Raw genomic sequence first — 57,671 nt, forward strand, 5'->3', positions numbered from 1 at the left:
TTGCTCATGTTCCTCAATCAGGGCTTGCAAAACGGCACGAGCCATGAACAGGGGGTAGCGGCGGGAGTCTATATAATCGTCAGGGATGCGACACCTAAGCAGCAACGCTTGGAAATCGGAAATCAGACGGCGGCGGCGCGCCGAAGGAGCCGGTCCTGCACCGACCCCGCCGGGACGTCAGCCAACTTGTCGAATGTTTTTCAGCTGGAGACCAAGTAAATGAAAAAAACCCTACTCGCGACCGCCCTGCTGGCAGGCTTTGCCGGCGCCGCTCATGCACAGAGCTCCGTTACGCTGTACGGCCTGGTCGATGCGGGCTTCAACTACGCCAAACGCGACGGTCAGTCCGTCAAGGGCATCGATAGTGGTCTGATGAGCCAATCCCGTTTCGGCATGCGCGGTTCGGAAGACTTGGGCAACGGCCTGAAGGCCATCTTCACCCTGGAAAACGGTTTCACGGTAGATGACGGTCAAGCCACTCACCAAAAGCGTCTATTCGGCCGCTATGCTTACGTCGGTCTCGAAAGCGCCCAAGCCGGCCGCCTGACCCTGGGCCGCACCACCAACCTGGCCTTCATGTGGGCCGCCGGCGTTGCCAACCCCTTCGGCTTGAGCTTCAGCACCGCAAGTATCGGCACCACTTTCGCCTACAACGACGCCGTCATGGGCGGCGGCCGGGTCAACAACTCGGTCTACTACTACAGTCCGTCGTTCTACGGCGTCCAAGCCGCGGTTGGTTATAGTTTCAACGCCTTCCAGTCTGGCCTTCCCGGTGGCTCGGAAAGCGAAGCGCCGGGAAGCGGCAAGAACAACCGCATGATCGACGCCGGCCTGAAGTACGACAACGGCCCCATCAAGGGTGTGTTGACCTACCAGCAAGTGGAATCGCCCTTGCCCGGCACCAAGACCTTCCGCAACCTGACCATTGGTGCATCGTATGACTTCGGTGTGGCGGCCATCCATGCCGGTTACGCCAAGGCTAACAACATCACAGCGGCTTATGTCGGCAACGGTCCCACGTCCCCAGGCTATAACGGTGTCATAGCCAATCCTGGTCAGTTCAGCAGCGACAGCGCCTACACCATCGGTGCCAGCGCCCCGATCGGCCCCGGCAAGCTGTACGCCGCCTGGCAAAAAGCCACCAAATCCAAGGTCGACGGCTGGGCGATCGGCTATACCTACGACCTGTCCAAGCGCACCAACCTGTACGCGTTCTTCGCCGACAACAACGTGCGCAATTTCATAGAAAGCCGCGACATGACCTACCGTCAATTCGCCCTGGGCCTGCAGCACCGCTTCTAAGAAAAAGGGCCGCTAGGCGGCCCCCATGCCGGCAGCCCAGGCTGCCAGCCCTCGCGCCCCGGGCCCTGCCCGGGGTTTTTATTTGCCGCTCATGTCGTCCAGCGGCGCGCGTTGCGGAACATGCGCATCCACGGCGAGAACTCGCCGCCGCTGTCGCGCTCGCCCCACGAGGCCGGGCTCCACGACATCTGCACGTTGCGGAATACCCGCTCGGGGTGGGGCATCAGGGCGGTGAATCGGCCGTCCGCCGTGGTGACGCCGGCCAGCCCGCCGGCGCTGCCGTTGGGATTGTAGGGATAAGCCTCGGTCGGCTTGCCGGCATGGTCGACGAAGCGCATGGCAGCCAGCGCCGCGTCGGCCTTGCCCTGCTGCGAGAAGTCGGCATAGCCTTCGCCATGGGAAACGGCGATGGGCATGCGCGAACCGGCCATGCCGTCGAAGAAGATGGACGGCGACTCGGGAATCTCGACCAGCGAAAAGCGGGCTTCGAATTTTTCGGAGCGGTTGCGCGTGAAGCGCGGCCAGTCCTGGGCACCCGGGATCATGGGGGCCAGCGCGGCCAGCATCTGGCAGCCGTTGCAGACGCCCAGCGCGAAGGTGTCGCTGCGGCCGAAGTAGGCGGCGAACATGTCGGCCAGCACCGCGTTGTACTGGATGGTCTTGGCCCAGCCCTCGCCTGCGCCCAGCACGTCGCCGTAGCTGAAGCCGCCCACGGCGACCAGCCCCTTGAAGCTGGACAGGTCGATGCGTCCGCTGAGCAGGTCGGTCATGTGCACGTCCCAGGACTCGAAGCCGGCACGGTCGAAGGCATAGGCCATCTCCACCTGGCTGTTGCAGCCCTGCTCGCGCAGGATGGCCATGCGCGGACGCACGCCGGTGGCGATCATGGGAGCGGCGATATCTTCCTGCGGATCGAAATCGACCTTGGGCGACAGGCCGGAATCGGCCACGTCGTCCCACAGGTCGAATTCGGCCTGTGCGCAATCCGGGTTGTCGCGCAGCGCCATGATGCGGCGGCTGACCTCGCTCCAGGCCTTGCCCAGTTCGGCGCGCGGCTTGCCCCAGATCTTGCGGGCGTCGCGGTAGAACTCGATCTCGTCGCGGGCGTTGGGCTCGCCGATCACGTGCGAGTGGGCCGACAGGCCGGCGCCTCGCAGCACTTCCATCACGGCGTCGCGGCTGGCGGCGGGCACCTGGATGACGGCGCCGGCCTCTTCCGAGAACAGCGCCTTGATCGTCAGTTCGTCGCGCTGCACCGCGACCTGTTCCGGCCGGATCTTGAAATCGCCCCAGTCCGATGCATACGGATCCAGGGTCAGCATGTCGAGGTTGATCGACAGTCCGGTGTGGCCGGCGAAGGCCATCTCGCACAGCGTGGCGAACAGGCCGCCGTCGGAGCGGTCGTGGTAGGCCAGGATCACGCCACTGTCGGCCAGGGTGCGGATCGCGGCGAAGAAGGCACGCAGGTCGTCGGGGGCGTCGATGTCGGGGGCCTGCTGGCCGACCTGGCCGATGACCTGGGCCAGCACGGAACCGCCCAGGCGGTGCTTGCCGCGTCCCAGGTCGACCAGGATCAAGGTCGTGTCACCCTGGTCGGTGCGCAGTTGCGGGGTCAGCGTCTTGCGCACGTCGTCCACCGGCGCGAAGGCCGTGACGATGAGAGAGACCGGCGCCACCACGCGGCGCTGTTCGCCGTTTTCGTCCCACGCCGTGCGCATGGACAGCGAATCCTTGCCCACGGGGATGGACAGGCCGACACGCTGGCACAGTTCGCTGACCGCGCTGACGGTGTCGTACAGCGCCGCGTCCTGGCCGGGCTCGCCGCAGGCGGCCATCCAGTTGGCGGACATCTTGACGTCTTCGATGCGGACCACGGGCGCCGCCACCAGGTTGGTGATGGCTTCGGCCACGGCCATGCGGCCCGAGGCCGGGGCGTCGATCACGGCCAGCGGCGTGCGTTCGCCCATGGCCATGGCCTCGCCGCGCGTGCCGCTGTAGTCGGCCAGCGTGACCGCGCAGTCGGCCACCGGGACCTGCCACGGCCCCACCATCTGGTCGCGCGACGACAGCCCTCCCACCGTGCGGTCGCCGATGGTGATCAGGAAGGTCTTGTTGGCGACCGTGGGATGGCGCAGCACGCGCAGGGCCACGTCGTCCAGGTCCAGGCCGACCACGTCCATCGGCTCGCCCGCGCCCGGCAGGCGCGCGACGTCGCGCTCCATGCGGGGCGGCTTGCCCAGGATGACGTCGACCGGCACGTCCACCGGGCGCGAAGTCCGGGCCCAGTCGGCCGCGGCCACGTCGCCCGCCGAGAAACCCTCGCCGTCGACCACGCGCAACTGGCGCTGCTCGGTGGCCACGCCCACGACGGCGTAGGGGCAGCGCTCGCGGCGCGCCAGCGCATCGAAGCGCTCGAGGTCCTGCGGCAGGATGGCCAGCACATAGCGCTCCTGCGATTCGTTGCACCAGATCTCGGCCGGCGACAGGCCCGATTCCTCGAGCTGGACGTTGCGCAGGTCGAATATGGCGCCGCGCCCGGCGCCGTCAACCAGTTCGGGGAAGGCATTCGAGAGGCCGCCCGCGCCCACGTCGTGGATGGACTGGATGGGGTTGTCGGCCCCGAGCTGCCAGCAGCGGTCGATGACTTCCTGCGCGCGGCGCTCGATCTCGGGATTGCCGCGCTGGACGGAGTCGAAATCGAGGTCGGCGGTGTTGCTGCCCACGCCCATGCTGGAGGCGGCGCCGCCGCCCATGCCTATGCGCATGCCGGGTCCGCCCAGCTGGATCAGCAGCGAGCCGGGCGGCAGATCGTTCTTGTGTGTCAGGCCGTCGTCGATGCTGCCCAGGCCGCCGGCGATCATGATGGGCTTGTGGTAGCCCCAGCGCACGCCGCCCGCGGTCTGCTCGAAGGTCCGGAAATAGCCCAGCAGGTTGGGCCGGCCGAATTCGTTGTTGAACGCAGCCCCGCCCAGGGGGCCTTCGATCATGATGGACAGGGGCGAGGCGATGCGGTCGGGCGCGCCGTGGCCATCGTGTTCCCAGGGCTCGATGGCATCGTCGAAACGCAGGTGCGATACCGTGAAACCGGTCAGGCCCGCCTTGGGCTTGGAGCCGCGGCCGGTCGCGCCTTCGTCGCGGATCTCGCCGCCCGCGCCGGTCGAGGCGCCGGGGAAAGGCGAGATGGCCGTGGGATGGTTGTGCGTCTCGACCTTCATCAGGGTGTGCACGATCGCGTCGCGGCGTCCGTACACCTGGCCTTCGGTGCCAGGCTGCACATGAAAGCGCTCCGCCCGGCCCCCGGCCATGACGGCGGCGTTGTCGGAATACGCCACCACGGTGCCTTCCGGCTGCGCCTTGTGCGTGGCGCGGATCATGCCGAACAGCGTCTCGGACTGCGGCTGGCCGTCGATGACCCATTGGGCATTGAAGATCTTGTGGCGGCAATGCTCGCTGTTGGCCTGGGCGAACATCATCAGTTCCACGTCGGTCGGATTCCGTCCCAGGCCGTTGAAGGCCTCGACCAGGTAATCGATCTCGTCGTCGGACAGCGCCAGCCCCATGCTGCGGTTGGCCGCCACCAGGGCGGGAGCGCCTTCTGCCAGCAGGGGCACGGTCTGCATGGGCTTGCCGGCCAGGGTAGCGAACAGCGGCGCGCCGTCGAAGGCGCCGTCGACCACCGTCTCGGTCATGCGGTCGTGCAAGGCGCCGGCCAGCGCGGCCAGGTCGTCCGCCGAGAACGATTTGGCGCCCCCCAGCAGGCCCCGTTTAGGGACCACCGTGTAGGCGACTGCGCGCTCTATCCTGCGGACCTGCGCCAGCCCGCAATTGTGCGCGATGTCGGTGGCCTTGCTGGCCCAGGGCGAGACAGTGCCCAGGCGCGGCACGACCAGCAGTTCCAGCCCCTGCTGGGGCTCGGGGGCCGGATCGCCGTAGCGCAGCAGGCCCTCCAGGCGCTGGCGGTCGTCCGCGGCCAGGTCGCCCTCCACGGCGACGAAATGCACGAACCGGGCCGAGACATCGGCCACCGAGGCATTCAGGGCCTGGAGTCGGCGCAACAGCCGGTCGCGGCGGAACGAGGAAAGGGCAAGGGGGCCGGAGAGGCGCAGGATGGAGGCCACGATAAGCGAGCTGGAAGCGGAGGAAATGAGGGGGAAAACGCGAGGGAAGCGCGTGACTAGCCGTGATTTTACTTCGTACCGGGGGATCGGGAAAAACCACGAGCGAATACCCGCCCTCCCCGCTTAAAATCCGGTGCCCGTTCCCCGGAATGCCCTCGCGCTCCGGCGGGAAAACGGGCTCGACCAGAAGAAGCGACCAGACCCCATGCGTGTGATTGTGATCGGTGCCGGCATCATCGGTGTGTGCACCGCCTATTGGCTCAACCGGCACGGCATGCAGGTAACCGTGGTGGACCGCCGCAGCGGCGTCGCCCAGGAATCGAGCTTCGGCAACGCGGGCATCCTGGCCGCCGACTACGCGGCCCCATGGGCCGCCCCGGGCATGCCCGGCCGCGTGCTGGCCCATCTGTTCAAGAGCGAGGCGCCGGTGGCGCTGCGCGCCTCGCTGGACCCCGCCCTGTGGAAGTGGCTGGTGAAGTGGCTGGGCCAGTGCCGGGCGGAGCGCTATGCCGCCAACAAGCGCGTCATGCAGCGCGTGGCCCGCTACAGCCGCGTCCAGCTGGCCGCGCTGCGCGAGGAATACGGCTTCGAATACGAGCGCCGGATCGGCTACCTGCAACTGCTGCGCACGCCGCGCGACGTGGAAGCGGCGCAGGCCACCCTCCAGGTCCTCCGGGAAAGCGGCATCGCCCACCAGTTGCTGGGCGCCGAAGAAGCCGTCGCGATGGACGTCCACCTGCAGGACGCGGTCCACGTCGGCACGCCGCTGGCGGGCGCCATCCACTATCCCGACGACGAATCGGGCAACTGCCCGCTGTTCGCCCGCCTGCTGGCGGCCGAATGCGAACGGGGCGGCGTCGAGTTCCTGTTCAACACCGTCGCCCAGCCCGTGCAGGACGCCGGCGGCATCGTCGCCGGCGTGCGCCTGCAGGACGGCCGCACGCTGCCCGCGCAGGCGGTCGTCGTGGCCTCGGGCAGCGACGCCGGGGATTGGCTGGCCCGGCTGGGCGTGCGCGTGCCGATCTATCCGGTGCGAGGCTATGCCGCCAACCTTCCCCTGCGCAACGACGTCATCGGCCCGCGGCGCGCCTTCGTGGACGAGACCTATCGCGTGACGGTGACGCCGCTCGGCCAGCGCCTGCGCATCGCCGGCACGGCCGAGCTGGGCGCGCGCGGTCCGGCCCTGCGCGACAAGGCCTTGCGCACCCTGGTCAGGACGGCCCAGGACTGGATGCCCGGCATGCTGGATTTCTCGCGCGCGACCTGGTGGGCCGGCACCCGGCCGATGACGCCGGACGGCCCGCCCATACTCGGCCCGACCCGGCTGCCCGGCCTGTACCTGAACGTCGGCCACGGCTCGCAGGGATGGAGCATGGCGGCGGGCACGGGGCGCATCGTCGCCGACCTGGTCGCCGGCCGGACGCCGGAGATAGACCTGGACGGGTTGGACATCGGCCGCTACGCGCGCAAGAATTAGCGCATGGACCCACACCCGCACCGGCTGCTGCGCACCCCCGCCATCAGGCTGATCGAACGCGAGGCGCAGGCCGCGCTGCCGCCCCACACCCTGATGCGGCGGGCCGCCGGCGCGGCTGCCGCGCTCATCGCCGAGCGCTGGCCCGGCCATTCGGTCGACCTGCTGTGCGGTCCCGGCAACAACGGCGGCGACGGCCTCATGCTGGCCGCGCTGCTGCACCAGGCCGGCCGCCGGGTCCGCGTTTGGGCGCTGCCGGCCGGCAGGCGGCCGGCCGATGCCGAACAAGCCTGGCAGGAATTGCCCGCCGGCCTGTTGCAGGCCGGCGAACCCGATGCCCGCGATCTGCCCGATCCATCGCGCACGCTGATCGTCGACGCCCTGTTCGGCATCGGCCTCTCACGCCCCCTGCCCGAATCCGCGCAGCGGTGGACGGCCTGGGCGGCGCGGCAGGGATCGCCGATCCTGGCGCTGGATGCGCCCAGCGGGCTCGATACCGACACCGGGGACGCGCAGCCGGGTGCCATCGTCGCCCACCATACCCTGACCTTCATCGCCGACAAGCCCGGACTCCACACGCGTGCCGGCCGCGACCATGCCGGCACGGTCAGCGTCGCCGACCTGGAACTGGAAAGCGGCATCGGCCGCCATGCCGGGCTGCCCCATGGCGGCCTGCTCGTGCGGCAAGCCGACTGCCCGGCGCTGTTCCGCCCCCGGCCGCAGGACAGCCACAAAGGCAGCTTCGGCACGCTGGCCATCCTGGCCGGCGCGCCCGGCATGACCGGGGCGGCCTTGCTGGCAGCCCGCGCGGCCTTGTACGGCGGGGCCGGCAAGATCCTGGTCGGGCTGGCCGAGGCGGCACCGCCCGCGCTGCCCTGCGACCCATGGCATCCCGAGCTCATGCTGCGCGACGCCGACGGGCTGCTGGATCATGCGGCGCGACTGGGCGTCGGCGGCTGGGTCGCGGGCTGCGGCCTGGGCACCGATGCCGGCGCCGAGCGCTGGCTTGGCCGCCTGCTGGCCGAGGCGCCCGCCTCGGCCCCCCTGGTGCTGGACGCCGACGCGCTGGTCCTGCTGGGCACGCTGCCCGACCTGGCGCGCGGCCTGGCGGCCCGGGGCGGCCCCGCGATCCTGACCCCGCATCCGCGCGAAGCGGCGCGCATGCTGGGCATCTCGACCGACGACGTGCAGGCGGACCGCATCGAGGCCGCCCGCGAGCTGGCCGCGCGCTACCGCGCCTGGGTGGTCCTGAAGGGGGCCGGCAGCATCGTGTGCGGGCCGCATGGCGCCTGGAGCGTCAATGCCAGCGGCAATGCCGGGCTGGCCACCGCCGGTACCGGCGACGTGCTGGCCGGCATGCTGGGCGCGCTGCTGGCGCAGGGGCTGGAAGCCGGCGAGGCGGCACGGGCCGGCGTGTGGCTGCACGGCGCCGCCGCCGACAGCCTCGTGGCCCGCGGCATCGGCCCTATCGGCCTGACGGCCAGCGAGATCGCGCCGGCCGCGCGCGACCTGCGCAATCGCGGCGGCCACTGATCCCTCGCCGCGGGCGCCCGGTTCAGGAAACGTCGCCGGCCGAATCGTGCACCAGGCGCCCGCCCGCCACCACCAGCTGGCGCGCGCAGCGCTGCGCCAGCTTGGCATCGTGCGTCACCAGCAGCAGGGTCGTGCCCCGCTCGCGGTGCAGTTCGAACATCAGGTCGATGACGGCCTCGCCGGTGGCCGAATCCAGGCTGCCCGTGGGTTCGTCGGCGAACAGCAGCTCCGGCTCCACCACGAAGGCACGCGCCAGGGACACCCGCTGCTGCTCTCCTCCCGACAAGGTGCGCGGATAGTGGCGCAGGCGCGCGCCCAGCCCCACGCGTTCCAGCATGGCCGTGGCGGCGGCGCGCGCATCGCGGCCCGCCAACTCCAGCGGCAGCATGACGTTCTCCAAGGCGGTCAGGTGGGGCAGCAGCTGGAACGACTGGAACACGAAGCCCACGTGGCGCGCCCGCAGGCTGGCGCGCTGGTCCTCGTCCAGCGCGAACAGGTCGCGGCCGGCCAGGTGCACCGATCCGGAGGTCGGCACGTCCAGCCCGGCCAGCAGGCCGAGCAGCGTGGACTTGCCCGATCCCGAACTCCCCGTGATGGCCACGGTCTCTCCGAAGGCCACCGTAAAATCGACCGCATCGAGAATGGCGAGCTCGCCGCTCGAATCGGCCACCCGCCTGGTCAACGATCGTACGGCGATGGCGGGCTGCGCGGCAGGCGTGGCCGCGGACTGGCTCGCGGCGGATCGGGTCGGTCCCGTCATGATTGGATCGCTGAAAGAAAGGAAAGACATGATAAAGCCTCGCTCGTCGCAGCCGCTCCGGGACATCGCCCGTACTGCGCACGGCGCCGCCCGGCGCCTGTTCGCGGGCACGCTGTGCGCGGCCGCGCTATGCGGCCTGGCGCCAGCCGCCCTGGCACAGACCGCCGCCCCCGCCGCGAGTTCCTCGCCCGCCCTGCTGGTGCTGGGCGACAGTCTGTCGGCGGAGTACGGCCTGCCGCGCGGATCGGGATGGGTGGCGCTGCTCGAGGCCCGCCTGCGCGAGCGCAAGCTCGACTATCGCGTGGTCAACGCCAGCATCAGCGGCGACACCACCAGCGGCGGCGTCAGCAGGCTGCCGGCGCTGCTCGCGCGCCATCGGCCGAGCGTGGTCGTGATCGAGCTGGGCTCGAACGACGCGCTGCGCGGGCTGTCCCTGCAGATGACCGAGCAGAACCTGAACAAGATGGTGCAGGCGTCGCGCCAGGCTGGCGCGCGCGTATTGCTGGTGGGCATGCAGATCCCGCCCAACTATGGCCGCGACTACACGCAGCGCTTCCAGCAATTGTTCGCCAAGGTCGCCAAGGAGCAGCAGGCGGCGCTGCTGCCCTTCCTGCTGGACGGCGTCGCCCAGCACATCGAACTGTTCCAGCCCGATCGCCTGCACCCCACGGCACAGGCGCAGCCGCGCCTGCTGGACAATGTCTGGTCGCGCCTGGAACCGCTGCTGGGCACCGGCAAGTCCTGACACGGCCGGCCCGCGGGCCGGCCGGGGCGATCAGCGCTCGGCGGCCGGCGCGGCGGTGGTCAGGGCCGTGCCTTCGGGCGAGATCGTGACCTTGTACTTCTCGCGCAGCGTCTGCAGCACGGCCAACTGCTCGGCCTGGGCCCAGCGGCGTTCCATCATCGACTTCTCACCGGCGATCGCGGCGGCGTCGGGCTTGGGCGCGGCCTCGACCTTGGAGATCCGGGCAATGACATAGTCGTCGCCGGCGATCGTGCCCACGAACGCCGGCAGCTTGCCGGCCGGCGCCTTCATGACCGCGTTCAGCAGCGCGGGGGCGACGCCCTGGGGCGCATTGCGCGCCACCGTGACGACGGCGCCGAAGCCCTGGCTGGAATCCTTGGCCTGCAGGGCCTTCAGGCGTTCCTCGCCCGCCGCGCGGGCCAGATCGAGCGCCTTGTCCTGGGTCAGCTGGGCGCGGATGCCGCTGGACACGTCGGCCAGGGGCTGCACCGAAGCCGGCACGTGCTTGACCACGCGCACCGCGGCCAGGCGATTCGGGCCAAGCTCGATCACCCCCGAGTTGCGCTTCTCGCGCAGCACCTCGTCCGAGAACAGGGCCTGCGCCACCTTGGGATTGCCCAGGACGTCGTTGCCCTGCAGACCGCTGCGCGTGACGCCCTGGGCCTCCTGGATCTTCAGGCCGAATTTCTGCGCCGCGGGTTCGAGCGTATCGCTCTGCTCGTACACCAGGTTCGTGAACTGCTCGGCGGCCTCGGCGAAACGGCGGGCAGCCTGCTGCTGCTTGATTTCCTCGACGATCTGGGCACGGACCTCGGCCAACGGCTTGACCACGGCCGGACGGATGCCGGTGAGCTTGATGACATGGAAGCCGTAGTCGGTCGCCACGACGCCCGACACTTCGCCGTCCTTCAGCGCGAAGGCGGCATCCTCGAAAGGCTTGACCATCATGCCGCGGCCGAACCAGTCCAGGTCCCCGCCCTTGGCCGCGGAACCGGGATCCTGCGAGTTCTCGCGCGCCAGCCTGGCGAAATCGGCCTTGGGCGCCTTGGCCTGGTCGGCCAGGGACTGCGCCTTCTTGCGCGCTTCCTCGCGCGCGGACTCGCTGGCGCCGCTGTCGACCGTGATCAGGATGTGGCTGGCCCGGCGCTGTTCTTCCTGGCCATAGCGGCCCTTGTTCTGCTCGTAGTAGCTCTTGATGTCGTCCTCGGATACCGCGATCCCGGACGTCGACGCCCCCTGGTCCAGCACCACGTACTGCGCGTCGACCCGTTCCGGGACCTCGAAGCGGGCGCGGTTGGCCTCGTAGTAGGCCTTGACCTCGTCGTCGCTGACGCTGACCTTGGCGCGGTAGTCGGCGGCGGCCACGCGCAGGGTCTGGATGCTGCGACGCTCGGTGGCGGCGGCCACCAGGCGGTCCATGACCGCGTCCGGCATCATGGTCGACTGCGCCACCGGCCCCAGCACCTGCTGCAAGGCCAGGTCGCGCCGCAACTGGGCCTCGAACATGACCGGGGTCATGCCTTGCGCGGCCAGTGCGTCGCGGTAGCGGGCGTTGCTGAACTTGCCGTCTTCCTGCACGGCCGGAATCGCCTGGATGGTGGCGCGGAGCTGGTCGTCGGACGCCGAGAAATGGTTCTTGGTGGCTTCGGCCGAGATCAGGCGGGTGTTGATGATCTCGTCCAGCACCGCCTGGCGCATGGCCGGCGTATCGAAGGCCTGCGAATCGAACTGCGCGCCCATCATGCCGCGCAGCTGGTCGAGCCGGTTGCGCGACGCCGCGTCGAACTCCTGCTGCGTAACGGCTTCGCCCGCCACCTTGGCCAGCGACTTGTCGCCTTCCATGAAGCTGGAGTAGCCCTGTATGCCGACGAAGACGAACGACGGCAGGATCAGCAGCAGCAGGACGAACTGCATCCAGCGGCGGTGGTTACGGATGAGGTCAAACATGCGCGAATACTCCGGTCGGATGCCAGCGGCACGACGGCCATACAAGCAAAATGCCCACGGGCTCAAGGCCAATGGGCACCCATTAGTGTCGAGCCGATTCTAGCATGGCGCCTGGGGCTGGACGCCTTGCGCGACCGGCGCGGACTACGCCGGGCCGACCGCGGAAAACAGTGCTGCGTCGCGCGCCAGGTCGCCGCTGGCCTGAACCCGGCGGTCGCGGCGGGCGGCGAAGTCCAGCATGCGGTCGATCGGCCGGCGCGCCTGCCGCCCCAGCGCCGGATCCAGCAGGATTTCGCCCGTGCCCCGCTCCAGGCATCCGGCCAGGTTCTCCAGTCCGTTCATGGCCATCCACGGACAATGCGCGCAGCTCTTGCAGGTCGCGCTTCCCCCCGCCGTCGGCGCCGCGATGAAAATCTTGCCGGGAGCGGCAAGCCGCATCTTGTGCAGCAGGCCCTGGTCGGTGGCCACGATGAAATGCGTGGCGTCGAGTTCGCGCGCGGCCTTGATCATCTGCGCGGTCGAGCCCACCACGTCGGCCTGGTCCACGACGGCGGGCGGCGATTCCGGATGCACCAGCACCTTGGCCTGCGGATGTTCCGCCCGCAGCAGTTCGAGCTCGATGCCCTTGAACTCGTCGTGCACCAGGCACGAGCCCTGCCACATCAGCATATCGGCGCCGGTCTGCGACTGGACGTAGGCGCCCAGGTGGCGGTCGGGCGCCCACAGGATCTTTTCCCCGCGGGCGTGCAGGTCCGCGACGATGTCCAGCGCGATGGCCGAGGTCACGGCCCAGTCCGCCCGGGCCTTCACGGCCGCGCTGGTATTGGCGTAGACCACCACGGTGCGGTCGGGATGGGCATCGCAGAAGGCCGAGAACTCGTCCAGGGGACAGCCCAGGTCCAACGAGCAGGTGGCGTCCAGGTCCGGCATCAGCACGCGCTTCTCGGGGCTGAGGATCTTGGCCGTTTCCCCCATGAACCGCACCCCCGCCACCACCAGCGTGCTGGCCGCGTGGTCGCGGCCGAAGCGCGCCATCTCCAGGGAATCCGCGACGCAGCCGCCCGTCTCGTCGGCCAGTTCCTGCAATTCGGCATCCACGTAGTAATGCGCGACCAGCACCGCGTTCTCGCGCTGGAGCAGTGCCCGGATGCGCGCCTTCAGTTCGTCCCGCCGCTGCCCCGGCAAGTCCTCGGGCACCTTGGCCCAGGCCTGCCCTACCGAGCACGAGCCGCCGGCGGCCGTGGGCGAATCGAAATCGAAAGTGCGAAGCAGCGTCTGGCTCATCCTGTCATCCGTCCATTTATGCTCATACTGAGCATTTTTTGGGCAAAAAAATATCGACCGGACTTATGCTAAATATGAGCATAACGAATGTCAATAGCGAAAACCCGAAAACGCATGGCGACATGCCGTAAAGCAAGCACCAAAAGAAAAAGGGCCTGGATGACTCCAAGCCCTTGATCCCGACACGTATGCGCTTCGACAGAGTGGTGGGTGCTACAGGGGTCGAACCTGTGACCTACGCCTTGTAAGGGCGCCGCTCTACCAACTGAGCTAAGCACCCTCTGCGATACGACTCGTGACTCGGCGCGTATTGTAGCGGATTGCCCGGGCACCTGCATCAGCCGCCCCGCGGCAGCCGGCTGGGCGGATAACCGTAGAACTTTTTGAATGCCTGCGCATACGCGCCCTCGGTGGCATAGCCCACCGCCAGCGCGATATCCAGTTGCCGCCAACCCTGCGCATGCAGTTCGGCCGCCCGGGTCATCCGTGCATAGTTGCGCCATTGCTGGAAGGACATGCCGGTATGGGCCACGAACGCGCGCTGGATGGTCTTCTCGCTGGCTCCCGCCACGCGCGCCCACGCCCCCAGCGAACGATTGTCGGCCGGATCCTGTTCCAGCGCGCGGCAGATGGGCGCGATGCGCGCATCGCCCGGGATCTGTATGCCCGGCTCGGTCCAGGGCGCCGACGCCAGTTCGTCGGCCAGCACGCGCGCCTTGCGCAGGCGCTGTTCGCCCCCGCCGCCATCCGGACTCCAGCTTGCCGCGTCCAGGATCAGTTCCCGCAGCAGCGGCCGCACGCAGACGACCACGCAGCGTCCCGCGTCGTAGAAATCCTGCTCGACGTAGACACTGTGATATCGAAAACTGCGGTCCATCAGCACGGCGTGCGGCACGCCGCGCGGTATCCACGCCGCCCTGTCGGGCGCGAGCCGTATCACCCGCTGCCGGGTCTCCAGCAGCGTCGAGCCCTGCTCGGGATAAAGCAGTTGCCCCACTTCATGGCTGTGCATGGCGGCGTGCGCCGCGCGCCCTTCCCTGACCACGATGCGCAACGGAAACCGTTGCGGGGCGACGATGCCGGACATGTCCGATCCTCAATGAAATCTGGCCGAGATGCGACGGCGCGAGAAACAGCGCCGGTCGATGATGCAGGCGTCGTCAACCGGAGCCCCTCATGTACATCGACCTCACGCTTTCCATCGACATCCAGGACCCCATTATCGCCAAAGCCAGCACCGATCCCGACAGCTACATGTCGCGCGGCCACATCGGCACCCATCTCGACGTCTACGGCGGCCAGGCCTTCCCGCCCGCCCACTACTGCATGCGGCGAGGCCTCTTGATCGACGCGCGGGACGCCGGCGACGAAATCGGCCTCACGGTCCTGGCCGGCCGCGAGTTCCAGGCCGGCGACTTCCTCATCTTCCATACCGGTCATCTCGCCCGCCACGTCTACGGCTCCCGCCCGTACTACCAGAACCAGCCGAAATTCTCGTGGGACCTGGTCCGGCACCTGGCCGAGCGCGATACCGGCTTCATCGGCCTGGACTTTCCCGGTATGCGGCCCGGCCCCGAGCACAACACCGCGGACCGCATCGTGGGCAGCCGCGGCGGCTACGTCATCGAGAATCTGGCCAATGTGGACAGATTGCATGCCCAGGCCGGCGACCGGACGTTCCTGGTCTGCACGGGATGGACCGGCTTCCAGGGCTCGACGGGACTGTCGTGCCGTGTCGTTGCCCACCTGGACTGAGACCGCAGGAGAAGCCCGCCATGACCTCGCATCCTGTTGCTCCCCCCCACCCCGACGGCAGCGCCTATCGCGCCGCCATGGCCCGCCTGGGCGCCTCGGTGCACATCGTCACCAGCGCGGGCCCCGCGGGCCGCGTGGGCCTGACGGCCTCGGCCGTCTGCAGCGTGACCGACGACCCGCCCATGCTGCTGGTGTGCCTGAACCGGCGCTCGTCGGCCCACGACGCGACGCTGGCCAACGGCGTACTGTGCGTCAACACGTTGGCCGCCGGCCACGAACCCCTGTCGCGCCGGTTCAGCGGCGGCGGGGACATGGACGGCCGGTTCGCGCAAGGCGCGTGGAGCCGCCTGGAAACGGGCTCGCCGGTCCTGGAGGACGCGATGGCCGCGTTCGACTGCCGCATCGTCGACACGACGCGGCAGGGCACGCACACCGTCATGTTCTGCGAGGTCCAGGGCTTACGCACGGGAGAGGCGCCGGCCGGCCTGTTCTATTTTTCGCGGACGTATCACGCGTTGGGACCGGCAACCTAGGGACGAAAAAAAACCCTGGCGCCAAACCAGGGTTTCTCGTCACGAAGTGCGTGCGCCTTAGTTGACGGCGTCTTTCAGCGCCTTGCCCGGACGGAACTTCGGCACCTTGGCCTTCTTGATCTTGATGGCTTCGCCGGTGCGCGGGTTACGGCCGGTGCGGGCCGCGCGAGCGCTCACCGCGAAAGTGCCGAAACCGACCAGCGTCACCGTGCCGCCCTTCTTGAGCGTCGTTTTCACCGCTCCCACCAGCGCATCCAGCGAACGGCCGGCAGCCGCCTTGGAAATGTCGGCTTGCTTGGCGATGTGGTCGATAAGCTCGGTCTTGTTCATTAGGCCCCTCACAAGGTCTATCTGTGGAAAAAATTTTTGGTCCCGATGCGAGTCCGCAAGGGGCACCCCCGAAGAGCGACGTACCCCGCCGGGACTGCTCTTACGGGTACGAAACGCAGACGGCTATTTAATCCTCGGGCAGAAAGTCGTGTCAAGGGAAACCCGCTGGAAAACCGCGTAAAACCTCATGTTTCCGCATGTGACGAAAAAAAGAGGGCACTTGCGTGCCCTCTTCCATGCCCCGGACCTCGGGATCAGTGCTTCATGACGGGATCCGTGGCCGCTCCGCCTTCGGCGGCCACATGGGCCTCGACCTTGCCCTCGGCCTTCGCGGCCTCTTCCTCGGGCAATGGCTCGGGCAGCCGCTCCAGCGCGAGTTCGAGCACCCGGTCGATCCAGCGGACCGGCACGATCTCGAGGTGGTTCTTGACCGTATCCGGAATCTCCGCCAGGTCCTTGGCGTTCTCCTCCGGAATCAGCACGGTCTTGATACCGCCGCGGTGCGCCGCCAGCAGCTTCTCTTTCAGGCCGCCGATGGGCAGGACTTCGCCGCGCAACGTGATCTCGCCGGTCATCGCCACGTCGGCGCGCACCGGAATGCCCGTCAACGAGGAAACGATGGCCGTGGTGATCGCCGCGCCCGCGGACGGACCGTCCTTGGGCGTGGCGCCCTCGGGCACGTGCACGTGCATGTCCTTCTTCTCGAACACGGCGTGATCGATGCCCAGACGGCGGGCGCGCGAACGCACCACCGAGCGCGCGGCCTCGACCGACTCCTTCATGACGTCGCCCAGCGAACCGGTGCGCTGGATGGCGCCCTTGCCCGGCATGACCGCCACTTCGATCGTCAGCAGGTCGCCGCCCACCTCGGTCCATGCCAGACCGGTCACCTGGCCGATCTGGTTCTCCTTCTCGGCCACGCCGAAGGTGTAACGGCGCACGCCCAGATAGTCGTTCAGGTTGTCCGCCGTGACGACCACTTGCCGCTTGTCGCCCTTGAGCAGCAGGCCCTTGACCACCTTGCGGCAGATCTTGCTGACCTCTCGCTCCAGCGCGCGCACGCCCGCTTCCCGGGTGTAGTAGCGCACGATGTCGCGCAGGGCCGATTCCTCGACCTTGAGCTCTTCGGCCTTCAGCCCGTTGTTCTTCATCTGCTTGGGCAGCAGATGCTGCATGGCGATGTGCACCTTCTCGTCTTCGGTGTAACCCGACAGGCGGATGACCTCCATCCGGTCCAGCAACGCCGGCGGAATGTTCAGCGTGTTGCTGGTCGCCACGAACATCACGTCGGACAGGTCGAAATCGACCTCGACATAGTGGTCCTGGAAGGTGTGGTTCTGTTCCGGATCCAGCACCTCGAGCAGCGCCGACGCCGGATCGCCACGGAAATCCATGCCCATCTTGTCGACTTCGTCGAGCAGGAAAAGCGGATTGCGCGCGCCGACCTTGGAGAGGTTCTGCAGGATCTTGCCCGGCATCGAACCGATATAGGTACGGCGGTGGCCGCGGATCTCGGACTCGTCGCGCACGCCGCCCAGCGCCATCCGCACGAACTTGCGGTTGGTCGCCTTGGCGATCGACTGGCCGAGCGAGGTCTTGCCGACCCCCGGAGGGCCGACCAGGCACAGGATCGGCGCCTTGACCTTGTCCACGCGCTGTTGCACCGCAAGGTATTCAAGAATGCGTTCCTTGACCTTCTCGAGCCCGTAGTGGTCGTCGTTGAGCACCTCTTCCGCGTGCGGCAGGGAATTGTTGACCTTGCTCTTCTTCTTCCACGGCAGGCCGACCAGCGTGTCGATGTAGTTGCGCACCACGGTAGCCTCGGCCGACATGGGCGACATCAGCTTGAGCTTCTTGAGCTCGGCATCGGCCTTCTTCTTGGCCTCCTTGGGCATGTGGGCGGCGATGATCTTCTTCTCGAGTTCCTCGAAGTCGGCACCGTCCTCGCCTTCGCCCAGTTCCTTCTGGATGGCCTTGACCTGCTCGTTCAGGTAGTACTCGCGCTGGCTTTTCTCCATCTGCTTCTTGACGCGACCGCGAATGCGCTTCTCGACCTGGAGAATGTCGATCTCGGTCTCGAGCTGGGCCAGCAGCGCTTCCAGGCGCTCGGAGGTGGAGAACACCTCGAGCATCTTCTGCTTCTGTTCCAGCTTGAGCGGCAGGTGCGCCGCGATGGTGTCGGCCAGCCGGCCGGGCTCGTCGATGCCCGACAGCGAAGTCAGGATCTCCGGCGGGATCTTCTTGTTCAGTTTGACGTACTGGTCGAACTGCGACACGATCGCGCGCCGCAGGGCCTCGGTTTCCGAGCCCTGGCCCCGGTCGGGATCGATGGGCACCAGTTCGCAGGCGAAATGCGCGCCCAGGTCGTCGATGCGCGTGATACGGGCGCGCTGGGCTCCCTCGACCAGCACCTTGACGGTGCCGTCGGGCAGCTTGAGCATCTGCAGGATGCTGGCCAGGCAGCCGATCTCGTAGATGTCGTCGGCCGAGGGCTCATCCTTGGCGGCCGACTTCTGGGCCACCAGCATGATGCTCTTGCCGGCTTCCATCGCGGCTTCCAGCGCCTTGATGGACTTGGGCCGGCCCACGAACAGCGGGATGACCATGTGCGGAAATACGACCACGTCGCGCAGCGGAAGCAGCGGCAACTCGATCGGTTCGGGAGGGAGTATCTGGCTCGCAGACATGATTCGTCCTCGAATTTGAATGCAATCAGGATGAGGGCGTAAGCGTGGATTTCAAGCGTCGGCGGGCAACGTGGTCTGCTGGAACTGCCGGGCGCATGCCCTTTTCCCGCACAGCACGCCCGGGAAAAGCGTATGAACCCGAAGAGAGGCGCAGAGTCATCATTCGCCCACAGGCCATTGATTTACACGCCATGGCCCAATGTAGCATAGGTGGGGTCCCCCCCTACGCCCTTCGGGCGCCCCCCAGGGGGCGATGCGGGTGGACCGGCAAAGCCGGATCCACCGCATCCTGGGGTAACAACGGGCTGGCGGAGACTGGCGATACTGCCAAACGCCTGGCTGGATTGGAAAAGAACAACGGCCTTGCGCGCAAACAAGGCCGTTTTCTTTTCCTGATCGTTCCCCAGACCCAGGGCACAGCGGACCCGGCTTTGCCGGTCCGCCAGTGCCGCCCCCTGGGGGGCGCGCGTCAGCGCGTAGGGGGGGCCCTACTTATTGGCGACCTTGGGCTTGTCGCCGTAGATCAGGAGGGGGATGCCTTCGCCGGTGATGGCGTTTTCGTCCAGGACGACCTTGACGACGTTGCCCTGGGTGGGCAGTTCGTACATGGTGTCGAGCAGCGCGGCTTCGATGATGGAGCGCAGGCCGCGGGCGCCGGTCTTGCGCTTGAGCGCCTTCTGGGCGATGGCCAGGAGAGCCTGGGGCCGCACGTCCAGTTCGGCGCCTTCCATGGCCAGCAGCTTCTGGAACTGCTTGACCAGGGCGTTCTTGGGCTCGACCAGGATCTGGATCAGGGCCTCCTCGTTCAGTTCGTCCAGCGTCGCCACCACGGGCAGGCGGCCGACCAGTTCGGGGATGAGGCCGAACTTGATCAGGTCCTCGGGCTCGACTTCGCCGAACAGCGCGCTGACCGAGCGCTCCGACTCCGCCTTGACCGAGGCGCCGAAGCCGATGCCGGACTTTTCGGTGCGGCCGCGGATGACTTTCTCCAGCCCGTCGAACGCGCCGCCGCAGATGAACAGGATGTTGGTCGTGTCGATCTGCACGAAATCCTGGTTCGGGTGCTTGCGGCCGCCCTGCGGGGGAACGGAGGCGACGGTACCCTCGATCAGCTTGAGCAGGGCCTGTTGCACGCCTTCGCCCGACACGTCGCGGGTGATGGACGGGTTGTCGGCCTTGCGCGAGATCTTGTCGATCTCGTCGATGTAGACGATGCCGCGCTGGGCCTTTTCCACATCGTAGTTGCAGTTCTGCAGCAGCTTCTGGATGATGTTCTCGACGTCCTCGCCCACGTAGCCGGCCTCGGTCAACGTGGTGGCGTCGGCGATCACGAACGGCACGTTCAGCAGGCGGGCCAGCGTCTGGGCCAGCAGCGTCTTGCCCGAACCGGTGGGGCCGATCAGCAGGATGTTGCTCTTGGACAACTCGACGTCGTCCGTCTTGCCGCCGGCATGACGGATGCGCTTGTAGTGGTTGTACACCGCCACCGACAGGATCCGCTTGGCCCGGGTCTGGCCGATCACGTATTGGTCGAGGATCTCCTTGATCTCGGCCGGCGTGGGCAGTTCGGACTTGGCGCCGGTCTTGACGTCGGCGGCCACTTCGTCACGGATGATGTCGTTGCACAGGTCGATGCACTCATCGCAAATGAACACCGACGGTCCGGCGATCAGCTTGCGAACCTCATGCTGGCTCTTGCCGCAAAACGAGCAATAGAGCAGCTTCTCGTTCGACCCTTTCTTTTCCGACATGCTCAACCCTGTTCGGTACGACTGCTGAAGACTTTGTCGATCAAGCCATACGATAGCGCATCGGCCGCCGACATGAAATTGTCGCGCTCGGTGTCCACCGCGATGCGTTCGATCGGCTGGCCGGTGTTCTCGGCCAGGATCCGGTTCAGGCGCTCGCGCAGGTATAGGATCTCGCGCGCGTGGATTTCGATATCCGTCGCCTGGCCCTGGGCGCCGCCCGAGGGCTGGTGGATCATGATGCGGGAATTGGGCAGCGAGATCCGCTTGCCCTTGGCGCCGGCGGCCAGCAGGAAAGCGCCCATGCTGGCGGCCAGGCCGGTGCAGAGCGTGGCCACGTCGGGCTTGACGAACTGCATGGTGTCATAGATGGCCATGCCCGCGTACACCGACCCGCCGGGCGAGTTGATGTACAGCGAGATGTCCTTCTCGGGATTTTCCGACTCCAGGAACAGGAGCTGGGCCACGATCAGATTGGCGGTGGCATCGGCCACCGGGCCCACCAGGAAGATGATCCGCTCTTTCAGCAGACGCGAGTAGATGTCGTACGCACGCTCGCCCCGGCCGGACTGTTCGATCACCATCGGCACGTAGCCGAGGGCCTTGGGGCCGAGAGACTCGGCCCCGTACATGGATGCGTAGAAATCTACGAAGCGTTGCATCAGGCAGTTCCCATCAATTCATCGAAGGAGACTTGCTCGTCCTTGACCTTGGCCTTGGACAGCACGTGCTGGACGACGTTGTCCTCGAGCACGATGGCCTCGATTTCGGCCAGTCGAGCCTTGTCCGTCAGATAGTAGCGCACGACTTCCTCGGGCTTCTCGTAGCTCTGGGCGAAGTCCTCGATGCGGGCGCGGATCTGGTCGGGCTTGGCCTTGAGGTTCTCGGCCTTGACCAGTTCCGAAACCAGCAGGCCCAGGCGCACGCGGCGCTCGGATTCCGAGGCGAAGGCCTCGGCCGGGATCGGCAGCTTGTCGGCGTTGGGCACGCCGCGCTGGCGCAGGTCCTCGCGGGCCGCTTCGATGCGGCGCTCGGTGTCGTCGTTGACCAGGGCCTTGGGAATGTCGAAGGTCGCGGCCTTGGCCAGCGCATCCATCACGCTCGACTTGGTGCGGGCCTGGGTGCGGCTGCGCACTTCGCGCTCGAGGTTGGCGCGGATGTCGGCACGCAGCTTCTCGACGTCGCCTTCGGCCTGGCCCAGTTGCTTGGCGAACTCGGCATCGACCTGGGGCAGCACGCCCTCTTCCACCTTCTTGACGGTGATGGTGAACTCGGCGGTCTTGCCGGCGACTTCGGCCGAACCGTAGTCGGCCGGGAACGTCAGCGGGAACACCTTGGTCTCGCCGGCCTTCATGCCGCGCGCGGCCGCTTCGAACTCGGGCAGCATGCGGCCCTGGCCGAGCACGAACGGGAAGTCCTCGGCGGTACCGCCCTGGAACGCGACGCCGTCGATGGTGCCGGCAAAGTCCAGCGTCACGCGGTCGTCGTCGCCCGCGGCCCGGCCTTCGCGCTCTTCGAACGTCACGCGCTGCTTGCGCAGGATGTCTACCGTGCGATCGACCTCGGCATCACCCACTTCGCTCTTGGCGCTGGTGACTTCCAGGGCGGTCAGGTCGGGAATGGCGACTTCCGGGTAGACCTCGAACGTGGCGCTGAAGGCCACCACGTCGTCGGCCACGCCTTCGGTCTTGGGCTCGACGGACGGCGAACCCGCCAGGCGCAGCTTGGACTCGGCCACGACCTTTTCCAGGGCGTCGCCGATCTTGGCGTTCAGCACTTCCATGCGCACTTCGGGACCGTAGGTACGGGCCAGCATGGGCAGCGGGACCTTGCCGGGACGGAAGCCCGGCATCTTGGCGGTGCGGGCCAGGCGCTTGAGGCGCGTCTCGACTTCTTTTTCGATGTCGGCCACCGGCACGGAAAGATCAACGCGGCGCTCAAGCCCCGACAGGGTTTCAACCACAGGCTGCATGCAAAAACCTATATTGAGTATGTGTAATCGACAGAACCGGACACCCGCGCCGCGAGAGGCACCGCAACCAGAGATCGATCCGGGCATTCGCGAATTGTGCCACAGCCCCCGTGCGGCGCCGCAGCGCCGCGCGGGGGCTCCGGAAGCCGCCTTGCCGGCTGCGGCCGGACACCACCAGGGTTGTTCAAACTTGTGGTGCGACCGAGAGGAATCGAACCTCCACAGGATTTCTCCCGACAGGACCTAAACCTGTTGCGTCTACCAATTTCGCCACGGTCGCACATCAGAAACCGGATTGTAACCCGAGTCTCCGAAAAGGCCCGGCGCCCCCCGCCTCCCGCCCGGGGGCGACGGCCCCGCCGGCCCGCCAACCATTGTTTTCGCTTGGCGCGCACGTAGCGGCCCCGGCGGGGCGCCCGTTTACCGTTATTGATCATCCTCACCAAAACGTTGGGATAGATTGCCATTGCAATCCCGCAACGCATTCTTACCCGCAATGATAGAAACCCATACGCCAGAAGTCGCCGTCCTGCTCGGGGAGACCGGCCGCGATTACGAAATCGCGGACGAGCTGATGCGTGCCGGCTTCAGCGTCTACGTCTGCACCAGCTCGCAGGAAGTGCATGCGCTGCTGCGAGCGGGCAAGAACCCGGTGGTGCTTGCCGACGCGGCGCGGGCGGCGGCGTTCGACAGCTATTCGCTGACCCGGCTCGTCTACATCCCGCCCGATCCCGGCCAGGCCGCCGACAAGCCCCACGTGGAAGTCCGCGTGCTGGGCGCCGATCCGAGCGCCGAACTGCTGCCCATTCTGCGCGCCATGCGGCGCCATCTCGCCCTGGCCGCGCCGCGCCTGGCCGAACCGCCGCCCGAGACGCCCACGCCGGCGCTGTGGCTCCTGTCCACGCCCCCGCGCCGCCTGACGAGCCCCGAAGGCCGCAGCCTGCCGCTGACCCTGACCGAATGGCAGTTCATCAGCCATCTTTTCGGCGAGCGCAACCGTACCCTGACCTTCGCCCAATGGCAGGCCGTCTCGGCCAAGGACGGCGCCCGCCAGTTGCACAACGTCGCGGTCCTGGTCAGCCGGCTGCGCCGCAAGGCCCAGCGGCACGGCATCACCCTGCCCCTGGAGGCCGTCCGGGGCGCGGGCTACTCCTTCACGCAGCCCTGCGGGGACCTGGCGTCGGGAACCAGGCAGGCCGGCTAGCCGCTATGCGGCCGCTGCCCCCCGGAGGGCGCTTGTTGCCTTGGGGCGGCCCCACGGCAAAATGCCCGCCCCGAGGTTACAATCGCGGCCATGAATCCACGCCTCGGGCTGCTGCAGCCCTATCCCTTCGAAAAACTGCGCGCGCTGTATGCCGATGTCGTGCCGCCCGCCAGCCTGCGTCCCGTCAGCCTGTCCATCGGCGAGCCCAAGCACGCCACGCCGGCTTTCATCGAGGACGCCATCCGGCAGAACCTGTCCGGGCTGTCGGGCTACCCCCCCACCAAGGGCTCGCCCGCGCTGCGCGCCGCCATCGCCGGCTGGCTGGAACGGCGCTACGGGCTGCCCGCGATCGATCCCGACACGCAGGTGCTGCCCGTGCTGGGCTCGCGCGAGGCCTTGTTCGCCTTCGCGCAGGTGGTGATCGACGGCGCGCGGCAGCCCCGCGTGCTGTGTCCCAACCCGTTCTACCAGATCTACGAAGGCGCCGCGCTGCTGGCCGGCGCCCGTCCCACCTTCGTCAACGCCGACCCGGCGCGCAACTTCGGCTGCGACTGGGCCTCGGTCTCGCCCGCCGAATGGGGCGAGACCCGGCTGGTCTACGTCTGCTCGCCCGGCAATCCGGCGGGCAACGTCATGGACCTGGACGAATGGAAGTACCTGTTCGAGCAGGCCGACAAGTACGGCTTCATCATCGCCTCGGACGAGTGCTATTCCGAGATCTACCTGGACGAGGCCGAGCCGCCGCTGGGCGCGCTCGAGGCGGCCCACCGCCTGGGCCGCGGCGACTTCCACAATATCGTGGTGTTCTCCAGCCTGTCCAAGCGCTCGAACGTGCCCGGCATGCGCTCCGGCTTCGTGGCGGGCGACGCCAGGCTGCTGGCCAGGTTCCTGCTGTACCGCACCTACCACGGCAGCGCGATGAGCGACGTGGTCTCGGCGGCCAGCATCGCGGCCTGGAACGACGAGGAACACGTGCGCGAGAACCGGCGCATGTACCGCGAGAAATTCGACGCTGTCCTGCCCATCCTGCAGGAGGCGATGGATATCCAGCGCCCGCAGGCCTCGTTCTACCTCTGGCCGCGCACGCCCATCGACGACGCCGAGTTCACCCGCGGCCTGCTGGCGCAAGAAAACGTCACGGCCCTGCCGGGCAGCTACCTCGCGCGCGAGACCCCCGCCGGCAACCCCGGGGCCAACCGCGTACGCCTGGCGCTGGTGGCGCCGCTGGACGAATGCGTCGAGGCGGCCCACCGCCTGGCCCGCTACGCCCGCTCGCTGCCGGCCACCCGCATCGCATGAACGACTAGAACACCCATACCGCATGTAAACACACCCCACCCAGGGCACAGCGGATCCGGCTCCGCCGGTCCGCCAGTGCCGCCCCCTCGGGGGACGCGCGCAAGCGCGTAGGGGGGCTCCTCTTATTGGATATCCGACCATGAGCCAAGACCTCAAGACCGTCATCGAACAAGCCTGGGAAGACCGCGCCTCGCTGTCGCCCTCTTCTGCCCCCGCCGCCGTCCGCGAAGCCGTCGAGCACGTCCTTGCCGGGCTGGACAAGGGCGAACTGCGCGTGGCCGAGAAGCAGAACGGCGACTGGACCGTCCACCAGTGGATCAAGAAGGCCGTGCTGCTGTCCTTCCGCCTGGAAGACAACGTCGTGATGGGTACCGGACCGGGCAGCGCCCTGCAGTTCTACGACAAGGTACCCAGCAAGTTCGCCGGCTACAGCGCCGAGGACTTCAAGCAAGGCGGCTTCCGCGTCGTGCCGCCCGCCGCCGCCCGCCGCGGCTCGTTCATCGCCCGCAACGCCGTGCTGATGCCCTCTTACGTGAACATCGGCGCCTACGTCGACGAAGGCACCATGGTCGATACCTGGGCCACCGTGGGCTCGTGCGCGCAGATCGGCAAGAACGTGCACCTGTCGGGCGGCGTGGGCATCGGCGGCGTGCTCGAACCGCTGCAGGCCAACCCCACCATCATCGAAGACAACTGCTTCATCGGCGCCCGTTCGGAAGTCGTCGAAGGCGTGATCATCGAGGAAAACTCGGTCCTGTCCATGGGTGTGTTCATCGGCCAGAGCACCAAGATCTACAACCGCGAAACCGGTGAGATCACCTACGGCCGCGTGCCCTCGGGCTCGGTGGTCGTGCCCGGCAGCCTGCCCTCGGCCGACGGCAAGTACAGCCTGAACTGCGCCGTGATCGTCAAGCGCGTCGATGCGCAAACCCGCGCCAAGACCAGCATCAACGACCTGCTGCGCGCCTGACCCCGGACTTTCCAACGCACTCGCCATGACCACTTCCGTCCTGTCCCTGGTTGAAGAACTGATCCGCCGTCCCTCGGTCACGCCCGAGGACGAAGGCTGCCAGGCCTTGCTGGCCCAACGCCTGGCGGCGCTCGGCTTCGCCTGCGAAACCATCGCGGGCGGCGGGGTGGTCAACCTGTGGGCGCGGCGCGGCGCCGAAGGGCCGCTGGTGGTCTTCGCCGGCCACACCGACGTGGTGCCGCCCGGCCCGCGCGAGCAATGGCATACCGACCCGTTCGTGCCCACGCAGGTCGACGGGAACCTGTACGGCCGCGGCGCGGCCGACATGAAAAGCTCGATCGCCGCCTTCGTGGTCGCGGCCGAGGAATTCATCGCGCACAACCCCGACCATCCCGGCTCGATCGGCCTCCTGATCACCTCCGACGAGGAAGGGCCGGCCACCGACGGTACCGTCAAGGTCTGCGAGCAGCTCGTGGCCCGGGGCGAGCGCCTGGACTACTGCATCGTGGGCGAACCCACGTCGTCCGTGCAACTGGGCGACACCATCAAGAACGGCCGCCGCGGATCGCTGTCCGGGCGGCTCGTGGTCAAGGGCATCCAGGGCCACGTCGCCTATCCGGAAAAAGCGCGCAACCCCATCCACCAGTGCGCGGGCGCGCTGGCCGAGCTGGCCGCCACCGAATGGGACCGGGGCAACGAATACTTCCCGCCCACCACCTTCCAGATTTCCAACTTCCACAGCGGCACGGGCGCCACCAACGTCGTGCCGGGCGAAGCGGTCATCGACTTCAATTTCCGCTTTTCCACCGCCAGCACCGCCGACGACCTGAAAACCCGCGTGCTCGCCGTCCTCGATCGCCACCAGCTCGAATACACGGTGGACTGGACCCTGAGCGGCCTGCCTTTCCTGACGCCGCGCGGAACGCTGTGCAGCGCGCTGGGCGACGCCATCGCCGCCGAGCTCGGCATCGAGGCCGAGCTGTCCACCACCGGCGGCACCTCCGACGGCCGCTTCATCGCCCGGATCTGCCCGCAGGTCGTGGAGTTCGGCCCGGTCAACGCCACCATCCACAAGGTCAACGAACACATCGCCGTGGATAGCCTGGAGCCGCTGAAGAACGTCTACCGCCGGACGCTGGAAGCGCTGCTGAGGTGATGCTTCCTCCTAGGCGCTTACGCGCGCGCCCCCGCGGGCGGCGCCGGCGGACCGGCAAGGCCGGATCCCCCGCGCCCTGAATCAGGATACCGATATGCCCACTGCCGATTTCCATTCCCTGCGCACCGTCCGCGACCTGATCCGCTATGCCGTGAGCCGCTTCAATGCCGCCGGCATCGCGCTGGGCCACGGCACGCTCGACGTCTACGACGAAGCCGTCTACCTGGTCCTGCACACGCTGCATCTGCCCATCGACCGGCTCGAGCCCTTCGTCGATGCCGCCGTGCTCGATGGCGAGCGCGAGGCCGTGCTGGCCATCATCGACCGCCGCATCGACGAGCGCCTGCCCGCTCCCTACCTGACCAACGAAGCGTGGCTGCGCGGCCGCCGTTTCTACGTCGACGAGCGGGTCATCGTGCCGCGCTCCTACATCGCCGAGCTGCTGGACGACGGCCTCGCGCCCTGGATCGACGACCCCTACGCCGTGGAATGGGCGCTGGACATGTGCACCGGTTCCGGCTGCCTGGCGATCGCGGCGGCGGAGACGTTCCCGCACGCGCAGGTGGACGCGGTGGACATCTCGAAGGACGCGCTGGACGTGGCCCGCATCAACGTCGACGACTACGGCCTGCAGGATCGCATCGCGCTGCATCAGTCGAATCTGTTCGAGGCGCTGCCGCCCGCGCAGTACGACCTGATCCTGTGCAACCCGCCCTACGTCAATACCGATTCCATGAATGCGCTGCCGGCGGAGTACCGGCACGAGCCCAGTCTGGCGCTGGCCGGGGGCGCGGACGGGATGGACCTGATCCGTCCGCTGCTGGCCCAGGCGGCTGAATTCCTGCAGCCCGACGGGATCCTGGTGCTGGAGCTGGGCCACGAGAAAGCTTATTTCGAGCAGGCCTTTCCCCATATCGACCCCGTATGGCTGAGCACCTCCGGCGGCGACGACAAAGTGTTGCTGCTCAGGCAGGACCAATTAGTATGAAGGCCCCTCCCTACGCGCTGACGCGCGCCCCCTATGGTGGACCCCCAGCCGCTACGCGGCAGCCCCCCATGGGGGCTGGGACCCGCCTTGGGGCGGCCCGGCACCGGGTCCCCGGGGCGAAACCGGCGGACTGGCGGAGCCAGATCCGCGGTTTCCTGGGGTACAACCCGACGGCTGAAGAACGGCGATTTTGCCGAGCTGCACTGGAGAGCGTGCAAACAAGGCGGTTCCCGCGGTGATACGAGCATCAGGCATTACGCTTCGGCGCGGCACCAAGGTGCTGCTGGACGGCGCCGACTTCGTGGTCCATCCCGGCGAGCGCGTCGGCATCGTGGGCCCCAACGGCGCGGGCAAGTCCACGCTGTTCGCGCTGTTGAACGGCCAACTGGAACCTGACGCGGGCAACCTCGACATCCCGGCCGGTTGGCGCATCGCGTCGATCGCGCAGGAAATCCACGACACCGGCCGCGAGGCGCTGGACTTCGTCATCGACGGCGACACGCGCCTGCGCCGCCTGCAGGCCGAGCGCGCCGCGGTCGACGTCGACCGCGATGGCCTGCGCCTGGCCGAGTTGGAAGCGGAACTGGCCGACGCCGGCGCGTTCTCGGCGCAGTCGCGCGCCGAGCAGTTGCTAGTCGGCCTGGGGTTCTCGCAAGAAGAATTCCGTCAGCCGGTGGCGAGTTTCTCGGGCGGCTGGCGCATGCGCCTGAACCTGGCGCGCGCGCTGATGGCGCCGTCCGATCTGCTGCTGCTGGACGAGCCCACCAACCACCTGGACCTGGACGCCATGCTGTGGCTGGAACGCTGGCTGGCGTCCTACCCCGGCACCGTGCTGGTGATCTCGCACGATACCGAGTTCCTGGACGCGGTGGCCCGGACCATCCTGCATTTCGACCAGGGCAAGCTGGTGCGCTATAAGGGCGGCTACGAGGATTTCCTGACCCAGCGCGCCGAGCGGCTGCGGCAGAACCAGATCGCCTACGACAAGCAGCAACGCGAGGCCGCCCACCTGCAGAGCTTCATCGACCGCTTCAAGGCCAAGGCCAGCAAGGCCAAGCAGGCCCAGAGCCGGGTCAAGGCGCTGGCGCGGATGCAGGTATTGGCGCCCATGCGCGCGGCGGCGGGCATCGACATCAGCATCCCCTCGCCCGACCACATGCCCGATCCGCTGCTGTCGCTGGACGGCGTGCGCGCCGGCTATCCGGACGCGCCCATCCTGGACGGCGTCAAGCTGTCGGTGCGCGCCGGTGCGCGGGTGGGCATCCTGGGCGCCAACGGCGCGGGCAAGAGTACGCTGGTCAAGACCCTGGCGGGCGAAATCGAGCCGCTGGGCGGCGAGCGCAAGGAAGCCCGCGGGCTGGCCGTCGGCTACTTCGCCCAGCACCAGCTCGACATGCTGGATGCCGAGGCGACGCCGCTGCTGCACCTGGCCCGCCTCGCCCCCGAGGCGCGCGAACAGGACCTGCGCAACTACCTGGGCGGCTTCGGCTTCTCGGGCGACTTCGCGCTGGCCAAGGTGGGCCCCATGTCGGGCGGCGAGAAGGCCCGCCTGGCGCTGGCGCTGGTGGTCTGGAAAAAACCCAACCTGTTGCTGCTGGACGAACCCAGCAACCACCTGGACGTCGACACGCGCGAGGCACTGACCGAGGCGCTGGCCGAGTTCGAAGGCACCATGCTGCTGGTCTCGCACGACCGGCATCTGTTGCGGACCACCGTCGACAGCTTCTGGATCGTCGCCGACGGCGGCGTGCACGAATTCGACGGCGACCTGGAAGACTACCGCGACTGGCTGGCCAACCGCCAGGGCGGCAACGCGTCCGCCTCGTCCGCCACCGCTGCCTCCGCCGAAGGCGGCGTCGACCGCAAGACCCAGCGGCGGTTGGAAGCCGAGAGCCGGCAGCGCCTGTCCACCCTGCGCAAGCCGTTGGAGACCCGGCTCAGGAAGCTGGAAGAGGACATGCAGAAGCTGGAGGCTCGCAAGCGCGAACTGGACCAGCTCATCGCCGATCCCGGCTTGTACGAGGATGCCCGCCGGGACGAATGTCGCCGCGTGCTGGCCGAACACGGCGACCTGCAGAAGCGGCTGGGCGAGATCGAGGAGGCCTGGCTGGGCGTGCAGGAAGAACTCGACGCCATCCAGGCCTGAGGCGTCCGCGCGGACGCCTGAACGGAACGGCCCTAGACGTTCATCACGCTGACGGCGCGCGTGTTCAGGTACGCCTCGACCGCTTCCGGACCGCCTTCGGAGCCGAAGCCCGAATCCTTGATCCCGCCGAACGGCATCTCGGCCGTCGGAACGGCCGGCATGTTGACGAACAGCATGCCGACCTCGACCTTGCGGGCAATCAGGTCGGCGTTCTTCAGCGAGCTCGTGAAAGCGTAGCCGGCCAGGCCGTACGACAGCCGGTTGGCTTCGGCAATCGCCTCGTCCAACGTGTTGAAGGAGCGGATGGCGGCAACAGGGCCGAAGGGTTCGTCGTTGAAGATGCGGGCATCGAGCGGCACGTCGGCCAGGACGGTCGGCTCCCAGAAATTGCCGACTTCGCCGATGCGCTTGCCGCCGGCCAGCACCTGGGCGCCCCTCTGGACCGCGTCGTCCAGGAAGCCGGACATGGCGGCCAGGCGGCGGGGATTGGCCAAGGGACCCATCTGCGTGCCCTCGGCCAGGCCGTCGGCGACGCGCAGGCCCTTCGCCCACTTCGCCAGCTCGGCGGCAAATTCGGCGCGCACGCTTTCATGGACCAGGAAACGCGTCGGCGAGATGCAGACCTGGCCGGCATTGCGGAACTTGGCGCCGCCCGCGGACTTCACCGCCAGGGCGACGTCCGCGTCCTCGCAGACGATGACCGGCGCATGGCCGCCCAGCTCCATGGTCACGCGCTTCATGTGCTGGCCCGCCAGCCCGGCGAGCTGCTTGCCGACCGCGGTCGAACCCGTGAACGTGATCTTGCGGATGGCCGGATGCGGGATCAGGAAACCCGAGATCTCGGCCGGGTCGCCATACACCAGCCCCAGGACGCCAGGCGGCAGGCCGGCATCCTGGAAGGCGCGGATCAAGGCGGCCGGCGCGGCGGGGGTTTCCTCGGGCGCCTTGACCACCACCGAGCAGCCCGCGGCCAGTGCCGGCGCCAGCTTGCGCACCACCTGGTTGATCGGGAAGTTCCACGGCGTGAACGCCGCCACCGGCCCGACCGGGTCCTTGAGCACCATCTGGCGCTGCGCCAGGCTGCCGCGCGAGGGCACGATGCGGCCGTACACCCGGAAGCCCTCCTCGGCGAACCACTCGATGATGTCGGCGGCAGCCAGCGTCTCGCCCTTGGCTTCGGCCAGCGGCTTGCCGTTCTCCTGGGTCATCAGCGGCGCGATCTCGCCCGCGCGCTCGCGCATCAGCCCGGCGGCCTTGCGCATGATCTCGCTGCGCTTGGCGGCGGTCATGCCGTTCCAGGTCGCGAAGCCCCGCTGCGCCGCCTCGACGGCCTGCTCCAGGTCGGCCCGGCTGGCGTGGGCCACGCGGCCGATTTCCCTGCCGGTCGCGGGGTTGACCACGGCAAGGGTCTTGCCATCGGCGGCATCCCTCCACTTGCCGTCGATGAAGAGCTGGGTATCCGTATACGTCGTAGCCTGTGCCATCTCGATGGGTTCCTTTTGCTTGTCGCGGCAATACCGCCGTCCTGCGCCGATGGACGCAGGCGTACCTTCAAAGCATAAAGCGCAATGTCCGACGCGCCATAAATATCTTTACATTAAGATTCTTAATGATAAGATAACTGCACGTTCCACCCTTCCACAGGACATGCATCGTGCAAGCCAGGATCACTCGCCTAGAAGGCACCCCCTATCAGCAGCAACGCGCCTTTTCGCCCGCCGTCGTCTCGGAAGGCGGGCGCACCATCTGGCTCGCGGGCCAGACCACCACCGAGGACGCGCAGGGCCGCGACATCTCCGGCCAGTTCGAGGCCCAGGTGCGCGCCTGCTTCTCTCTGATCCAGGGAACATTGGCGCGCTGCGATGCGAGCCTGGCCAATCTGGTCTGGATGACGGTATTCATCGACGATCCCCGGCATGGCGACCGCTTCGTCGACATCCGGTCCGAGCTGCTCGGCAGCACCGGCTTTCCCGCCAGTACCCTGATCACGGTGTCGCATTTCGCCCGTCCGGGCATCGTGGTCGAAATCCAGGCCATCGCCGTGGTCTGACCCCACCCCGCCCCTCCAGGAGACTGCCATGTCAGGCCGCGTCTTGCTTGCCCTGTTCGCCGGTTCGCTTTGCCTTGCCGCTCACGCGGATACCTATCCCAGCAGGAACGTCACGCTGGTCGTCACCAGCGGTCCGGGTTCCTCGGCGGACATCCTGTCCCGCATCATCGGCGTGGACCTGTCCCGTCGCCTGGGGCACACCATCGTCGTCGACAATCGGCCGGGCGCGGGCGGCAACATCGCCGGCGAACTGGTCGCCAAGGCGCCCGCCGACGGCCACACGCTGCTGCTGGCCTCCATCAGCACGCACGGCATCAACCCCTGGCTGTATGCGCGCATGCCTTTCGACCCCGTCAAGGACTTCAAGCCCATCGGCACGGTGGCCTCCAACCCCAACGTGCTGGTGGTGGCGGCCAGGTCGCCGATACGCTCCATTCCCGACCTCATTGCCGCGGCCCGCAAGACGCCGGACCTGGCGTACTCGTCCGGCGGCAGCGGCACCTCGCAGCACCTGGCGGGCGAAATGTTCGCGTCGCGGGCCGGCATCAAGCTGATGCACGTGCCCTACAAGAGCGCGCCACAAAGCATGAACGCGGTGCTGGCGGGCGACGTGGCCATGACCTTTCTGAGCGTTCCCGTCGCCGCCGGCCAGATCCAGGCCGGCCAATTGCGCGCGCTGGGCCTGACCTCGGCCCGGCGGCTGGCCAGCCTGCCTGACGTTCCCTCCATCGCCGAACAAGGCCTGCCGGGCTTCGACGTCTCGGCCTGGTTCGGTCTCGTGGCGCCGGCGGGCACGCCGCAGCCCGTGGTCGACCAGCTCAACCGCGCGTTGCAGGAAACCCTGCGCGAGCCGTCGGTGCGCGAAAAACTCGAGGGCCAGGGCATGGAAATCCTGGGCGGCACGCCCGAGGCGTTCGCGCGCCTGATACGCAGCGAGATCGACCGCTGGGGGCCGGTGGTACGCGCCTCCGGCGCCGCCGTCAACTGAGGCCGCCATGGCGATCGATACCCTGCGCGTGGCCGTGTTCGACGGCGGATGGAACCTGCCCCTGTGGGCCGGCATCGACCAGGGCTTCTTCGCAAGCCATGGGGTGCCCATCGAACTGCGTTATGTCGGCGGTTCGGCCGAACTGGTCGAGCGCCTGCTGCGCGACGAAGTCCAGGTCGCCATCGCCGGCATCGACAATCTCGTGGCCTACCAGGAGGGCCATGCCCGCATCCCCGGCACCCGCCCCGACCTGGTGGCCTTCCTGGGCGGCGACCGGGGCTTTCTGAGCCTGGTCGCCGGGTCCGGCATCCGAAGCTACGACGAGCTGCGCGGCCATACCTTGTCGGTGGACGCCCTTTCCACCGGATTCGCCTTCGTGCTGCGCGAACTGCTGGCCACGCACGGCATCTTGCCCGGCGAGGTCGAGATCGTGCCCGCCGGCGGCACCAGCCAGCGCCACGCGGCATTGCTGGCGGGCCGGCATGCGGCCACGCTGCTGCGCACCCCGTACGAATTGCTGGCGCAGGAAGCCGGCTGCCGTATCCTGCCGGGCGCGCACTGGCTGGACGACTACATGGGATCGGCCGCCTTCTGCCAACGCGCCTGGGCGGCCACGTCGGGCGAAACGCTCCGGGCATTCACGCGCGCCTACCGCGCCTCGCTGGACTGGCTGACCAGGCCGGACGCGGGCCCGCGCGCCGCCGCCCTGCTGCGCAGGCACGCGCCCGGCCTCGATCCGACCCTGAGCGAGCGCGCCCTGGACGTGTTGCTGGCCCCCGCCACCGGCCTCATCCGCGATCTGCGGCCCAGCATGACCGGCATCGCCACCGTGCTGGCGCTGCGCAACCGCCACGCTGGCCAGGCCGCGGCGCTAAGCGACCCCGCCCGCTATGTGGACCTGAGCTACCTGCCGCCGGCGTGAACCGGCCGCGCGGCTCGTGATAGAGTTCGACGCAATCGAAACGGCGTCGAGAATCAGTCCCTTGCCCCCTGCGTCCCCCCCTCCTCCGCGGCGCGACTCCGTCCAGCAACTGCTGGACGACTGGAAGCGCGAACGCCCCGATCTCGATCCCTGGCCACTGGGCATCATCGGCCGCCTGTCGCGCCTGTCCACGCACATGGTGCGGCATGCCGAGGAATGGCTGGCGCCCATGGGGCTGAGCTGGGAGACCTTCAGCCTGATCGTCACCCTGCGCCGCTGCGGCCCGAAATACGCGCTCAAGCCTTCGGACCTGATCAAGGTGTCGCTGCTGACCTCGGGCGCCGTCACCAACCGCATCGACCGCGTACAGGAGCGCGGCCTGGTGGTGCGCGAACCGGACCCCAACGATCGCCGCGGCGTGATCGTGCGGCTCACGCCCGAAGGCAAGGCGCTGGCCGACGAGGCCATCGCCCGCCACTTCGAGGCGATGGCGGAACTGCTGCGGCCCCTCGGCCGCCAGGAGGCGGACAAGCTGGCCGCCATGCTGAGCACGCTGCTGTTCGCCATCGAGGCGGGCGACTAGGGCCTCAAGCCCGCACCTCCGCCGCCTGGGCGGCCAGCAGCAGTTGCGCCGCCACCGAGACCGCGATGATGCCCGGCAGCTTGCCCTCGACCGCCGGCAGCCCGACCGGACACACCAGCGATTCGATGCTTGCCTCGGCCATGCCCCGCGCGCGCAGGCGCCGCTCGAAGGTCACGCGCTTGGTGGCCGAGCCGATCAGCCCGCAATAAGCGGCATCGCCGCGCGCGAGCACCGCACGCACGATGTCGAAGTCCAGCGCGTGGCTGTGGGTCATGACCAGGTGCATGGCGCCGGGCGCGGCATCGGCGACCTCGGCCGCGAGGTCGTCGGCATGCACGGTTTCGACCTGTCCTGGCAGCAGCAGGGGAAAGACGTTCTCGCGGGTATCCAGCCACCGGATCCGGAACGGCAGCGGCAGCATCACGTGCACCAGCGCCCGCGCCACGTGTCCGGCGCCATACAGCCAGAGCTGGTGCGGCCGTGCCTCCAGCCCTTGCAGCAGCGGCAGGACATCGCCAGCGTCCGCCAGCACCGAGAAGCGCAGGTCGACGCTGCCGCCGCAGCATTGGCCCAGCGAGGGACCGAGCGCGAAGCGGCGCGTGCGCGCGGCCACGGAGCCCTCCTCGGCCTCCCGCAGCAGCGACCGCGCATGCGCGATGGCCTCGTATTCCAGGTGGCCGCCACCTATGGTGCCGGCGAAGTCTTCGGCGCCGACCAGCAGCGCCGCGTCGGTGCCGCGCGGAACGCTGCCGCGCGCCTCCAGCACGCGGACCAGGCACACCGACCGGCCGCGCGCCGCGCGGGCGAAGTCGGCCAGCCCCTGGGGCAGCAGCGCGGCGGGAGTCATTGCTCCATGGCCCGCAGCACGGCCTCGGGCGTGGCGGGCGCCGACAGGGGCACGAGCGGACCACGCCCCTGTTCCCGCCGGGCCGCCGCCACCGCGTCGCGTATGGCGAAGAAAGCGGCGAAGCCCAGCATGAAAGGCGGTTCGCCCACGGCCTTGGAGCCGTAGACATTGTCCTCGCGGTTGGGCTCGGGCCAGAGTTCGACATGGAAGTCGGCGGGCACGTCGCCCGAAGTCGGGATCTTGTAGGTGGAGGGCGCATGCGTGGCCAGCGCGCCGTCCGGCTTCCAGACCAGTTCCTCCGAAGTCAGCCAGCCCACGCCCTGCACGAACCCGCCTTCGATCTGGCCGAGGTCGATCGCCGGATTGATGGAGCGACCCACGTCGTGCAGGATGTCCACGCGCAGCACGCGCGTCTCGCCGGTCAGGGTGTCGACCGCGACCTCGGTGGCCGCCGCGCCGTAGGCGAAGTAGTAGAACGGACGGCCGCGCATGGTCTTGTGATCGTAGTGGATCTTGGGCGTAGCGTAGTAGCCGTCCGACCACAGCGACACGCGGGCGGCGTAGGCCGCCTTGGCCACGGCCGCGAAATCCAGCTCGGCGCCCGGCACGAGCACCTTGCCGCCGCGTATCGATACCTGGCCCACGTCCAGGCCGCGCGTGCCGGCCACATGGGCGCGCAGGCGGTCGCGCACTTCGCGCGCGGCGAACTCGGCCGCCCTGCCGTTCAGGTCGGTGCCGCTGGAGGCGGCGGTGGCCGAGGCATTGGGCACCCGGCCAGTGTCGGTGGCGGTGATCCGCACCCACGCCAGCGGCACGCCCAGGGTATCGGCCACGACCTGGCACACCTTGGTATGCAGCCCCTGCCCCATCTCGGTCCCGCCGTGGTTCACCGTGACGGAGCCGTCGGTATAGACGTTCACCAGCGCGCCGGCCTGGTTGAACATCGTGGCCGTGAACGAGATGCCGAATTTCACGGGCGTCAGGGCCAGGCCGCGCTTGATCACCGGGCTGGCGGCATTCCAGCGCGCGATGGCCTCGCGCCGCCTGGCGTAGCCGCAATCGGCCGCCAGCCGCTCGATCAGTTCGGGCAGGATGTTGTCGGTGACCTGCATGCCGTAGGGCGTGCGGTCACGCGGCGCATCGCCGTACAGGTTGATCCGGCGCACGGCCAGCGGGTCCAGGCCGAGATGGCGCGCGATGTCGTCCAGGGCGGCCTCGATCATGCCCACGCCCTGCGGGCCGCCGAAGCCGCGGAACGCCGTATGGGACTGGGTATGGGTCTTGCAGCGATAGCTGTGGATGGCGGCGGCCGGCAGGTAGTAGGCGTTGTCGGCATGGAAGATGGCCCGGTCGGCGATCGGCCCCGACAGGTCGGCCGAAAAGCCGCAGGCCGCCGCCTGCGTCAGGTCGATGGCCAGGACGCGCCCCTGGCCGTCGAAGCCCACCGTCCAGCGTCCGAGGAAGGGATGGCGCTTGCCGGTGATCAGGAAGTCATCGTCGCGGTCGAGCCGCATCTTGCACGGCGCGCCGGCGACGCGCGCCGCCACCGCCGCCCACACCGCGATGTGGCCGGCCTGGGTTTCCTTGCCGCCGAATCCGCCTCCCATGCGGCGGCATTCGACCTGCACCGAATGGGCCGGCACGCCCAGTGCGTCGGCCACCCAGTGCTGTACCTCGCCCGGATGCTGGGTCGACGACAGCACCTTCATCGTGCCGTCCTCGCCCGGCATGGCCAGCGCGATCTGCCCTTCCAGGTAGAACTGCTCCTGTCCGCCCACCGCGAACTCGCCGTGCAGCCGGTGCGGCGCGGCGGCCATCGCAGCCTCGACGTCGCCCTCGACCAGGTGCACGGGAGGCAGCACCCAGGACTCGGCTTCCAGCGCCTGGGCTATCGTCAGGATGGCCGGCAGCGGCTCGACCTCCATCCGTACCGCTCGCGCGGCCACGCGCGCCGCCTTGGCGCCCGTGGCGATGACCAGCGCCACCGGCTGGCCCAGGTATTCGATCAGGTCCGCGGGCAGGATGGGTTCGTCGTGTCCCGCGCCCACCACGTTGGCCGCGGGCAGGTCGGCGGCGGTCACGACGCGGCGCACGCCGGGCATCGCCAGGGCGGCCGAGGCGTCTACGTTCATCAGCCGCCCGTGCGCGACCTTGGACAGCACGGGGGCGACGAACAGGGTGCCGCGCGGCTCGGGCACGTCATCCACGTACAGCGCGCGGCCGCTGACGTGCAGGTGCGCCGCCTCGTGCGGCGCGGCGACGCCGCAGGCCTGCGGCTCGGCCTCGATGTTCAGGATGCCGGGATGGTCGGGTGCGTTCATGGTTGTATCGCCGCAAGTTCGCCCAGGCGCGTGGCCGGCGCCTGCCGCGCCAGTTGCAGGCAGGACCGCAGCAGCAGGTTGGCGGCGGCCTGGCGCCGGTAGGCCGCGCTGGCGCGCAGGTCGTCCAGGGGATCGAATTCATCGTGCATGGCCTGCCAGGCCGCCCGCATGCCGGCGCTGTCCCGCAGGGTCGCGGCGGGCACGTCCACCCGCAGGCCCAGCAGCGCCTGCTCGGTCCGCACGGCACGGCTGGATACCGCGGCCATGCCGCCCACGCCCACGCCGGCGGCGACGATGCGGCCCCGTTCCACGCGCAGCGCCGTGGCCACGGCCACGGCGCTGATGTCCTGCTCCACCCGCTTGGACAGCTTCCATGCATGGACCGAGACGTCGGCGCCGAGCAGGGGCACGCGCACGGCACGGATGAACTCCCCCGGACGCAGGTCGTTCTTCTGGTAGCCGTGATAGAAATCGGTCAGCGGCAGGATCCGCTCCTGGCCCTGCCGGTGCAGCACGACCGAGCCGCCCAGCGCGATCAGCAGCGGCGCGGTGTCGCCGATGGGCGAGCCGTTCGCGACGTTGCCGACCAGCGTGGCGCTGTTGCGTACCGGCACCGACGCGAAGCGGTCGAAGTAATCGATACAGGCGGCAAAGTGCGGCGCCAGCGCCCGCCAGGCGTCCTCGACGGTGACGGCCGCGCCGATCTCCAGGCACGGGAGCTCGCGCCCCCAGCGCGACGATGCCAGCGCATCCCGGCCGATGCGATCGATCGCGGCCAGCCCGGACACGCCGCCTATCCACAACACGTCGCCCAAGGCGCGATGATGCTTGGTGACCCACAGACCGACGTCGGTCGCGCCGGCCACGATGCGGCTGTCCGGATGGGTCGCGCGCAGCGCCGCCAGTTGCGCCAGCGTGCGCGGCGCCAGGAAGCGCCCGCGCGCATGGCCGTCGAACCCTCCGGCTGCTTCCCCCGGCGTCCAGGCCTGCGGTCCGGGCGCCACCCGGACCAGCCGCTCGCGCATCGCGTCGGCCGTCTCGCCCTGCCAGTCCGGCCCGCACATCGCCTGTGCCGCATCCAGGATGGGCCGGTACCCCGTGCACCGGCACAGGTTGCCCGACAGGGCCCGCACCGCGTCCTCGCGGCCGACTGCCGCATCGTCCGCCAAGCGCCGGCCCTCGTACATCGCATACAGCGACATCACGATGCCCGGGGTGCAGAAGCCGCATTGCGAACCATGGTGCGTCACCATGGCCGTCTGCACGGGATGCAGCGCATCCGGTTCGCCGATGTCGCCGGCGGTCGCCAGCAGCTTGCCGTCCAGCGCCGCCACCGGCTGGATGCAGGCGTTGATGGCGCGCACGCGAGGGTTGCCGGCGCCGTCCAGATCGGTCACCGCCACGGTGCAGGCGCCGCAGTCGCCCTCGGCGCAGCCTTCCTTGGCGGCATGGCAGCCCGCCTCCTCCCTCAGCCACTCCAGCACCGTGAAGGCGGGAGGCAGGCCTTCCAGTTCGACCAGCTTGCGGCCATGCCAGAAACGCACGGGGCGCACCCGCAGCTCGGGCGGCGTATCGGGGGAGGAAGGATCGGAAGCCATGTCACTCTGCCAGGAGTACGCCCGCCGCGCCCGTCATGGGACGCCGGGACCATATCGGAAACATACGCGCCCTGGCCGGGGTTGTCATCTTCGGTGGAAGATGAGCATTATTCATTATCGTGAATGAACTCCCGGAGCCGCCATGCCCGCCTCCCCGCCCGCCGCAGCCTCCGGCGGCACCGGCCTGTCCCGCCTCAGCCTGACCGACATCCAGGCCTTCGTCACGCTGCTGGATACGCTGCACGTCTCGCGCGCCGCGATACGGCTGGGCATGGGCCAGCCCCAGCTGTCGGGCCGCCTGGCCCGGCTGCGCCGCCTGACCGGCGACCTGCTGTTCGTGCGCGGACCGGGCGGCGTCGTGCCCACCGCCACCGCCCTGTCGCTGGAAGCGCCCGCGCGGGAAATGCTGGCGCAGGCCGAGCACTTCCTGGCGCCGCCCGACGAGTTCGACCCGCGCAAGGCGCACGGCACCCTGCACCTGGCCGCGCCGGACTATCTCGATCCCATGCTGTTGCCGCGGCTGGCGGGCCGGCTGCGCGCGGCCGCGCCCGCCCTGGCGCTGAGCGTGCATCCGCTGACGGACGACCTGGACTACGCGCAGAAACTGGGCGACGGCCGCCTGGACCTGGTGATCGCCAACTGGCCCGACCCGCCGGCGCAGTTGCACCGGTTGCCGCTGATGGAGGACGAACTGGTGGTGATGATGGGCAGCCACCATCCCCTGGCGCGCCGCAGCCTGACCGCGCAGGCCTACCTGCAGGCGCGCCACGCGGCGCCGACCGCGATGCGGCCAGGCCTGCGCAGCACGGTCGACGCCATGCTCGCGCGGCAGGGGCACGCGCGCCACATCGCGCTCGAGTGCCCCGTGTTCAGCCTGATTCCCTATGTGCTGACGCAGACCGACCTGCTGCTGACCACCGGCAGGCGCTTCACCGACTTCTTCGCCAGCTCGCTGCCGGTCACGGTGATGCCGCTGCCCATCCCGTTGCCGTCATTGCAGTACTACCTGCTGTGGCACCCGCGCGCCCGTCGCGACGGGCCCGTGCGCTGGCTGCGCGAGCAGATCGCCGCCAGCGTGCGCGCCCCGGCCGTCAGCTCCCCCGATACGTACTCCAGCTCCAGGGGCTGACCAGCAGCGGCACGTGGTAGTGCTGGCCGGGCTGGGCGATGCCGAAGTCGAGCGCGACGCGGTCGACGAAGCGGGGTTCGGGCAACGCCAGGCCTCGCGCGGCGAAATAATCGCCGGCCTCGAACACCAGGCGATAGGCGGCGGCGACGAGCTCGTCGCCTTCGAGCAGGGCGCCGTCGACGCGCCCGTCGGCATTGGTGGACAGTTGCCGGAGCAGGACCGCCTGGCCGTCATCCATGCGGAAGAGTTCTATCCTCATGCCCGCGGCCGGGCAGCCATGGGCGGTATCGAGAACGTGGGTGGTCAGCTTTCCCATGGGGATCCTTTGGTGGAACGCGATGGCGCGGCAAGCGCCATCCGGCGCGCCGACAAAAGTGTATATAGTTTCGCTAGCGGCCACATCCCCGCGCACGGCCCCGCCGCCCGGCATGGGAGAATGTCCATGCGTGTCCGTTCCGTTTCCACTCCTGATTCGTTGCCCGCGCCATGACAGCATACCCCCGCGACATGATCGGCTACGGCCGCCATCTTCCCGACGCACGCTGGCCCAATCGCGCCCGCGTCGCCGTGCAGTTCGTCCTGAACTACGAGGAAGGCGCCGAGAACCACGTCCTGCACGGCGACCCCGCCTCCGAGCAGTTCCTGTCCGAGATCGTGGGCGCGGCCGCCTACCCGGCCCGGCACATGAGCATGGACTCCATCTACGAATACGGCTCGCGCGCGGGGGTCTGGCGCATCCTGAACGAGTTCGAGCGGCGGCGCCTGCCGCTCACGGTATTCGGCTGCGCCATGGCGCTCGAGCGCAACCTGGAGGCCACGGCGGCGTTCCTGGAACATGGCCACGAAATCGCCTGCCACGGCTGGCGCTGGATCCACTACCAGAACGTGGACGAAGCCACCGAGCGCGAGCACATGCACCGCGGCACGGAGATCCTGCGCAGGCTGACCGACGGCGCCTGGCCCCTGGGGTGGTACACGGGGCGCGACAGTCCCAACACGCGCCGCCTGCTGGTCGAGCAAGGCGACTACCTGTACGACAGCGACTACTACGGCGACGACCTGCCCTTCTGGACCGAAGTCGAAACCTCGTCCGGCGCGCGCAAGCCCCACCTGATCGTCCCCTACACGCTGGACGCCAACGACATGCGCTTCGCGACGCCGCAGGGATTCAACACCGCCGGCCATTTCTTCGACTACCTGCGCGATACCTTCGACGTGCTGTACACGGAAGGCGCCGACAAGCCGCGCATGATGTCGGTGGGCATGCATTGCCGGCTGCTGGGCCGGCCCGGCCGCTTCACCGCCCTGCAGCGCTTCCTGGATCACGTCGAGAAGCACCAGGACGTCTGGGTGTGCCGCCGCGTCGACATCGCCCGCCACTGGAAGCAAGAACATCCGTACACGCCGGCTGCCGGCTCCGCCTCCTGATCCCGCCATGACCTCCTCGCTCACGCTCGACGTCCTGAATACTGCCGACCCCGTCCGCTTCGTCCAGTTCCTGGACGGGCTGTACGAGCACAGCCCCTGGGTGCTGGAGCGGACCGCCGCGCGGCGGCCGTTCGCCTCGGCCGCCGCGCTCAAGTACGCGCTGGCGCAGACCGTGCGGCAGGCCAGCCGGGACGAACAGCTGGCGCTGATCCGTGCCCATCCCGAGCTGGCCGGCCGCGCCGCCGTGGCGGGCCAGCTGACCGAGGATTCGGCCGGCGAACAGGCGCGCGCCGGACTCACCCAGTGTTCGCCCGAGGAGTTCGAACTGCTGCAGCAATTGAACGCGGCCTACAACAGCCGCTTCGGATTCCCGTTCATCATCGCCGTGCGGGGGCCCACCGGCGCCGGCCTGAGCCGCTACGACATCATCGCCGCCCTGGAACGCCGGCTGCGCCACGCGCCCGACCAGGAGTTCGCCGAAGCCCTGCGGCAAATCGACCGGATCGCCGAGATCCGTCTGGCGGACCGGCTCTCGCTCGCCCGGCCCTATGGCGATGCCGTCATGGACTGGGCCGAGACGCTGGCCAGCTACTCCGATTCCCCCGACCATCTGACCTGCACCTACCTGTCCGCCGCCCACCGCGCGGTGGCGGCCCGCCTCCAGAGCTGGATGCTAGAAGCCGGGTTCGACTCCGTCTACCAGGACGCGGCCGGCAACGTCGTGGGCCGCTACCGTGCCGCTCCCACCGTGGCCGAGCCGCAGCTGGTGGCCACCGGCAGCCATTACGACACGGTCCGCAACGGCGGAAAATACGACGGCCGCCTGGGAGTCCTGCTGCCCATCGCCGTCGTGGCCGACCTGAAACGGCGCAACCGCCGCCTGCCCTTCGACCTGGACGTGGTGGCCTTCGCCGAGGAGGAAGGCGTGCGCTACGGCAGCACCTTCCTGGGTTCGTCGGCCTACATCGGCCGCTTCGACCCCAGCGTGCTGGATGCGCTGGACGCCTCCGACATCAGCATGCGCGAGGCCATGCAGCTCGCGGGCCTCGATCCGGAACAACTGGGCAAGGCGGCGGCCGAGGCGGCGCGCCTGCGGCACTACTTCGAGATCCACATCGAACAGGGGCCGGTGCTGCTGGAACGCAACCTGCCGGTGGGCGTGGTCACCTCCATCGCCGGCAGCGTGCGGCGGCTCATGACCCTGGGCGGCGTCGCCAGCCACGCCGGCACCACACCCATGGACATGCGCCGCGACGCCGCCTGCGCCGCGGCCGAGATCGTGCTGGCGGTGGAACGGCGCTGCGCGCAGGTGCCGTCGCTGGTCGGCACGGTGGGGATATTGAACGTGCCCCACGGCTCGATAAACGTCATTCCCGGCGCCTGCACCCTGTCGCTGGACCTGCGCGCCGCCGACAACGCCGTGCGCGACGCGGCGCTGGCCGACATCGAGCGGGAGATATCGGCCATCTGCTCGCGGCGCGGCATCACGGTCACGACCGAGGAACTGATGCGCGCCGCCGCCGCGCCCTGCGCCCGGGAGCAGATGGCCATGTGGTCGCGCGCCATCGCCGAACGCGGCCTGCCCGCCTTCGAACTGCCGTCGGGCGCCGGCCACGATGCGATGAAGCTGGCCGAGGCCACGTCCATCACCATGCTGTTCACCCGCTGCGGCAACGGCGGCATCAGCCACAACCCGCTGGAGACCATGACGGCCGACGATGCCCAGCTGGCCGGCGAACTGATGCTGGACTTTCTGGAACAGATGGCGGCGGCCCTCAGCCGCTGACCAGGCGCGCCAACACCGGCGCACCGTCGACGAACACCATCAGCTCGCCCGGTTCGAAGCGGCGCCAGACTTCGTTCGTGGTCAGGGGCTCGGTCACGATGACCGCGACCCGGTCGTCAGGCGTGGTCACCTGGGCGAAATCCACGCTGACCTCGTCGTCCGACAGGCTGGCGGTGGCGAAGGGGTGCTGGCGCACCAGGTAGTGCAGGCGCGTGGAGCAATGGACGTACAGCGCCTCGCCGTCCGACAGCATGAAATTGAAGGTGCCGTGCTGGGCGACCCCGGCGCTCAGCTCGCCCAGCGCATCGGCCAGGGCCTCGACGCCCGGGTGGCAGGCGAAGCGCGCCCGCAGGGATTGCAGCATCCAGCAGAAGGCCCGCTCGCTGTCCGTGTCGCCCACCGGCCGGTAGGGGCCGTCCAGCGTGGGAAGATAGTTCACCAGGTCGCCGTTGTGCGCGAACACCCAGTAGCGCCCCCACAGTTCGCGTACGAACGGATGGCAGTTCTCCAGCGCGACGCGCCCCACCGTCGCCTTGCGGATGTGCGCGATCACGTTCCGCGACTTGATCGGATAGTGCCGGATCAGGTCCGCCACCGGAGACAGCAGGGCCGGTTCGTGGTCCACGAAGTGGCGCACTCCCGCTCCCTCGAAGAAGGCGATGCCCCAGCCGTCGACGTGCTCGCCGGTGCGGCCGGCCCGTGTGGCGAAGCCGGTGAAGCTGAACACGATGTCGGTCGGCGTGTTGCCGTTCATGCCTAGCAATTGGCACATGGGGAACCTTCGCGGTGCAGGAAAGCAGGCATGGATCCTGCTTTTGATACGGGTGGAAACCGATGCGCCCCAATCTGGGGAAACGCCGCACCAATGCGGGTTTACCTCGCATTGTTGAGGCGCAAAACCGGGATGTATTCTCCCCACAAAACCCAGGACGGCACAACCGTCCCCCACTCACCTGAGGAAACCCCCAGCATGAAGACGACACTTCGCACTCCGGGTCGCCGTGCCGTGCTCGCCGGCCTGGCGCTGTCCCTGGCCACGGCATGGGCCGCTCCCGCCGCCCACGCCCAGGATACCAAGATACGCTTCCAGCTCGACTGGCGGTTCGAGGGGCCGAGTGCGATTTTCCTGGTCGCGGCCAAGAAGGGGTATTTCAAGCAGGAGAAGCTGGACGTGACCATCGACGCCGGCAGCGGCTCGGGCGCGGCGGTGAACCGGGTGGCCTCGGGTTCGTACGAAATGGGTTTCGCCGACCTGGCAGCGCTGATGGAATTCCAGGGTAACAATCCCGGCGCTCCCAACCAGCCCACCGGCGTCATGATGATCTACAACAACACGCCGGCGGCGGTGTTCTCGCTCAAGAAAAGCGGCATCAAGACACCCAAGGACCTCGAAGGCAGGAAGCTCGGCTCTCCCTCGTTCGACGGCGGCCGCCGCTCCTTCCCCATCTTCGCCCAGGCCAACAAGATCGACGACGCCAAGGTCACCTGGGTCAGCATGGACCCCGCCCTGCGCGAGACCATGCTGGCGCGCGGCGACGTCGACGCCATCACCGGCTTCTACTTCACCTCGCTGCTGAACCTGAACGCGCGCGGCGTCAAGGACCAGGACATCGCCATCATGTCCTATCCCGAATACGGCGTGAAGCTGTACGGCAACGCCATCATCGCCGACCGCAACTTCGCCAGGAACCACCCCGAGGCCGTCAAGGGCTTCCTGCGCGCGGTGGCCAAGGCCACGCGCGACGTGCTGGCCGACCCCGCCGCCTCGATCGCCACCGTCAAGGAACGCGACGGCATCATCGATGCGCCGCTGGAGCTCAAGCGCCTGCGGCTGGCGATCCAGACCGCCATCGACACGCCCGACGCGCGCGCCGACGGATTCGGCGATATCGACCCCGCCCGCATGGCGCTGATGGCCGCCCAGGTCACCCGCACCTACGGCACCAAGACCTCGGTCAATCCCGAGGCGGCGTTCGACCGTTCGTTCCTGCCGGAGAAATCGTTGACGGCTTCCGTGCTTCGCGGCAAGTGACATGGCGGCCTTCGTCGATTTCCAGCGGGTCTCGCTGGCCTACACCGCCGCGCTGGAGCGGGCGGGCGAATACGCGGTCGAGGACATCAGCCTCTCGATGGACAAGGGCGAGTTCGTCGCCATCGTCGGCCCTTCGGGTTGCGGCAAGTCCACCTTCATGAAGCTGACGACCGGCCTGAAATCGCCCACCCGCGGCACCGTGACCGTGGGCGGCGCCAAGGTCACCGGGCCCCTCAAGATCGTGGGCATGGCGTTCCAGGCCCCCAACCTGCTGCCCTGGCGCACCACGCTCGACAACATCCTGCTGCCGCTGGAGATCGTCGAGCCCTATCGTTCCAGCTTCCGGGCCCGCCGCGCCGAATACACCGAACGCGCGCGGGCGCTGCTGGCGACCGTCGGGCTGGACGGCTACGAGCACAAGTTCCCCTGGGAGCTGTCGGGCGGCATGCAGCAGCGCGCGTCGCTGTGCCGGGCGCTCATCCACGAACCCGAGATGCTCATGCTGGACGAGCCCTTCGGCGCGCTGGACGCGTTCACGCGCGAGGAGTTGTGGTGCGTGCTGCGCGATCTCTGGAGCGCCCGCCGCTTCAACGTGGTGCTGGTCACCCACGACCTGCGCGAAGCCGTGTTCCTGGCCGACACGGTGTACGTGATGAGCAAGCGCCCCGGCCGCATCCTGTCCCGCCGGGACATCGAGCTGCCGCGCCCCCGGGAACTCGAGACCACCTATTCCGACGACTTCAACGCCCTGGTGCTCGAACTGCGCACCCAGATCGGACATTGAGCCTCCACCCGCCGACTCGCCCGATGAACAACAAATTCGCCGAACGTCTTGCCCCGATCGCCTTGCTGGTCGCCGTCATCATCCTCTGGGAAATCATCTGCCGGGTCTTCGAGGTCTCGGAATTCATCTTTCCCAGCCCCTCCCAGATCCTGCAGGCCACCATCGACTACGCGCCCGTGATCGCGATGCATGCCTGGCGCACCTTCTGGGTCACGATGGCGGGCTTCGGCATCTCCATCGCGGTGGGCGTGGTCCTGGGCTTCGTCATCGGCAGCTCGCGGCTCGCCTACACGGCCGTCTATCCCCTGATGACGGCCTTCAACGCGTTGCCCAAGGCGGCGTTCGTGCCCGTGCTGGTGGTGTGGTTCGGCATCGGTATCGGCCCCGCCGTGCTGACGGCCTTCCTGATCTCGTTCTTTCCCATCATGGTCAACATCGCCACCGGGCTCGCCACGCTCGAACCCGAACTCGAGGACGTGCTGCGGGTGCTGGGCGCCAAGCGCATGGACGTGCTGCTCAAGGTCGGACTTCCCCGGTCGCTGCCGTATTTCTATGCGTCGCTGAAGGTCGCGATCACGCTGGCCTTCGTCGGCTCGACGGTGTCCGAGATGGCCGCCTCGAACGAGGGGATCGGCTACCTGCTGGTATCGGCCGGCTCGGCCATGAAAATGCCGCTGGCCTTCTCCGGCCTGATGGTGATAGGCGTGATGGCCATGGCCATGTACGAGCTGTTCGCGCTGGTGGAAAAACGCACCACGGCCTGGGCCCACCGGGGCAACCAGGGCACTTGAGGCCATGCCGGCGGCCCCGTCTCCGAATTGAGACGTGCTGTAAGTATCGCTACATAATCCGGCCGATGCGGAGGGCGCGCGCACGGACGTGCATACTATGAGGGTTCGCTCCCTTCGACCTCGAACCAGGTGCACCTCCCGAGTCCCGCGTCCGGCAAGGACATTCCGGCCGCGCGCGCGAGCGGGTCCACCCGCCCGCCGCACGCCATCCAGCCCCACGGCTTCCTGCTCGTGCTCGACCGTGCCCGCGGCACGATCCTGCAGGCCAGCGCATCCGTACGGCAACACCTGAACGCACCGCCCGCCGAGCTGCTGGGCCAGAGGCTGGCCTACCTGGTGCACCCCGCCGACGGCCGCTTCCACGAACGGCTGCGCGCGGCGACCCAGGCCGAGCGCATTCCCCACCATCTGGGCACCGTGGCCTTCGTCGCCGTGGGCGGCCGCTTCGACCTAATGGTCCACCGGCACGGCGAGTCCATCGTGGCCGAGTTCGAACCCGCGGCGCCGCAGGTCCGGCCGTCCGACCTGGGGGGGTTCGTCGACCAGGCGCAGCGCTGCCAGACCGCCGACGAGCTATGCGAGCTGGCGGTCGAACGGATCCGCAGGATGACCGGCTTCGGGCGCGTGGTTTCCCTGGAACTCGACCCCGACGGCCACGGCCGTGTCAATGCCGAACGCCGCGGCCGCGGCTATGCCTCGCTGCTGGGCCGGCATTTTCCGGCCGTGGGGCAGCCGCCCCTGGCTCGCCCCGACGCCCGGGCTCAGGGCCTGAACTACATTCCCGACACCGATAGCGAGCCTTCGCTCCTGGAGCCGGCCCGCCACCCCCGCACGGGCGCGTGCACGGACCTGAGCCTGGCGAGCCTGCGCGCGGCACCACCCACACTGCTGCATTGCCTGGAAGACGTAGGAGCCCGCGCGGCGATGTCGCTGCCGCTGATGTCGCAGGGCCGGCTCTGGGGCATGATCGCGTGCCACCATGCCCAGCCCCGGACCATGCCGCAGGCCGTACGCTCCCAATGCGACCTGCTCGCGCAGGTCGTCGCGCTGCAGATCGAGGCTCGCCAGGCCCAGGCCGAGGCGGACCGGCGGCACGAATTGCAGCGCCTGACGGGCATGCTGCTGGCCGCGATGTCGCGGCACGACAGCGTGCCCGCCGGGCTGGCCAGCGTACCGGAGGCCCTGCTCGAGTTCGCGGACGCCACCGGCGCGGCCATCGTGCATGGCAACGAATGCCAGACCTTCGGCCAGGCTCCCAGCCGCCGGGTCGTGCAGGCCCTGTCGGCCCGGCTTGCGCGCACGGGCGGCACGGGGCTCTTCCATACAGCCAGCCTGCCCGGCGAGGCCCCCGAGTTCGCTTCGCTGCGGGACGTGGCCTGCGGCGTGCTGGCGCTGCCGATCTCGGAACTGCATGCCAACTACGTGCTCTGGTTCCGGCCGGAATGGACGCGCGGCCGCGCCCGTCCCTGGCAGGCGTGCGAGCTGGAAAGCGCGGCGGAACTGCGCACCGCCATCACCGGCATCGTGCTGCGCAAGGCCGAGGAGCTGGCAGGCCTGGCCGACGAACTCGGCCGCATCAACCAGGAACTCGAGGCCTTCTCGTACAGCGTGTCGCACGACCTGCGCGCGCCGTTGCGCCATATCGCGGGCTACGCCGACCTGCTGCGCGAATACGAGGGGCCTCGCCTGTCTGACCGGGGCGCGCGCTACCTCGACAACATCGGCGATTCGGCCCGCTTCGCCGGCAGGCTGGTCGACGCGCTGCTGACCTTCTCGCAGATGGGCCGCTCGGCCCTGCGGCCCTCGCAAATCGATCTGTCGCAGGCGCTCGAGCAGATACGCCGGGAACTCGCCCCCGACCTGGACGGCCGACAGGTGGACTGGATCATGGGCGAGCTGCCGTCCGTCCACGCAGACGCCGCCTACATGCACCTGGCGCTGCGCAATCTGTTGTCCAACGCCATCAAGTACACGCGCGGCCGCGATCCCGCGGTCATCGAGATCGGCGCCTGGCCTCGGCATGGGGGCCATGTCATCTACGTGCGCGACAATGGTGTGGGTTTCGACATGAAATATGTCGGCAAACTATTCGGCGTATTCCAGCGGCTGCATCGCATGGAAGAATTCGAGGGCACCGGCATAGGCCTGGCCAACGTCCGCCGCATCGTCGAACGCCACGGCGGCCGCGTGTGGGCCGAAGGCACTCCCGGCCAGGGGGCGACCTTCTACGTGTTCCTGCCCGGCGCCCAACCCCCTGCCGCAACCGCGGCCGACATGAAGGAGTGAGATCCCCGTCATGCTCAAGCCCATTCTGTTGGTCGAAGACAGTCCCCAGGACCTCGAATTGACCCTGATCGCGCTCGAGAGAAGCCAGCTCGCCAACGACGTGGTGGTGGCGCGCGATGGCGAGGAGGCGGCCGATTACCTGTGCCGCCGCGGGCACCATCAGGACAGGCCGGTCGGCAACCCCGCGGTCATCCTGCTGGATCTGAAGCTGCCCAAGATGGATGGACTGGAACTGCTCCAGTTCATACGCGGGGATCGCGGGCTACAGAACGTTCCCGTGGTCATGCTGACCTCGTCCAGCGAGGAAAGCGACCTCGTTCGCGCCTATGACCTGGGCGTCAACGCCTACGTGGTCAAACCGGTGAATTTTCCGGATTTCGTGCGCGCGATCGGGGAACTGGGCGTATTCTGGGCAGTGTTGAACGAGCCCCCTCCAGGCTCTCTGCGACGCACCGCCGCCCGCAGCAACCGCGATTCCCGGAGCCAGCCAACGTGAACCCGTCTCCCATGCGCGTCCTGCTTGCCGAGGACGATCCTCACGACGCGGAACTGACACTGGAACGCCTGTCGAGCTCGGGGCTCGATGTGGAGAGCGTCATCGTCAACAACGAAGCCGACTTCACCCGGGCCCTGGACGCCGGCAACTTCGATCTCGTGCTGTCCGACTTCCACATGCCGGGCTTTCCCGGCAGCGAGGCGCTGCGGATCGCGCGCAGCCACCCCACGGCCCTGCCCTTTATCTTCGTCTCGGGTGTCCTGGGAGAGGAACACGCGGTCGACATGCTCAAAGAAGGCGCGACCGACTACGTGCTCAAGCAACGCCTGGAGCGCCTGCCCATCGTCGTGAGGCGGGCGCTGGATGAAGCCCGGGAGCGGCGGTCCCGGCACGATGCCGAGCGCCGGCTGCGCGAGAGCGAAACCTATTTCGGCCAGTTGATAGATGCGCTGCGGGACTACTCGGTGGCCACGCTGTCGCTGGAAGGTACGATAGAGAGCTGGAACCGCGCGTCGGAATGGCTGTTCGGCTATCCGGCCGAAGAGGTGATCGGGCGCCCGGGCGACATGTTCAATCTCCCGCCCGAGCCAGGCCAGCCCGAGCCCGTGCCGCTACGCCAGCAGCTCGCCGACATCGGCACCGGCAACAGCCTGGCCGAGGAACGATGGCTGATGCGCAAGAACGGCGCCACGTTCTATGCCTCGGTCGTGACGACCGCCATTTTCGGCAATGGCGGCGCCGTGCGCGGCTTCTCGCGCATCGTGCGCGACATGACCGACAGCCGGGTCGCGGCCGATCTGCTGCAGGTGGCCAAGGAACAGGCCGAGGCCGCCAACCGTGCCAAGGACCGCTTCCTGGCCGTGCTGTCGCACGAGCTGCGCACGCCGCTGGGCCCGATCTACGCGGCGGCGCAGGCGCTGGACCTGCGCCAGGACCTTCCCCCCGAATGCCGCCGCAGCGTCGAGCTCATCAAGCGCAACGTCGAGGTCGAGGCACGCCTGATCGACGACCTGCTCGACATCTCCAAGATCGTCAACGACAAGCTCAGCCTGCGCCTCGAACCCACCGACCTGGTCGGCATCCTGAACGGGATCGCCGAGATCTTCCGCGAGGAAGCGGCCGCGCGGCACATCGAGCTGCACTACACGCCGCTGCCCTATCCGGTCATCGTGCAGGCCGACCCGGCCCGCCTGCAGCAGATCGTCTGGAACCTGCTGAAGAACGCCATCAAGTTCACGCCGCGCGGCGGCGAGATACGCGTGACCGTGTACCAGCCGATGCCCGGCAAGATCGCCGTCGACGTCTCGGACACCGGCATCGGGATTCCCCCGCAGGCGCTCAAGCGCATCTTCGACGCCTTCGACCAGGGCGAGGAAGACGCCGCCCAGTCGCGCGGCGGCCTGGGGCTGGGACTGGCCATCGCCAGTTCCCTGGCGCAGCGCCATGGCGGCACCCTGAGCGTGCGCAGCGACGGCCAGGGCAAGGGCACGACCTTCACGCTGACGCTGGACGATCCGGCCAGCGGGGCTCCGGACGCCCCGGTCGAGCAAGCGCAGCCAGTCTCCGCGCCGCTGGTCCGCCCCGCCAGCATCCTGCTGGTGGAGGACAACGTCGATACCGCCGAAGCCATGCAGTTCCTGCTGAGCGAATACGGCTACGAGGTCGAGGTCGCGGAAAACGTGGCGGCAGCCTGCCGCTGCGTCGACGCCAAGCGCTACGACGTCCTGGTCAGCGACATGGGGCTGCCCGATGGCGATGGCATCGACGTGCTGCGGCACTATGCCCCCCAGCCCGACCAGATCGCGGTCGCGCTCACGGGCTACGGCATGGAGTCCGACGTGCGCCGCTGCCTGGATGCCGGGTTCGCCTTTCACCTGACCAAGCCGCTGGATATCGATCAGTTGATCCGCGTCCTGCAACGCGAACCCCAGGGTTGATGCGCCGGCCCGCCTCCGGTTTTTAAGGATGGGCTAAAATCGGGCGCAAATTATTGACTGATTTGCATAAATCGCCCGGCCTCCCATGGACCGCTTCAAGCAGATCGAATCCTTCGTCTCGGCCGTCGTGCGCGGAAGCCTGTCGGCCGCGGCACGCAGCGAAGGAGTCGCTCCCGCCGTCATCGGCCGGCGCATCGACGCGCTGGAAGCCAGGCTGGGCGTCAAGCTGCTGATCCGCACCACGCGCAAGATCTCGCTCAGCGCCGAGGGCACGGAATTCTTCGAGGAATGCCAGCAGATCCTGCAGTCGCTCGAGAACGCCGAAAACAGCGTGGCGGCGGGCGGCGAACATCCCAAGGGGCACTTCCGCGTCACGGCCCCCGGCGGCTTCGGCCGGCGCCACGTGGCGCCCCTGCTGCCCCGGCTGCTGGACGCCTATCCCGGCATCACCGTGACGCTGGACCTGAGCGACCGGCTGGTGGACCTGGTCAACGAAGGCTATGACTGCGCCATCCGGATCGGCGACCTGGCCGACTCCAGCATGGTCAGCGTGCGCCTGGCCGACAACCGCCGGATGGTGGTCGCCTCGCCCGCCTACCTGCGCCGGCACGGCACGCCCGAACACCCCGCCGACCTGGCGCGCCACAACTGCCTGTCCTTCGGCACCGGCGTCAACCAGGCACGCGGCTGGCTCTTCACCATCGATGGCAAGACGACGCCGCAGCGCGTATCGGGTACGCTGGAATGCACCGACGGCGCCGTGCTGCATGCCTGGACGCTGGACGGACGGGGACTGGCATGGCGATCGCTGTGGGAAATCGAGGACGATCTGAAAGAAGGTCGCCTGGTGACGGTGCTGGACCAGTTCGCCGCGCCCCCCAACGCCATCTATGCCGTGTATCCTCAGCGCAAGCACCTGCCGCTGCGCGTCCGGGTATTCATCGACATGCTGCGGCAGAGCTACGCCAAGCGCCTGCCTTAGGGCAGACGCCGCCCAGGCCGCTGCGGCCGGCCCAGAACAAAGACCAGCCATGACCAAACGCATTCCGCTTACCCTTGACTCCGTACGCTGCTCGACCTGCGGGCTGGGGCAGTTCTGCCTGCCCGTCGGCATGGCCGCCGAGGATGCCGGGCGAATGGACGAACTGGTGCAGCAGCGCGTGCGGCTCGCCCGGGGCGAATCCCTCTTTCGCTTCGAGGACGGCCTGGACGCCGTCTATGGCATCCGCTTCGGCACCCTGAAAACCTATCTGGAACTGGCGGACGGCCGCCAGCAGATCACCGGCTTTCACCTGCCCGGCGAAATCGTCGGGCTGGACGGACTGGGCCGCAACAGCCATGCTTCGACCGCCATCGCGCTGGAAGACAGCGAGGTCTGCGTGATCCCGGTGCGCGACCTGTCCTCGCTGGCCAACCACCTGCCCTCGCTGCAACGCCAGCTCATGCGGCTGATGAGTCGCAAGATCGAACAAGACCAGCAGATGCTGCTGTCCCTGGGTACCATGCGCGCCGAGGAACGGCTGGCCGTCTTCCTGGTCAGCCTGTCGGAGCGCCTGGCCGCGCGCGGCTATTCCTCGTCCGCGTTCGTGCTGCGTATGAGCCGCGAGGAAATCGGCAACTTCCTGGGACTGACCCTCGAGACCGTCAGCCGTCTGTTCTCGCGTTTCGCCAAGTCCGGCGTGCTGCGCATCCAGCAGAAGCAGGTCGAGATCGTGGACATGGCGGCGCTGCGGCGCCTGGCCGGCCCCCATTGCTAGCAGGATACCGATGACCACCTCTCCCCAGGCGGGCGCCAACGCCCCCATGTTCGCCCAGGCCCGCGCGCTGGACCCGCAACGGCATGCCCACCTGCGGCTCGACCGCCAGGCCGGCTACGCCTTCTCGCGCGGCCAGACCGCCGTGCCGCTGGTGGCGACGGAGTTCGCGATGGCGGCGCGGGACCTGCCCATCGTGTTCGCCGGCGAAGAACAGATGCCCATGGCGGTACTGGGCCTGCGCAGCGCGCAGAACCTCCTGGTGGATGCCGCCGGGCGATGGCGGCCCAACCGCTACATTCCCGCCCATTTGCGGCGCTATCCGTTCATCCTGCAGGAAGACCCGGCCAGCCAGCGCTACGCGCTGTGCGTGGACGAGGATGCCGCCCACCTGCGCAGTGCCGCCGACGACGCCCAGCCCCTGTTCGAGGATGGGCAGCCCTCTCCTGTCGTCGGGGAAATGCTGCAATTCCTGGGGGAACTCCAGGCCGGGCTCGCGATGACCCGCGACTACGTCTCGGCCCTGCGGGCCGAAAACCTGCTGATCCCGCGCCAGGTGGCCGTGGACCTGCAAGGCGGCGAGCGCGTCACGCTGGACGGCTTCCTGGTGGTGGACGAGACCCGCTTCGACCAGTTGCCCGACGCCACGGTCACCGCGTGGATGCGCAAAGGCTGGCTGGCCATGACCTACTTCCATCTGCAATCGCGGCTGAACTGGGGCCACCTGGTCGCGCTGGCGCAATAGCCGCGCGGCCGTTCATGCCGCCTCGGGACACGCCGGCGGCGTCGGGCCGGCCCCCACCTTGCGCAGGCTGGCGCCTATGTGCAGGTCGGCGATCTGCCGGCGCAGCCAGGTATTGGCGCTGTCGTGGTGGTAGCGCGCATGCCAGAACTGTCGGATGTGGGTATGCGGGGTCTGGAAGGGCAGCCGCGACCAGGTCGCTCCGGCGGCATCGTCGGTAATGGCCTGGGCGATGACCTCGGGCACTGTGACGATCAGGTCCGTCTGCGCCAGGATCTTGGGCAGCACCAGGTAGTTGGGCACGCGCAGCGCCACTTCGCGCCGGTGCCCCTGCTTGCCCAGCTCCTTCTCTATCTGCAGGTCGGTCTTGTTCGCGGTGACCACCAGGTGCCGCGCCGCGAGGTACTCGTCCAGCGTGATCGCCTCGCCCGCCTTGAGGAAACCGCTGCCCATCACGCACACGTGCTGGTCGACGAACAGGCCCTGCTGGTAGAAACCGCTTTGCAGCTCCTGCAGGTTGCCGACGGCGAGATCGGCATCGCCGCTTTCCAGGGCCGCCCGGTAGTGTTCCCTGCTCAGGCTGCTGACCTCCAGGCTGATGCCCGGCGCGGACGACTTGAAGCGCGCCACGAGCTGCGGCAACACCAGGAACTGGGAAAAATCTGACATCAGGAGCGTGAAGCTGCGCTGGCTGGAGCCCGGATCGAATCCGCTGGCCTGCTCGAAGCCATTGCGCACCAGTTCCAACGCCCGCAGCACGCTGCCCGCCAGCTCGGACGCGTACGAAGTGGGCTCCATGCCGCCCTGCGTGCGAACGAACAGCGGGTCGTTGCATTGGTTGCGCAAGCGCAGCAGGGCATTGCTCATGGACGGCTGGGACAGTCCGACGCGTTCCCCCGCGCGAGTCACGTTGCGCTCGAGATAGAGCGCCTCGAATACCAGCAGGAGATTCAGGTCGAGCTTGTTGATGTCCATGGCAGCATGACTATATCCGCCGGGTCCCGAATAGACAATGCACGGCCAGGCGGCCCTACTGGCCGAACTCCAGCGCCACCTTGGAGCGCTTGGCGATGGCGTCCCAGCGCGCCAGTTCGGACTGGTTCACCCGCGCGAATTCCACCGAATCCAGCGGCCGCGGCTCGAACGCGGCCGCTTCCAGCCTGGCCGTCATGTCGGGTTGGCGCAGCCCTTCGGCGATGTCCCGCCCCAATTGCTCGACGATGGCCGCCGGCATCTTCGCCGGGCCATAGATGCCCAGCCAGCTGGTGACGACGAAGTCCTGCACGCCCGCCTCGGCCATGGTGGGCACGTCGGGCAACTGCTTGATGCGATACGAACTCGTCACCGCCAGCGCGCGCAGCTTGCCGCTCTTGAGCAGGGGCATCACCGGCGGCAGGTTGGAGAAGCAGAAATCGAGATTGCCGTTCACCGTATCGACCAGCGCTTCGTTGCTGCCCTTGTAGGGGACGTGCATGAGGTCGATTCCCGCGGTCGAGGCGAACAGTTCGCTGGTCAGGTGCACCGAGGTGCCCAGTCCGTTCGAACCGTAGCTGAGCGGCTTGGACGAACGCTTGGCATACGCGATCAGCTCGCGCACCGAGGTGGCGGGATGCTGCTGCGGCACGACCAGGATGTTGACGAATTCCGCGACCTGGGCAATGGGCACGAAGGACCGCACCACATCCAGGGGCAGGTTGCGCACCGTGACGGGCGGAATCACGTTGCCGCCCAGGCCGCCGGTGATGAGCGTGTAGCCGTCGGGTGGCAGGCCGGCGACGTACTGCTGGCCGATGATGCCGCTGGCCCCGGCGCGGTTCTCGATGACCACGGGCTGGCCGTACTTGCGGGTCAGCACCTCGCCCACCAGGCGGGCGGCGACGTCGGTCACGCCCCCCGGCGGATACTGCACCACGATGCGCACGGGACGGGAAGGATATTTGTCCTGGGCGTGCAGCGCCCGCGCCCACGGCAGGGCCACCACGCCGCCCGCCGCCTTCAATGCTGTTCGACGATCCATAGTGCCTCGATACGATACGAAGAGAACGACGCGGCGCGGGGTGGATTTTCCGCCGCCATTTATACTACAAATAAATACTACTTATTGACGCCCCGGACAGGAATTCATGCAAACCCTAGGACGGCTAGCGGATGAACTGCCGCACGTAGTCCTCGCCCAGTCCGACTTCCCGATAGTGGCGCCTGCACATCTCGATCTTGCTGAACACATCCTCGTAGCCGATCTGCATGCCGCGCTCGTCCAGGTAGACCATGGCGCCGCTGACGTTGAAAAAGGTGATCATTTCGTCGTCCTTGCCATCCGCGTCCACCGTCAGGGTATGGATCTCGCCCGGCGGCTCGAACACGAAGCGGCCGGCCGAGGCCACCCAATCGTGTTCCAGGTAGCGCCAGGATCCCTTGATGACGTAGCCGAACACCGGCGCGGGATGGATGTGTCGGCTCAGGACGCCCGAGCGCCGCACCCGCAGCAGGTTGCACCAGCCGCCCCCCAGGGTGTTGAAGAACAGCGGACGGAACCAGACGTTGGGCGCCTGCGGCACCCATACGCGCTCGTCGTCGGGGATGGCGTCGATCGCGATCTCGGGCAGGATGCCCGGCAACTGGGCCAGGGGTTGGGCAAACACGGTTCCGGTCATGCGGGGTCTCCTTGCCGGCCGCCGCCGGCATCGTCGGGGCGCGCCGGCGCGCGCAGGAAGTCGAAGTCGCAGCCGTGCTCGGCCTGCATCACGTGCCGCTGGTACAGCCATCGGTAGCCGCGCTGCGCGGCCGGCCGCGCGGACGTCCATGCGGCGCGGCGGCGTTCCAGCTCGGCCTCGTCCACCAGCAGGTCGATCGCGCGGCGCGCTACCGACAGGCGGATCAGGTCGCCGTTCCTGACCAGGGCCAGCGGACCGCCTGCCGCGGCTTCCGGCGAAACGTGCAGCACCACCGTGCCGTACGCGGTACCGCTCATCCGCGCGTCCGAGATGCGCACCATGTCGCGCACGCCCTGCCGCGCCAGCTTGGCCGGGATGGGGATGTAGCCCGCTTCGGGCATGGCCGCCGCCAGCGGTCCGGCGTTGCGCAGCACCAGCACGTCGTCGGGCCGCACGTCCAGGTCCTCGGCATCGAGCCGCTCGGCCATGTCTTCCAGCGTATCGAACACCACCGCCCTGCCGGTGTGCTCGAACAGCGCCTCGTCCGCCGCGGCGCGCTTGATCAGCGCGCCATTGGGCGCGAGCGAGCCGG

General features: G+C 68.4%; 49 protein-coding genes and 2 tRNA genes (1 of these 51 running past the window's edge). 29 read left to right on the top strand and 22 right to left on the bottom strand.

Translation table 11 applies throughout. The features are described from left to right. Together ABD104_RS23175 and ABD104_RS23180 are read left to right on the top strand one after the other, a co-directional pair. A partial coding sequence (locus ABD104_RS23175) for a hypothetical protein (protein WP_343928286.1) occupies positions 1–219 on the top strand: 219 nt, incomplete at its 5' end. Continuing rightward, a complete protein-coding gene (locus tag ABD104_RS23180; RefSeq protein WP_343928287.1) occupies positions 220–1,302 on the top strand; it encodes a porin in 1,083 nt (360 codons plus the stop codon). Between the two features lie 89 nt (positions 1,303–1,391). Here ABD104_RS23180 and purL read toward each other — a convergent pair whose 3' ends face one another. Then, positions 1,392–5,420, bottom strand: a complete 4,029-nt coding sequence (purL, locus tag ABD104_RS23185; RefSeq protein ID WP_279815294.1) for a phosphoribosylformylglycinamidine synthase — start codon at positions 5,418–5,420, stop codon at positions 1,392–1,394. Positions 5,421–5,553: 133 nt separating this feature from the next. On the opposite strand from purL, the gene ABD104_RS23190 reads away from it, so the two are divergent. Together ABD104_RS23190 and ABD104_RS23195 are read left to right on the top strand one after the other, a co-directional pair. Beyond that, positions 5,554–6,897: a D-amino acid dehydrogenase gene (locus ABD104_RS23190; protein ID WP_338615398.1), complete on the top strand. Its 1,344-nt coding sequence runs from the start codon at positions 5,554–5,556 to the stop codon at positions 6,895–6,897. 3 nt (positions 6,898–6,900) lie between these two features. Beyond that, complete coding sequence (locus ABD104_RS23195; protein ID WP_343928288.1) at positions 6,901–8,427, top strand: NAD(P)H-hydrate dehydratase; 1,527 nt, start codon at positions 6,901–6,903, stop codon at positions 8,425–8,427. A 22-nt stretch (positions 8,428–8,449) separates the two neighbouring features. Here ABD104_RS23195 and ABD104_RS23200 read toward each other — a convergent pair whose 3' ends face one another. Then, the gene (locus tag ABD104_RS23200; RefSeq protein WP_087840661.1) at positions 8,450–9,187 is read right to left on the bottom strand and encodes an ABC transporter ATP-binding protein; all 738 of its coding nucleotides are present in this window, start codon (positions 9,185–9,187) and stop codon (positions 8,450–8,452) included. Between the two features lie 28 nt (positions 9,188–9,215). Between ABD104_RS23200 and ABD104_RS23205 the strand changes: the two genes are divergently transcribed. Continuing rightward, positions 9,216–9,932 (top strand): arylesterase, encoded by a 717-nt coding sequence (locus tag ABD104_RS23205; protein WP_343928289.1) that lies wholly within the window; start codon positions 9,216–9,218, stop codon positions 9,930–9,932. Positions 9,933–9,962: 30 nt separating this feature from the next. Here ABD104_RS23205 and ABD104_RS23210 read toward each other — a convergent pair whose 3' ends face one another. The 4 genes from ABD104_RS23210 to ABD104_RS23225 form a co-directional block, all read right to left on the bottom strand. After that, positions 9,963–11,879 (bottom strand): SurA N-terminal domain-containing protein, encoded by a 1,917-nt coding sequence (locus tag ABD104_RS23210; RefSeq protein ID WP_279815288.1) that lies wholly within the window; start codon positions 11,877–11,879, stop codon positions 9,963–9,965. Between the two features lie 144 nt (positions 11,880–12,023). Continuing rightward, positions 12,024–13,163 (bottom strand): quinolinate synthase NadA, encoded by a 1,140-nt coding sequence (nadA, locus tag ABD104_RS23215; protein ID WP_087840620.1) that lies wholly within the window; start codon positions 13,161–13,163, stop codon positions 12,024–12,026. Between the two features lie 204 nt (positions 13,164–13,367). Next, positions 13,368–13,443: transfer RNA gene (locus ABD104_RS23220), tRNA-Val, on the bottom strand. A 57-nt stretch (positions 13,444–13,500) separates the two neighbouring features. Continuing rightward, entirely contained in the window at positions 13,501–14,250 is a 750-nt protein-coding gene (locus ABD104_RS23225; protein ID WP_343928290.1) for a helix-turn-helix domain-containing protein, read from the bottom strand. Between the two features lie 89 nt (positions 14,251–14,339). On the opposite strand from ABD104_RS23225, the gene ABD104_RS23230 reads away from it, so the two are divergent. Further along, positions 14,340–14,918: a cyclase family protein gene (locus ABD104_RS23230; protein ID WP_279815284.1), complete on the top strand. Its 579-nt coding sequence runs from the start codon at positions 14,340–14,342 to the stop codon at positions 14,916–14,918. Between the two features lie 20 nt (positions 14,919–14,938). Next, entirely contained in the window at positions 14,939–15,451 is a 513-nt protein-coding gene (locus ABD104_RS23235; RefSeq protein WP_279815282.1) for a flavin reductase, read from the top strand. Between the two features lie 57 nt (positions 15,452–15,508). Here ABD104_RS23235 and ABD104_RS23240 read toward each other — a convergent pair whose 3' ends face one another. From ABD104_RS23240 to ABD104_RS23265, 6 genes are all read right to left on the bottom strand, one after another. Further along, positions 15,509–15,847 carry an HU family DNA-binding protein gene (locus ABD104_RS23240; RefSeq protein ID WP_165404624.1) on the bottom strand — a complete coding sequence of 113 codons (339 nt, stop codon included), beginning with the start codon at positions 15,845–15,847 and terminating at the stop codon, positions 15,509–15,511. A 188-nt stretch (positions 15,848–16,035) separates the two neighbouring features. Further along, on the bottom strand, positions 16,036–18,468 hold the full coding sequence (lon, locus tag ABD104_RS23245; RefSeq protein WP_087840615.1) for an endopeptidase La: 2,433 nt from the start codon (positions 18,466–18,468) through the stop codon (positions 16,036–16,038). Between the two features lie 488 nt (positions 18,469–18,956). Next, complete coding sequence (gene clpX, locus ABD104_RS23250) at positions 18,957–20,219, bottom strand: ATP-dependent Clp protease ATP-binding subunit ClpX (protein WP_087840614.1); 1,263 nt, start codon at positions 20,217–20,219, stop codon at positions 18,957–18,959. A 2-nt stretch (positions 20,220–20,221) separates the two neighbouring features. Next, positions 20,222–20,878, bottom strand: a complete 657-nt coding sequence (gene clpP / locus ABD104_RS23255; RefSeq protein WP_087840613.1) for an ATP-dependent Clp endopeptidase proteolytic subunit ClpP — start codon at positions 20,876–20,878, stop codon at positions 20,222–20,224. Next, a complete protein-coding gene (gene tig / locus ABD104_RS23260; protein ID WP_087840612.1) occupies positions 20,878–22,188 on the bottom strand; it encodes a trigger factor in 1,311 nt (436 codons plus the stop codon). The genes clpP and tig overlap by 1 nt, the downstream gene beginning before the upstream one ends. A gap of 193 nt (positions 22,189–22,381) precedes the next feature. Beyond that, a tRNA-Leu gene (locus tag ABD104_RS23265) sits at positions 22,382–22,468 on the bottom strand. 216 nt (positions 22,469–22,684) lie between these two features. Here ABD104_RS23265 and ABD104_RS23270 point away from each other — a divergent pair. From ABD104_RS23270 to ABD104_RS23295, 6 genes are all read left to right on the top strand, one after another. After that, entirely contained in the window at positions 22,685–23,392 is a 708-nt protein-coding gene (locus ABD104_RS23270; RefSeq protein ID WP_343928291.1) for a helix-turn-helix domain-containing protein, read from the top strand. Positions 23,393–23,482: 90 nt separating this feature from the next. Next, positions 23,483–24,691, top strand: coding sequence for a succinyldiaminopimelate transaminase (dapC, locus tag ABD104_RS23275; protein WP_343928292.1), 1,209 nt, complete (start codon positions 23,483–23,485; stop codon positions 24,689–24,691). Between the two features lie 139 nt (positions 24,692–24,830). Continuing rightward, positions 24,831–25,661: a 2,3,4,5-tetrahydropyridine-2,6-dicarboxylate N-succinyltransferase gene (dapD, locus tag ABD104_RS23280; protein ID WP_132978725.1), complete on the top strand. Its 831-nt coding sequence runs from the start codon at positions 24,831–24,833 to the stop codon at positions 25,659–25,661. Between the two features lie 25 nt (positions 25,662–25,686). Further along, a complete protein-coding gene (dapE, locus tag ABD104_RS23285) occupies positions 25,687–26,817 on the top strand; it encodes a succinyl-diaminopimelate desuccinylase (RefSeq protein WP_087840608.1) in 1,131 nt (376 codons plus the stop codon). Between the two features lie 94 nt (positions 26,818–26,911). Beyond that, entirely contained in the window at positions 26,912–27,805 is an 894-nt protein-coding gene (gene prmB, locus ABD104_RS23290; protein WP_087840607.1) for a 50S ribosomal protein L3 N(5)-glutamine methyltransferase, read from the top strand. A 235-nt stretch (positions 27,806–28,040) separates the two neighbouring features. After that, entirely contained in the window at positions 28,041–29,951 is a 1,911-nt protein-coding gene (locus ABD104_RS23295) for an ABC-F family ATP-binding cassette domain-containing protein (RefSeq protein ID WP_343928293.1), read from the top strand. A gap of 32 nt (positions 29,952–29,983) precedes the next feature. Here ABD104_RS23295 and ABD104_RS23300 read toward each other — a convergent pair whose 3' ends face one another. After that, positions 29,984–31,435, bottom strand: coding sequence for an NAD-dependent succinate-semialdehyde dehydrogenase (locus tag ABD104_RS23300; protein ID WP_343928294.1), 1,452 nt, complete (start codon positions 31,433–31,435; stop codon positions 29,984–29,986). 170 nt (positions 31,436–31,605) lie between these two features. Between ABD104_RS23300 and ABD104_RS23305 the strand changes: the two genes are divergently transcribed. The 4 genes from ABD104_RS23305 to ABD104_RS23320 all read left to right on the top strand — a co-directional run bounded on the left by ABD104_RS23305 (position 31,606) and on the right by ABD104_RS23320 (position 34,494). Then, positions 31,606–32,001 carry a RidA family protein gene (locus ABD104_RS23305; protein ID WP_343928295.1) on the top strand — a complete coding sequence of 132 codons (396 nt, stop codon included), beginning with the start codon at positions 31,606–31,608 and terminating at the stop codon, positions 31,999–32,001. A gap of 28 nt (positions 32,002–32,029) precedes the next feature. Further along, entirely contained in the window at positions 32,030–32,989 is a 960-nt protein-coding gene (locus tag ABD104_RS23310) for a Bug family tripartite tricarboxylate transporter substrate binding protein (RefSeq protein ID WP_343928296.1), read from the top strand. 7 nt (positions 32,990–32,996) lie between these two features. Then, positions 32,997–33,911 carry an ABC transporter substrate-binding protein gene (locus tag ABD104_RS23315; protein WP_343928297.1) on the top strand — a complete coding sequence of 305 codons (915 nt, stop codon included), beginning with the start codon at positions 32,997–32,999 and terminating at the stop codon, positions 33,909–33,911. 61 nt (positions 33,912–33,972) lie between these two features. Then, positions 33,973–34,494, top strand: a complete 522-nt coding sequence (locus ABD104_RS23320; protein ID WP_343928298.1) for a MarR family winged helix-turn-helix transcriptional regulator — start codon at positions 33,973–33,975, stop codon at positions 34,492–34,494. A gap of 4 nt (positions 34,495–34,498) precedes the next feature. Here the strand turns inward: ABD104_RS23320 and xdhC are convergent, their stop codons facing one another. From xdhC to xdhA, 3 genes are read right to left on the bottom strand one after another with little or no spacing between them, the layout of a single operon-like run. Further along, positions 34,499–35,341, bottom strand: coding sequence for a xanthine dehydrogenase accessory protein XdhC (gene xdhC / locus ABD104_RS23325; protein WP_343928299.1), 843 nt, complete (start codon positions 35,339–35,341; stop codon positions 34,499–34,501). Continuing rightward, on the bottom strand, positions 35,338–37,662 hold the full coding sequence (gene xdhB, locus ABD104_RS23330) for a xanthine dehydrogenase molybdopterin binding subunit (RefSeq protein ID WP_343928300.1): 2,325 nt from the start codon (positions 37,660–37,662) through the stop codon (positions 35,338–35,340). The genes xdhC and xdhB overlap by 4 nt, the downstream gene beginning before the upstream one ends. Further along, complete coding sequence (xdhA, locus tag ABD104_RS23335) at positions 37,659–39,260, bottom strand: xanthine dehydrogenase small subunit (RefSeq protein ID WP_132980466.1); 1,602 nt, start codon at positions 39,258–39,260, stop codon at positions 37,659–37,661. Before xdhA ends, xdhB begins: the two co-directional genes overlap by 4 nt. A 142-nt stretch (positions 39,261–39,402) precedes the next feature. Between xdhA and ABD104_RS23340 the strand changes: the two genes are divergently transcribed. Beyond that, positions 39,403–40,389: a LysR family transcriptional regulator gene (locus ABD104_RS23340; protein ID WP_087840598.1), complete on the top strand. Its 987-nt coding sequence runs from the start codon at positions 39,403–39,405 to the stop codon at positions 40,387–40,389. On the opposite strand, the gene uraH is transcribed toward ABD104_RS23340, so the two are convergent. Then, entirely contained in the window at positions 40,352–40,705 is a 354-nt protein-coding gene (gene uraH / locus ABD104_RS23345; protein WP_087840597.1) for a hydroxyisourate hydrolase, read from the bottom strand. The genes ABD104_RS23340 and uraH overlap by 38 nt on opposite strands. A 170-nt stretch (positions 40,706–40,875) precedes the next feature. Here uraH and puuE point away from each other — a divergent pair, with 170 nt between their 5' ends. Together puuE and uraD are read left to right on the top strand one after the other, a co-directional pair. Further along, the gene (puuE, locus tag ABD104_RS23350) at positions 40,876–41,817 is read left to right on the top strand and encodes an allantoinase PuuE (RefSeq protein WP_087840596.1); all 942 of its coding nucleotides are present in this window, start codon (positions 40,876–40,878) and stop codon (positions 41,815–41,817) included. 7 nt (positions 41,818–41,824) lie between these two features. Then, a complete protein-coding gene (gene uraD / locus ABD104_RS23355) occupies positions 41,825–43,603 on the top strand; it encodes a 2-oxo-4-hydroxy-4-carboxy-5-ureidoimidazoline decarboxylase (protein WP_087840595.1) in 1,779 nt (592 codons plus the stop codon). On the opposite strand, the gene ABD104_RS23360 is transcribed toward uraD, so the two are convergent. Continuing rightward, entirely contained in the window at positions 43,593–44,375 is a 783-nt protein-coding gene (locus ABD104_RS23360; protein WP_087840594.1) for a class II glutamine amidotransferase, read from the bottom strand. The two genes, uraD and ABD104_RS23360, sit on opposite strands and share 11 nt — an antisense overlap. 198 nt (positions 44,376–44,573) lie before the next feature. Between ABD104_RS23360 and ABD104_RS23365 the strand changes: the two genes are divergently transcribed. The 9 genes from ABD104_RS23365 to ABD104_RS23405 all read left to right on the top strand — a co-directional run bounded on the left by ABD104_RS23365 (position 44,574) and on the right by ABD104_RS23405 (position 54,428). After that, positions 44,574–45,635, top strand: coding sequence for an ABC transporter substrate-binding protein (locus tag ABD104_RS23365; protein ID WP_087840593.1), 1,062 nt, complete (start codon positions 44,574–44,576; stop codon positions 45,633–45,635). A gap of 1 nt (position 45,636) precedes the next feature. Beyond that, the gene (locus ABD104_RS23370) at positions 45,637–46,419 is read left to right on the top strand and encodes an ABC transporter ATP-binding protein (RefSeq protein ID WP_087840592.1); all 783 of its coding nucleotides are present in this window, start codon (positions 45,637–45,639) and stop codon (positions 46,417–46,419) included. Between the two features lie 23 nt (positions 46,420–46,442). Then, entirely contained in the window at positions 46,443–47,210 is a 768-nt protein-coding gene (locus ABD104_RS23375) for an ABC transporter permease (RefSeq protein ID WP_087840590.1), read from the top strand. A 129-nt stretch (positions 47,211–47,339) separates the two neighbouring features. Then, complete coding sequence (locus ABD104_RS23380; protein WP_343928301.1) at positions 47,340–49,496, top strand: ATP-binding protein; 2,157 nt, start codon at positions 47,340–47,342, stop codon at positions 49,494–49,496. A gap of 10 nt (positions 49,497–49,506) precedes the next feature. Continuing rightward, positions 49,507–49,992: a response regulator gene (locus ABD104_RS23385; RefSeq protein ID WP_087840589.1), complete on the top strand. Its 486-nt coding sequence runs from the start codon at positions 49,507–49,509 to the stop codon at positions 49,990–49,992. After that, positions 49,989–51,929, top strand: a complete 1,941-nt coding sequence (locus tag ABD104_RS23390) for a hybrid sensor histidine kinase/response regulator (protein WP_343928302.1) — start codon at positions 49,989–49,991, stop codon at positions 51,927–51,929. Before ABD104_RS23385 ends, ABD104_RS23390 begins: the two co-directional genes overlap by 4 nt. A gap of 85 nt (positions 51,930–52,014) precedes the next feature. Further along, the gene (locus ABD104_RS23395) at positions 52,015–52,911 is read left to right on the top strand and encodes a LysR family transcriptional regulator (protein ID WP_343928303.1); all 897 of its coding nucleotides are present in this window, start codon (positions 52,015–52,017) and stop codon (positions 52,909–52,911) included. A 49-nt stretch (positions 52,912–52,960) separates the two neighbouring features. Further along, a complete protein-coding gene (fnr, locus tag ABD104_RS23400; protein ID WP_343928304.1) occupies positions 52,961–53,686 on the top strand; it encodes a fumarate/nitrate reduction transcriptional regulator Fnr in 726 nt (241 codons plus the stop codon). Positions 53,687–53,696: 10 nt separating this feature from the next. Beyond that, on the top strand, positions 53,697–54,428 hold the full coding sequence (locus tag ABD104_RS23405; RefSeq protein WP_343928305.1) for a SapC family protein: 732 nt from the start codon (positions 53,697–53,699) through the stop codon (positions 54,426–54,428). A gap of 12 nt (positions 54,429–54,440) precedes the next feature. On the opposite strand, the gene ABD104_RS23410 is transcribed toward ABD104_RS23405, so the two are convergent. From ABD104_RS23410 to ABD104_RS23425, 4 genes are all read right to left on the bottom strand, one after another. After that, positions 54,441–55,400: a LysR family transcriptional regulator gene (locus ABD104_RS23410; protein WP_087840581.1), complete on the bottom strand. Its 960-nt coding sequence runs from the start codon at positions 55,398–55,400 to the stop codon at positions 54,441–54,443. Between the two features lie 55 nt (positions 55,401–55,455). After that, complete coding sequence (locus ABD104_RS23415; protein WP_087840580.1) at positions 55,456–56,442, bottom strand: Bug family tripartite tricarboxylate transporter substrate binding protein; 987 nt, start codon at positions 56,440–56,442, stop codon at positions 55,456–55,458. A 124-nt stretch (positions 56,443–56,566) separates the two neighbouring features. After that, positions 56,567–57,079, bottom strand: coding sequence for a 2,4'-dihydroxyacetophenone dioxygenase family protein (locus tag ABD104_RS23420; protein ID WP_087840578.1), 513 nt, complete (start codon positions 57,077–57,079; stop codon positions 56,567–56,569). After that, positions 57,076–57,671, bottom strand: the end of a protein-coding gene (locus ABD104_RS23425) for an IlvD/Edd family dehydratase (RefSeq protein ID WP_132980463.1). It continues 1,150 nt past the right edge of the window; only the last 596 of its 1,746 coding nucleotides appear in the window; the start codon falls outside the window, past its right edge; it ends in the stop codon at positions 57,076–57,078. The genes ABD104_RS23420 and ABD104_RS23425 overlap by 4 nt, the downstream gene beginning before the upstream one ends.

Origin of the sequence: Pigmentiphaga daeguensis (assembly GCF_039523035.1) — a bacterium.
Lineage (GTDB): Bacteria > Pseudomonadota > Gammaproteobacteria > Burkholderiales > Burkholderiaceae_B > Pigmentiphaga > Pigmentiphaga daeguensis.

Coding starts and splice junctions, on each gene's coding strand:
- ABD104_RS23180 (WP_343928287.1), top strand. CDS start 220: ATGAAAAAAACCCTACTCGCGACCGCCCTGCTGGCAGGCTTTGCCGGC.
- ABD104_RS23195 (WP_343928288.1), top strand. CDS start 6,901: ATGGACCCACACCCGCACCGGCTGCTGCGCACCCCCGCCATCAGGCTG.
- ABD104_RS23200 (WP_087840661.1), bottom strand. CDS start 9,187: ATGACGGGACCGACCCGATCCGCCGCGAGCCAGTCCGCGGCCACGCCT.
- ABD104_RS23205 (WP_343928289.1), top strand. CDS start 9,216: ATGATAAAGCCTCGCTCGTCGCAGCCGCTCCGGGACATCGCCCGTACT.
- ABD104_RS23210 (WP_279815288.1), bottom strand. CDS start 11,879: ATGTTTGACCTCATCCGTAACCACCGCCGCTGGATGCAGTTCGTCCTG.
- nadA (WP_087840620.1), bottom strand. CDS start 13,163: ATGAGCCAGACGCTGCTTCGCACTTTCGATTTCGATTCGCCCACGGCC.
- ABD104_RS23225 (WP_343928290.1), bottom strand. CDS start 14,250: ATGTCCGGCATCGTCGCCCCGCAACGGTTTCCGTTGCGCATCGTGGTC.
- ABD104_RS23230 (WP_279815284.1), top strand. CDS start 14,340: ATGTACATCGACCTCACGCTTTCCATCGACATCCAGGACCCCATTATC.
- ABD104_RS23235 (WP_279815282.1), top strand. CDS start 14,939: ATGACCTCGCATCCTGTTGCTCCCCCCCACCCCGACGGCAGCGCCTAT.
- lon (WP_087840615.1), bottom strand. CDS start 18,468: ATGTCTGCGAGCCAGATACTCCCTCCCGAACCGATCGAGTTGCCGCTG.
- clpX (WP_087840614.1), bottom strand. CDS start 20,219: ATGTCGGAAAAGAAAGGGTCGAACGAGAAGCTGCTCTATTGCTCGTTT.
- clpP (WP_087840613.1), bottom strand. CDS start 20,878: ATGCAACGCTTCGTAGATTTCTACGCATCCATGTACGGGGCCGAGTCT.
- tig (WP_087840612.1), bottom strand. CDS start 22,188: ATGCAGCCTGTGGTTGAAACCCTGTCGGGGCTTGAGCGCCGCGTTGAT.
- ABD104_RS23270 (WP_343928291.1), top strand. CDS start 22,685: ATGATAGAAACCCATACGCCAGAAGTCGCCGTCCTGCTCGGGGAGACC.
- dapC (WP_343928292.1), top strand. CDS start 23,483: ATGAATCCACGCCTCGGGCTGCTGCAGCCCTATCCCTTCGAAAAACTG.
- dapD (WP_132978725.1), top strand. CDS start 24,831: ATGAGCCAAGACCTCAAGACCGTCATCGAACAAGCCTGGGAAGACCGC.
- dapE (WP_087840608.1), top strand. CDS start 25,687: ATGACCACTTCCGTCCTGTCCCTGGTTGAAGAACTGATCCGCCGTCCC.
- prmB (WP_087840607.1), top strand. CDS start 26,912: ATGCCCACTGCCGATTTCCATTCCCTGCGCACCGTCCGCGACCTGATC.
- ABD104_RS23300 (WP_343928294.1), bottom strand. CDS start 31,435: ATGGCACAGGCTACGACGTATACGGATACCCAGCTCTTCATCGACGGC.
- ABD104_RS23310 (WP_343928296.1), top strand. CDS start 32,030: ATGTCAGGCCGCGTCTTGCTTGCCCTGTTCGCCGGTTCGCTTTGCCTT.
- ABD104_RS23315 (WP_343928297.1), top strand. CDS start 32,997: ATGGCGATCGATACCCTGCGCGTGGCCGTGTTCGACGGCGGATGGAAC.
- xdhC (WP_343928299.1), bottom strand. CDS start 35,341: ATGACTCCCGCCGCGCTGCTGCCCCAGGGGCTGGCCGACTTCGCCCGC.
- xdhB (WP_343928300.1), bottom strand. CDS start 37,662: ATGAACGCACCCGACCATCCCGGCATCCTGAACATCGAGGCCGAGCCG.
- xdhA (WP_132980466.1), bottom strand. CDS start 39,260: ATGGCTTCCGATCCTTCCTCCCCCGATACGCCGCCCGAGCTGCGGGTG.
- ABD104_RS23340 (WP_087840598.1), top strand. CDS start 39,403: ATGCCCGCCTCCCCGCCCGCCGCAGCCTCCGGCGGCACCGGCCTGTCC.
- uraH (WP_087840597.1), bottom strand. CDS start 40,705: ATGGGAAAGCTGACCACCCACGTTCTCGATACCGCCCATGGCTGCCCG.
- puuE (WP_087840596.1), top strand. CDS start 40,876: ATGACAGCATACCCCCGCGACATGATCGGCTACGGCCGCCATCTTCCC.
- uraD (WP_087840595.1), top strand. CDS start 41,825: ATGACCTCCTCGCTCACGCTCGACGTCCTGAATACTGCCGACCCCGTC.
- ABD104_RS23360 (WP_087840594.1), bottom strand. CDS start 44,375: ATGTGCCAATTGCTAGGCATGAACGGCAACACGCCGACCGACATCGTG.
- ABD104_RS23365 (WP_087840593.1), top strand. CDS start 44,574: ATGAAGACGACACTTCGCACTCCGGGTCGCCGTGCCGTGCTCGCCGGC.
- ABD104_RS23370 (WP_087840592.1), top strand. CDS start 45,637: ATGGCGGCCTTCGTCGATTTCCAGCGGGTCTCGCTGGCCTACACCGCC.
- ABD104_RS23375 (WP_087840590.1), top strand. CDS start 46,443: ATGAACAACAAATTCGCCGAACGTCTTGCCCCGATCGCCTTGCTGGTC.
- ABD104_RS23385 (WP_087840589.1), top strand. CDS start 49,507: ATGCTCAAGCCCATTCTGTTGGTCGAAGACAGTCCCCAGGACCTCGAA.
- ABD104_RS23395 (WP_343928303.1), top strand. CDS start 52,015: ATGGACCGCTTCAAGCAGATCGAATCCTTCGTCTCGGCCGTCGTGCGC.
- fnr (WP_343928304.1), top strand. CDS start 52,961: ATGACCAAACGCATTCCGCTTACCCTTGACTCCGTACGCTGCTCGACC.
- ABD104_RS23405 (WP_343928305.1), top strand. CDS start 53,697: ATGACCACCTCTCCCCAGGCGGGCGCCAACGCCCCCATGTTCGCCCAG.
- ABD104_RS23410 (WP_087840581.1), bottom strand. CDS start 55,400: ATGGACATCAACAAGCTCGACCTGAATCTCCTGCTGGTATTCGAGGCG.
- ABD104_RS23415 (WP_087840580.1), bottom strand. CDS start 56,442: ATGGATCGTCGAACAGCATTGAAGGCGGCGGGCGGCGTGGTGGCCCTG.
- ABD104_RS23420 (WP_087840578.1), bottom strand. CDS start 57,079: ATGACCGGAACCGTGTTTGCCCAACCCCTGGCCCAGTTGCCGGGCATC.